Genomic DNA, 57671 nt, shown 5'->3' with positions numbered 1-57671 from the left:
TGCGGAGTGGTAGTTCAGTTGGTTAGAATACCGGCCTGTCACGCCGGGGGTCGCGGGTTCGAGTCCCGTCCACTCCGCCACTTATACTAAGCCCTAGTCGAAAGACTAGGGCTTTCGTCGTTTCTGGGTAAAGAAAACTTGAGTGAATGACAAACAGATCTCAGTCGTTTAGGGCTTAACGAGCCTACCATTTATGGATAAGTGTCACTTGAAACTACGGAGCTTATTTCTTTCTTTAGCCTCGTGGCTTGCTGTTAAGTTGGGAAGTCTTGCTGTAAGAAAGATCTTCACTGTCCGAGGGCTTTATCCATCTTCTTCCCAACATATACAGAGTCTTTGTTTGGTATTGGAAGTATGGAAAACCACTCACGATAAACATCCGATTACAGCACAATATTTTTACTGCGCAACCTCTGGAACAACCATCCAAGCCCAACCAAGCTTGCTCCTAGTCCCAACATGCTAACGGCTCGCCACAACCCTTCCAAGTTGGATGTATCAATCAAGAACACTTTGCACACCGCGACACCCAGAACGATCAGCCCCACTTTTTGTAGCCTTGTATCTGAACGTTGGGCGCCATTATAAGTGGCTGTTGCGCCGACAAAAATAAAGAGTGCCGTGTAGCTAAATAGCTCTGCCATGCTGGTTGGTGCATTAATGCTCATACTTCCCTCTTGCCAGAACTGGCGTATGGAATAAATGGCCCAAAGCCCAATTTGAATAGAGGACACCCAGTAGAAATAAGCGGACTTCAAAGGAGTCCTTAGTCTCTTACCTATAGCAATCGAGAGTAGTCCGGGCAGGAGCCAACCTACCGATAACCAGTTAACAATCGGTGTTGCCTCCCCAGAGATGTTCAAACCTAGCAAAGGCTGATAGACGGTGTTGAGTGCGACGCTTAAAGTGATGGCTATCGCCAGCATTATGTATGATGCATAAAGATACAAGTTTGCAGTAAAGCGCGCACTTCGAGCTTTTAGGCTATAGATGGCAAACATAGCCAAACTTTGGAGAGTGAATAAACTAACGGAACGAAAATCAAAATCGGCTATGAAATTATAACTACCTAGTAGCAAGAAGTTCGATTGGCTAAAAATCAGTAAAGCGCCCAAATTGAGACAGGTGACTTCTAGCCACTGCTTTAAGTTAGGGACAAGTGGTTCGAGTATCCTACCTGACCATTGGAGCAAGATGAGTGCCGGCAAAAAGCTTGTTATTAGCGTGATTGATTCAGGAATGCTTGTCGCCTGCCATGCTGGGACAAACGGTAACAATGTAAGGCGTATAGTGATCAGTCCAACAAGCCCTTTTATCAGCCATAGATTAGGTTTGAGGAGTTCGAAGCGGTACTGAGATGATGCAAGAAGCACCTGAATGGACACTGCTAGCATAAACCAATCTGCAGGAAGCAAACAGTAGCATGTTGACGCTATGATGAGATGCAATACGGTAGAAGATTCTTGTTGCAACTGCTTGAAGTTATGGGAGCTAGCCACAAACCCTAGCCCCAGAATTAAGCTAAATGAACTCCATGTTCCCAACAAGTTCGAATAATGAAGGTTAATGTAAAGCTGAGAGCCAATCAGCATGCACGGAAGCGATAAGAGGGCTAAGCAATAGCTCATCGGTTTCCGATCTCCCAGAAAGTACTGCCCTATGGTTCGAGCGCCAACTAAGACAATGACCCCTCCCGTAGCTATCCAGACAAGCCTTCCGCCCGATTCATCGATTTGATTGGTGAGTGTCACACTAATGTGTTCTGTGATAGCCATCGCAACTAAGGTGACTAGACTAAGCACTCGCGGAGCGGCACGGCTTTTCATCATCGGAAAAATGAGCAATGCAACAGGGAAAAGGAAAAGAAGAACGGCTTGAGGCTGGTTTATATCAATCCGAGCTAGTGTTATTGAGGTTACGAGTGCCAGCAAAGTAGCAGCGATGAGTGGGTGGTTGTAGACTTCTTTGACTCGGATTGGCTTTTCTAACCTCCAGCCTAGATGAGGAATAAAAGTAAGCAGATAGACGGATACAGGAATAAATAAGACAAACCAGATTAACGCTTGCTCTTGCGTGATATTGATGCAGATAAGAAGCAGCCATAGGGCTTGGCCTGTGGTGACAGAGCAGATTAACCAATGTGGTCGTATAAAGCGTCGTATCATTAATCCTGCCGCGGTAATCGTTGTAATGTAAGCACTTAGTAAAAGGTAGCTGGGATCCTCTCCACCAATCCAAAGTGGTGCACTGTAGCCCCCGAATAACCCTAGGGCTATCATTAGTGGACCCATACGCAGACTGAATGCAATCGCAGCTACTGCTAGAATGCCTATTGCGGTGAGCGCGATAGGCGGGGATATCAGTTGATAAACAATTGCACTGAAGCAGATGGTCGCGTAGAGACCGCTCATGCCCGTCGCATACAAAACTGCTGGAATGTAGGCATCTACCTTTGCGTGGAATAGATGGCGCTCAGTACTACCGATCTTATGATGCAGCCATTCTGCTGCGGCAAAAAAGATCAGAGAGATAGTTATTGCGAGTGCTGTGCGTGCAAACGGCGTAAGAGTGAAGTTGCTGCCAATGGCTTGTACTAAGTAGCCAGCACCTATCACCATGGCGATACCGCCAATCCAAATAAGCCAGTTCTTTTTTATGTGACTCAGGGTGTTATCAAACCATTCGGTTGTCGTGGCATCCACTTTTGCTACAGGTTTTACTGCTCTTATGGCAGGCTCAACTTTTGCTCTAGGGAGAGGTACTTTTGGAGATTGATAAGATGGGGTGTCTTGTTGAGTGCTTTGCTCTTGTTTTTGAGGTTGACGAGCACTGGCTAATTGTTCGAGATCGTGAACTCGGCTTTCTAGTTTTATGATTTTTCTACAAGCCCATAGACTCATTAGTGGTGAAACCAAAATGACGATAATAAGAAGAAGACCTAGTAGCAATCCCACAAGTTCCATTGATGAGTCCTTTCAATAAGCAATGCCTATCTATAGTACTGAATCGCAGGTCTTTATTTTGCAACCCAAGACAGAAAACTTGCTTTGTTTACTGAGCATTAGCATATCGACTAGCCAAGCTAGCAGGTACAAAAAAACCGGCTCAGTGGCCGGCTTTGTTTGTCTGATAACTCTACGCTTGGACGAGTGTCAGCGCTTTTCGCGAGACTTCGTGTGCGGCTTTTGTGAGGTTCTGTTTCTCTAACGCATCAGCAAGGTAGGCATAGTCAGAGACATTTGGGCGCAGTGATAATGCCTTTTCTAAGTGCTGCTGAGCTTCGCTCCACTTTTCATTTCGAAGGTGGAATTGAGCCAGTGCGCTGTGTGCTTCTGCGTTGTTACCATCTTTGTTTAGGACCGTCTCTAAGAAGACAATAGCTGGATGGCTATCTGCTAGATTCATTTCTGGCAGCAGCGCGTAAAGCGAGGAATTTGGATGCTTCTTGATGCTCTCTTTGATTAGAGTAAAGGCTTCGTTGTCCGCTTTTCTTGAGATCAACTGCTTCGCAAAACACTCAACCAGATGGTTATCACTTTTAAGCTTGCGCGGTAAGTTGTTCCAATGGCTGACAAGCCCCTCGCTGCCTTTTTGCTCCGCAACTTCTGCCAACAAACCGCATTGAGCTCGTTGTGTTAGTTGAGCCTGCTCATCTTTGCTGATGATCTTCGCTTTGACTAAGTTTGGTAGTGCATCCAGTAACGGTTGCCACAGTTTAAGTTCGATGTAGACCGACTTAAGCAAGTTGAGCACGATGGTGTTGGTAGGGTAGCTTGCTTTCAGTGCGGTTAAGGTTTCGAGTGCCGCAGTGAAATCTGATTCGCGAACTTGTTGCTTGGCTCGTGTGAGTTCGACCGCTAAGAGCGAGTTTTCTTGCTGGGCGGCGAGTTCTAGGTAGCGATCGCGCTTGTCACTCTCTCCCATACCTTGCGCAGCTTCAGACGCGACGAGATAACAGAGCAAAGGCATATCGTGGTGGTTTGCCCAACGGGTGACTTTCTTCTCCGCTAACTTAAAGTCGCCTTCGAGTAGCTTGATGATACCTTCGTTAGTGTAGCGACGAGAACGACGCATCTTGCGAACGCTAAACCAGTTCCAGGTCGCGGAGCTTGCGGAAAGTGCTTTTTTGATAAAGAACTCTAAGGCAAACAGAGCGGCAAGGGCGGCAATGATAAAGATAACAAGTGTGGTGACACTCATTTCAATGGTTTTGTTTGCGATTGAGATCAGCACGTAGCCCTGCTGACCCGCATATTGTGTGCCGGCAAACAAGCCCGCTCCCAATATGACAAAGAGGAAAATGATACGAAACATTATTTCTCCTCCGTGATCAGGGTAGTGACTTCACGACGCAAGCGATCGCGAATGACATCAGACAATTGTTGCTGTGTCTCTAGCTTGACTGGGTAATCGACATGGATATTTTGCTTGCTCAAGCTTTCGAGCGTCTTATTAAACTCAATGACGCTGTTTGCATCTTGATTAAAGAATGTGCTCGACCATTTGTCTGCGGTGGTCAGTGCCGTTGAGTAGATTTCTTGCTGTTCAACGTAGACAGCCTTAATTGCGGTTTCGAGCTTCGCCTTGATGTTCTCTTTCAAGTAGAAGTGCTGTTGAGGTGAAAGTAGTGGGATTACGTTACCATCTCGAGTTCGGAAAGTGATGAAGTTCTCGGAAAAATCCTTTAGCGAGGTCATCAAGTTGTCCTGCCAATCGTAGATATCTTCAGATACTTTACGTTGCTCGACTTGCTGCGCTTCGGGTAGCAGGGCATTCGCTAACGGCAGTTGATCGACTTGTTGCTGAAGGGAGGTTAAACGTAGGACCAAACCTTCGCGGTCGATCAGTGGAATCGACTTGAGTTTCGTGATGTCATTGGCCATCGCTTTACGCAGTGGCACTAAACTTGGGTCGTTCAGTGCCGCGATACGTTGATCCGCGCTTTCCATCAGTTTGGTAGCGCTAACGGCGTCATGCTCGAGGAACAATTTGCGTCCTGCTAGTTTTACGAGGTAGTCGGCTTCAGCCAATAGCCAATCATTTGGACGGCGTCCTTTCACATCAGCGATAGCTAGTTGTAAGCTCTCGATACTCTTCTGCTGTTGCTCAAGCACTGTTTCTGCGCGGTGAGTAATTTCAGTTGCTTGTGCAATGGCAGCTTGCTTGGTGGCGCTGAGGTCTTGCTCAATCGATGTTTGAGTTTGGCTGAGCTGCTTTTGCAAAGCATCAATTTGCGCTTGATATTGCGCATTTTTCTGCTGCATATAAAAGGTTAAACCGCCACCGAAAATAAGTGACAAAATGATGGCAACCGTACCGAGTTTTACTCCGCGTTTGCCTTGCTTTTCTTCAAAAACAGGCGCTTCTTCTTGCTTTGGCTCGTTTGGCGCTGCGCTGCTTTCATTTGGCGTCTGTGTAGATTCCGTCGCTTCAATGTTTTCCTTTTGAGCGGCTTCATCTTTTACAGAGTTGTTTTCTTTCTCAGGTTCAATGTGATCGTTTTTATTTTTACTTGTCATTGTTTATTGTCCTGTTGTCGTTGACCTTAGAGCAGCCAACAAATCTTTATTTGAAGCACTATGGGTATTGATAACCTTTTCGAACCCTAACTTCAGTGCCTCTTGTACAATGCGTTCACTGGGTACAAAGAGTTGCAACCCACAGAGCCATACCCGTTGTGAAGCGGATAGCTGATAAACAAAATGGCATAGCTGACCTGAACTGGTGATGACTAACTGTGTAATTCGCTTATCTTGCCAGATTGGAACCAGTAAATCTGAGCGGAAAGTAATGTTTTCTCGCTTATAGGTTTCGATATAGTCTACCGTGGCACCGCGCTCTATGAGTGTGTCATAAATGAGTTCTCGCCCACCATTGCCTCGTAGAATGACAACCTTTTTACCTTTCACTCGGGACAGCGTGTCCAGGAGCAATAGATGCTCACTGTCTCCAATCTGCGGATAGTGTACTTTTTGTTGCGTAACTTTGCTTAAAACATGTGCAGTTTTTTGACCAACGGCAAGGTAAGTGACGCGATCTGGCCATACTTGGTTCTGATATTGAAGAGCTTGATGGCTAAAGGTCACCGCATGTTGACTGACCGCAATCACGATTTCACACTCTGCCAAGTGGTCAGGGAGAGTTGGAAGTTCACTTCCGGGCTGGATAGAGATAATTGGATGATGCAGGGCTGTTATCCCTGCATCATGGAGCTGTTGGCATAAGGCGTGGCCCTGCTCACCAGGTCGGGTGACCAAAACTGCCATATCGATTACTCGTGATCAGCGTAGAGCTTGGTCAGAATTTCGCGGGCACCGTTGTCAAGCAACTGATTTGCCAAGGTGACGCCTAAGCTTTCTGCGTCAGCTCGCGCGCCTTTGATTTCACCGCGGACAATCTCTGAACCATCAGGCTCGCCAACCAGAGCTCTCAGCCAAATCTCATCGCCGTTCAGTAGTGCGTAGCTGCCGATCGGAACTTGACACCCGCCTTCCAGCGTTAGGTTCATTGCGCGTTCGCATAAAACGCGATCGGCTGTGTCTTGGTGATTTAATGGCTCTAGGAGCTTGATTAGGCGCTCGTCATCGAGGCGACACTCGATGCCAACCGCACCTTGTCCTACCGCGGGTAGGGATTGCTCTGGTTCAATAAAGCTACGAATGCGTTCTTCAAGTTCTAGGCGTTTCAATCCAGCAGCGGCGAGAATGATCGCGTCGTATTCTCCGGCATCAAGTTTTCCTAAGCGCGTGCCTACATTGCCTCGTAGCTCTTTGATGACCAAGTCTGGTCGAGACTCTTTAATCTGACATTGACGACGTAAGCTACAGGTGCCGACAACCGCTCCCTGTGGCAGTTCGTCAATGTTGTTGTAGGTGTTGGAGACAAAAGCGTCGCGTGGGTCTTCACGTTCACAAATCGTGACTAGCCCAAGACCTTCAGGGAAGTCTACTGGAACATCTTTCATCGAATGGACCGCTAAATCAGCGCGACCTTCTAGCATGGCGACTTCAAGCTCTTTGACAAATAGGCCTTTGCCCCCCACTTTCGCTAACGGTGTATCAAGAATGATGTCACCTTTCGTTACCATCGTTACTAACTCTACTTCAAGGCCTGGATGAGCGGCTTGTAGAGCGTCTTTTACAAAGTATGCTTGCCATAGTGCGAGAGGACTTTTTCGTGTAGCGATACGAATTGGAGAAGATTGAGTCATGATGTTCTGCTAGTGGTTTTAAATAATTGCTTAATCCTACCACTGTACGTTGAAAAGTATTACTGCAATCTCGCGAGGAGGGAGGATGGTAAGCGAGCTAGCATAAAATCATCAAAAGAGTGTGATTAATGTCTCGTTTGTATGATTCGCTATTATAATTAACTTAGGTTCCGTACCACACTAATGCCACAGTGGTTAATGACGGATTATAATGTCGATTCGATCGTACAATTCTTTACCAATACAAATAAAAGTGTTAGATTGATCACATTTCAGCGGTGCTTTAGAACGCTTTTTGTTCAGGGTACACGATAGGTAAATAACCAAGGACTCTCCCTTGCAGGCTTACACGAAAACGTTAATTCAAAGACTTGATAACCTAAACCAGCAACGTACTGAACGTGCGCTGGCTCTTATGGATTTGCAAAGTCAGCGTGTATTCCACCTTATTCCTACCTTACTGCATTTCAATCATCCGGTTATCCCCGGTTACTACGATGATCACGTTCCTTACGGCATTCGCCAATTTGAGTTTAATGATGTTCAGCGTCAGTTTGTCGATGACACCGAACTGACGATAGGTCAATCATTAGCTACTAGCGAAACGCCGGCCATTCTTGGTCTATACACTATGGGCAGTACATCCTCGATTGGCCAAAGCACTTCAAGTGATTTGGATATTTGGGTTTGTGTGTCGCCGGACATGGATAAGGATGCGCGAGAGTCTCTGACCAACAAATGCCTATTGATTACCGATTGGGCACAAACTCAGGGTGTCGAAGCGAACTTCTTTTTAATGGATGAGGAGCGTTTTCGTTCCAATCATTCGGAAGAGATGACGGGCGACAACTGTGGTTCATCTCAACACCTGTTGTTACTTGATGAGTTTTATCGTAGTGCGGTGCGCCTTGCTGGTATGCGCCTACTATGGCAAATCGTTCCTCCAGAAATGGAAGAGTGTTATGACGATTACGTTCACGATCTTTGCAACAAAGGCTACATTGACTGCTCACAGTGGATCGATTTTGGTAAATTGAATCGTATTCCAGCGGAAGAATATTTCGGCTCTAACTTGTGGCAGTTGTACAAAAGTATCGACTCGCCTTATAAGTCGGTGCTGAAAGCCATTTTGCTTGAAGCATACTCTTGGGAATACCCGAACACTCAGCTATTAAGCCTTGATACTAAACGTCGTTTTTTTGCTCATGAACCCGATCTTTATGGCATGGACGCGTATTACTTAATGCTTGAGAAGGTGACCCGATACCTAGAACGTATTGGTGATGATACTCGTCTTGATTTGGTTCGCCGCTGTTTCTATCTGAAAACGCATGAGAAATTGTCTCGCGAACCAAGCGTTGGCTCTGTGGCTTGGCGTCGTGAAGCGCTGCGTGACATGGTCAACAACTGGGGATGGGATGACAGCGTCATTCGTGAGTTAGACGATCGCCGTAATTGGAAAGTTGAGCAAGTCAAAGTGGTGCATCACGCATTGCTTGATGCGTTGATGCAAAGCTACCGTAATCTGATTCAATTTGCTCGACGTAATGACATCACGTCCGCGATTAGCCCTCAAGACATCAGTATTTTGGCGCGTAAGCTGTATGCGGCATTTGAAGTTCTACCGGGTAAAATTACCTTGTTGAATCCGCAAATCTCTCCGGATTTGCACGAGCCCGATCTGACCTTTATTGAAGTTCGTCCTGGACGTACCAATAAGCAGGGTTGGTACCTGTACAAGCAGCCGCTTACCCCGCACCGCATTATTGGTCAATCTCCGCTAGAGCATAATGAATACCTCAGTAAGTTAGTCGCTTGGTCGTTTTTTAATGGCATGATTACGGAATCGACACGTTTGCATTCTGTCGTCCGTGGTGCTCATTTAGACATCGACAAGTTCTATCAGATGGTGAGTGATTTACGTAACACGTTTTCGCTGCGTAAACGTCGCCCAACGATGCAAGCCCTCGCCAGCCCTTGTGAAATCAGTCAGCTCGCGATGTTCATCAACTTTGAAGAGGATCCAACGGCTCAGCTCGGTGGCAAATCTCTAAAGCTTGATCCAAAGAGCATGGATATTTTCAGCTTTGGACCTGAGCAAAAGTGTCTGGTAGGCAGTGTCGATTTGGTATATCGAAACTCATGGCAAGAAGTGCGCACGCTTCACTTCAAGGGTGAAACAGCGATGCTAGACGCGCTGAAAACCGTATTAGGCAAAATGCACCAAGATGCGTTGCCGCCTGAATCGGTAGATGTGTTCTGCTACAGCAAGAACTTGCGCGGCGTGATGCGAAACATGGTTTATCAACTGCTTGCCGAGTGTATCGATTTACGTTTGAAACCGGTGGAGCAAGAGAAGCGTCGCCGTTTCAAAGCGTTGCGTATTGGGCAGCAAACCTACGGCTTGTTCTTTGAACGTCGTGGCGTGTCGGTACAAATGCTTGAAAATTCAGTCGACTTCTACCGCAGTATTTCGACGAATAAACTGAAGGGCTCGCCGCTGCTGATGCTCGATAAAGAGCAAGATCATCCGTTGCCAGAAATCGTTGATGGATTCGCCAGTGAAGGTCTCGTTCAGTTCTTCTTTGAAGACAACGAGCAAGGTTTCAATATCTATGTGTTAGATGAGTCGAATCGGGTCGAAGTTTATCACCAGTTTAGTGGCGAAAAAGATGAGATGATTGCGAGTGTAAACGGCTTTTACACGTCGTCTCAGGATGATAGCCAGGTTGCATCTAAGTTTATTAATTTTAACTTGCCGCAGTATTATCAAATCGTTCGCCCAGAAGAGGGTGAAGCCTATATCGTGCCATATCGTAGTGATAGTGCAGGTTGTCCCAAGCCAAATAGAATTGTAAATGCGTAAAAAAGGCCATCATCATGATGGCCTTTTTTGATGTACTGTTGGGTTTATTCCCACTCGATCTCTTCTGCGCAGTGCTTTTCACATTCTTGCTTTACCATCGCAATCAGCTCTAATCCTGTTTTAGAACAGATCCATTGATCATTTTGCAGAGAAAAGTGGAAGCCGCCAGACTTAGACGCCAACCAAACCTCTTTCATTGGCTCTTGGCGGTTAATGATAATCTGACTGCGGTCTTCAAACTCGAGCGTCATCACGTTGCCAGACGTTTCATAGTCGATGTCCGCACCTGAATCATCAATCATTTCTTCGATGATTTGCATTTTTACATCCACCAACTGATGAAATTCAGTCTCGTTCATCCTATCTATCCTATTGCTTTTCCTGAGTGTGGTGCGATTATAGGGGGCATTGATGAAATAATCACGATAGAACCGATGAAAAAATCAATCTTAGCGCTGTTTGTCGTCTCCGTACTGGGTTTGGCTGGTTGTGGCCAAACAGGTTCGTTGTACATGCCAGATGAAGCGCCTCAAAATGAACAATCTTCATAATAATGACTAAGTAATATCAGAATATAAGGGAAAGCACTTTGGATTACTTCAACTATCAGGATGATGGCCAACTCTGGGCCGAGAACGTCGCATTGTCTGATTTGGCTCAGCAGTACGGAACCCCACTATACGTATACTCTCGAGCAACGCTGGAGCGCCATTGGAACGCTTTCGATAAATCGGTTGGTGACCATCCTCACCTTGTCTGTTACGCGGTGAAGGCGAACTCAAACCTCGGTGTTTTGAATGCGTTGGCACGCATTGGGTCGGGCTTCGATATTGTCTCTGGTGGTGAGCTAGAGCGTGTGATTGCCGCAGGCGGTGATGCAAGCAAGGTGGTGTTTTCTGGGGTGGGTAAAACCGAGCAAGAGATGCAGCGCGCGCTTGAGCTCGGTATTAAGTGCTTTAACGTTGAATCTGAACCTGAGCTTGAACGCTTGAATAAAGTGGCGGGACAGCTCGGTGTCAAAGCGCCTATCTCTTTGCGCATCAACCCTGATGTTGATGCCAACACGCACCCTTATATTTCTACTGGTTTACGTGACAACAAGTTTGGTATCGCGTTTGACCGCGCACCGGCTGTATACCAATTTGCTGCGAGCTTAGAGAACCTCGATGTGAAAGGCATTGATTGCCATATCGGTTCTCAGCTGACGGACATCGAACCTTTTATTGATGCGACTGATCGCTTGCTTGCCCTTATCGATGACTTGAAAGAGCAAGACATTGACATCAAACACCTTGATGTTGGTGGTGGCCTTGGTGTGGTATATCGCGATGAAATGCCGCCGGAGCCATCCGACTACGCGAAAGCGTTATTAAGCCGTCTTGATAACCACAAGCACCTTGAGCTTATCTTTGAACCGGGTCGTGCGATTGCCGCGAATGCCGGTATCTTGTTGACCAAAGTTGAATTCTTAAAGCACACGGAACACAAAAACTTTGCCATTATTGATGCCGCAATGAATGACTTGATGCGCCCTGCGTTATACCAAGCGTGGCAAGATATTGTCCCTGTCGCTCCTCGTGAAGGGGAAGCAAAAGAGTACGACTTGGTCGGGCCAATTTGTGAGACTGGTGACTTCTTAGGTAAAGACCGTCGCCTAGTTTTAGAGGAAAATGACTTACTGGCTGTGCGCTCTGCTGGCGCTTATGGCTTCGTGATGTCTTCAAACTACAACACTCGCGTGCGTGCTGCTGAAGTGATGGTTGATGGCGATCAGTCTCATCTTGTGCGTCAACGTGAAGAGCTGTCCAGTTTATGGGCACTAGAAAACATTCTTCCGGAGTAATTGGACCTGTATGCATTTCCATTTTTCTAAAATGCATGGTTTGGGTAACGACTTTATGGTCGTGGATTGCATTACCCAAAACATTTTTTTCTCGCCTGATTTGATCCGCCGTTTGGCGGATCGTCATACAGGGGTTGGCTTTGACCAACTGCTGGTGGTTGAAGCGCCTTATGATCCTGAAACCGACTTCCACTACCGGATTTTTAATGCCGATGGCAGTGAAGTAGAACAGTGTGGTAACGGTGCACGCTGCTTTGCCCGTTTTGTCCGTATGAAAGGATTGACGAACAAATACAGCATTAGCGTGAGCACAAAGAAAGGCAAAATGGTGCTCAATATTGAAGAGGATGACCAAGTCACCGTCAATATGGGTGTGCCTGAGTTTGAACCAAACAAGATCCCATTCAAAGCCAAACAAACGGAAAAAACCTACATTTTACGTGCCGAAGACAAAACGCTTTTCTGTGGCGCAGTGAGTATGGGTAATCCGCATGTGGTGACCGTGGTGGATGATGTCGCCACCGCCGATGTGGAAACCTTAGGACCACTGCTTGAGTCTCACGAGCGTTTTCCTGAGCGGGTCAATGCTGGCTTTATGCAGGTGATTAGCTGCAACGAAGTGAACCTGCGTGTTTACGAACGCGGTGCGGGTGAAACACAAGCGTGCGGCAGTGGTGCGTGTGGCGCCGTCGCTGTCGGTGTTGTTCAAGGTTTGTTGGATGAACATGTCACCGTGCATTTACCGGGTGGCGACTTAAAGATCAGTTGGAAAGGGCCGGGTAAACCTCTGTTTATGACAGGACCTGCGACTCATGTTTTTGATGGGCAGTTGAGCTGCTAAATCACACAATCAAGGAATCAACGTGTCTCAAATTGAAGCGGATGCTCTGACGGAAGAAGTTATTGCAGAATACTTACGTGACAACCCCGATTTTTTTCTGAGTCGTCGTGAGCTAGTGGACCGCCTTGCGCTACCCCATCAAGAGCAAGGAACGGTGTCGCTTGTGCATGTACAATTGAACCGGCAGCGTCAACGTATTGAAGAGCTCGAAGAAGACATCACTTCGTTGATGTCGCTTGCTAAAAGTAACGATCAAACCTTCCACGAGTTTATGGCTCTGCAGGAGCAAATCCTCAAATGTGATTCGTTGTTGTCGGTTGTTAAAGCAATTGAAGAGATGGCAAAGTCTTTAGGTTTGGTCGCGTATTTGCGTCTACTGGAGTCTGAATCAAGCTACTACTCATTGGAGAAAGAGTCCTACTTGCGTTTTGCTACCAACCATTTGAATGGCAAAGAGGCTTACTTGGGGCGCATGCGCAAAGCGGATCGAGAGCTCCTATTTGGTGACAACCATCGCGCACCAGAGATGGGCTCTTATGTCGTACTACCATTAAAGAGAAAGTCGTTACAGGGCGTATTGGCGTTTTCCAGTACCGATGGTGGGCACTTCCAACCGCATATGGATACTCTTTTCTTACGCCATTTAGCGTTGGTGCTTTCTCATTTAATTGAGTCTCTTCCATGGCAATGTGAACAAGATGAGCGAATCAGCAACACCTCTTCCTAATGGTCTACAAAAGCCCCTTGAACGCTTCTACGAATATCTACGAAGTGAGAAGGGGTTAAGTCTCCACACTCAACGCAACTACAAGCAGCAACTTGAAACCATGGCGCAGCACCTCGTACAACTTGGTCTGAAAGATTGGTCTCAAGTTGACTCTGCGTGGGTAAGACAGTTGGCGAGTAAAGGCATGCGTGACGGCATGAAGGCGAGCAGCTTAGCCACGCGACTCTCTTCTTTACGCAGTTTTTTCGATTTTCTTATTTTGCGTGGAGAGATAAGCGCGAATCCCGCCAAAGGCGTGTCTGCTCCGCGTAAGAAGCGCCCATTGCCGAAAAACCTCGATGTCGATGAGGTTGGGCAACTTCTCGAAGTAAACGAAGATGATCCGTTGTCGATTCGCGATCGCGCCATGATGGAAATGATGTATGGGGCAGGCCTGCGTTTGGCGGAGCTTGTGAGCATCAATGTGAAAGACGTCAGTTTTTTCTCCGGTGAAATTCGTGTTGTCGGTAAGGGCGACAAAGAACGTAAAGTGCCTTTTTCTGGCATGGCGTCTGAGTGGGTCGGCAAGTGGATGAAAGTGCGTGGAACCTTGGCAAAATCCGATGAACCCGCGCTGTTTGTGTCTAAACTCGGTGTGCGTATTTCTCATCGTAATGTTCAAAAACGGATGGCTGAGTGGGGACAAAAGCAGGCTGTCGCTAGCCACATCAGTCCACATAAACTGCGCCACTCTTTCGCAACCCATGTTTTGGAGTCGAGCAACAACCTGAGGGCGGTTCAAGAGCTTTTAGGACATGAGAATATCTCGACTACGCAAATCTATACCCACCTAGACTTTCAACATCTAGCAGAAGTGTACGATCAAGCCCATCCACGAGCGAAAAAACGGAGCAAAAAGGAATGATTTTTTATCGCCAACTTGGCCCGATTCAGGCAATGACGTTTGATTTGGATGATACCTTGTACGACAACCGTCCGGTTATTCGTCAGGTGGAAGCCAAAGCGATGGCGTGGCTGCATCAGCATCATCCTGTCTCTGCGACACGTTCTTCTGATTGGTGGCGAGCGATAAAGCGTCAGGTGCTCAGCGACGATTCTTGGCTCAAAAATGATGTAACGGCTTGGCGATATCAACAGATCCTGACCGGACTGATGGAACTGGGTTACAGCCAAGCGCAAGCGGATTTAGCTGCCAGTGAACTGATTGAGCGAGTGCTGGAATTTCGCAGTGATTTTACCGTTCCAGATGAATCGCATCAGGTGCTGGCTCAACTCGCGTCAGTGATGCCGCTGGTGGCAATAACGAATGGCAATGTGGATGTCGATAAGATTGGCTTAGCGGGGTATTTTTCGTTAATTCTTAAGGCGGGGCCTGATGGTTATGCGAAACCGCACCCGCAACTTTTTGACAAAGCGGTGCAATTTTTAGATTTGCCTCGCGTTTCGATATTGCATGTTGGCGACCATGTTGTTACGGATGTTTTGGGCGCTAAAAACAGTGGATTATCCGCTTGTTGGTTCAATGACCAGTTTCAATCCATCTACGACCAGCCTAGAGCAACAACTTTGCCCGATGTCGAGGTGAAACGATTGCAAGACTTACTACTTTTGAGTGAGATTTAGGCACATTCTTACAAAATAATCGCTTTTCATCTGCCGAGACATAGATTAGGTTATATTCAGAAGAGATCTCATTATATCAACGTCTTAGGCTTATAGAATGCGCACTTACTCCGCGCTGGTTTTTGACAACCAGCAATTGATGACGTTTATCAATCAACTGCCCAAAGGATTAGGTAGTTCGAATTTAGTACAAATATTGTCGACTCAACCAGCGACGATCGCGTCTCGATATGCGGCTTATATCAAGCAAGTTCTCCCTGACAGCGAAGTGATTGGGCATAGCACTCGGCATGTGGTGTATGACAGTCAAATTCATCATGGTGGGACGTTGATTTGTGTCGCTCAATTTGAACACACGCAATTCTCTTCTTTTTCTCTAGATCTGAATGATGACCCAGAGCAAGATGCCTGCACGGTCATTGAGCAGTTGGCGATTAATCAGAATTCCAAAGCGATCATTAGCTTCTCTCACGTCACCAACAGTTGGGACTATAACCTGTACCAAGCGTTAGGTAAGCGATGCGATGTACCAATCTGTGGTGGATTGGCCGCATCGGTGAATGGACGCAAAGAGTGGCTGCTGCATGGTGTGAAAACGTATCACAAAGGGGCGGTGTTTGTTGCCTTACACAGTGAGGTGCTGCAAATTTGGCGTAATGCGTTTTCGGAGTGGAATACCATTGGTAGCCCTTTATGCGCGACCAGTGTTTCAGGCTCAATCTTACACACGATCAATCACAAACCAGCACATGAGGTTTATCGTGATCGCTTAGCGGACGGTCGAGAGTTGAGTTTGGAGCAGATGCTGAGCTTTCCACTGCAACTGACGAATCAACAAATCTGTATTCCCACGGCCATTTACCCAGACGGCAGCATTGAGTTCGATAAGCCGATTGAACTCGGCGATGAGCTGCAATTGTGTTACAACCACCCATCACTGACATTGGAGCAAGTTGGGCATGATGTTCGCAACTTAGCTCAGTTTAATCCGCAAGCCATTTTTATCTATAACTGCGAATCTCGGCTCGAATTCATCGAAGGGATGAGTGAAATCAAACCCTTCGATAAGTTTGAATCTTGTAACGGCTCTTATTGTATGGGCGAGCTTTTCAGAGAGAAACATCAAGATGTGTTGCACCATAGCATGACTTATCTTGCCCTCAGTGAAGACTCTCGCCGACCGCCTCTAGACCTTTCAGAACAAACCGAATCGTACCCTATCTCTCCGCTTTTTCACTTAATTCGTTATTCCATTGAGGAGTTGGATGAGGTGCGCCTTGAGATGGAACGCAAGCTCGCTGCGCAAACCGAAAAACTCATCAACAGTTACCGATTGGACAAACGAACCGGATTGAAAAACCGTGTGGCCTTGCAAGAAGCGCTGAAAGTGGTGGCGCCTGATGAACATGTGATCACGCTTAAGCTGTCAAATTTTCACCAAGTGAACGAGAAGTATGGCTATCAAGTTGCCGATGAACTCATCAGTGATTTGAGTGACCACTTTGTTGACCGTTTGTCGAGCCGTCACGGCTCTGAGATGGTGAAGAGTCTTTACTACATTGGCACTGCGGAATGGGCGATCGTCTTTCACTCTCAGCAACCAAGCGATTTGATCAAACAGGAGTTCTCTCAGTTTGCTGATCAGATAGAGCACATCAACTTTGAGCCATATGGTTTACCTGATGTTGACTACTTATCTGTTTCGATTATCGGTGGGATTGCGAGTGTGGCGGACTTTCCTGATGTGACGGGGGATGAGCTTCTACTCAAAGCGATTGATGCTAGGCGCCGTGGCAAAGAGCGCAACACCCACTTTATGAACGCGCGCGATTGCGGTACGACGATGGAAGAGCACCAAGACCGATTAGGCTTAATGGGCAGTGTCAGTCGAGCGATTCTCAATCAGCGGATTATTACTTATAGCCAACCAATCTTTGCTGCTTACAGTCGCGAGCAAATTTCCCAAGAGTGTTTGGTGCGCATTGAAGACGATGGAGAGATCATTTCCCCAGGACGTTTTTTGCCGATCATCGAAGGGACGCATCTTTACACGCGCTTGAGCCGATACATGATGACTTCAACGTTAGATTTTATGGCGGATAAACAGGAGTCATTTTCCATCAACTTATCGCCACAAGATATGTTGAGCGATCGAACGCTCTCGATATTGGAACAAGCGGTGAGAAAGCTCAATGATCCAAGCCGGCTAGGGATAGAGGTGCTTGAGTCTGAGCAAATCAAAGACTTTGCGCGGATGGCCGAAGTGTGTGGTCACTTCAAGAAAATGGGCGTGCGTATCTTGGTCGATGATTTTGGCTCGGGCTACTCCAATATCGATGAAATCATTCGTCTAGAGCCCGATGTGATTAAGCTCGATGGCAGCTTGATTAAGACCATTGATGTCGACAACAAGCAGCGCCAAATCACGGGGCAGTTGGTGCAGCTATGCCAAGTACTGAATGCCAAAACAGTGGCCGAATTTGTTCATAACCCGAAAGTGTGCCAAATCGCAGAAGACTTAGGTGTCGACTACCTCCAAGGTTTCCACTTGGCTGAGCCGACACGCTTATTCTAATTAGAGCGGTAGGGATGACCGCTCTTATCCGCTTTGAACACCCGCATATAATGGGCGAGGAAGTGGATGAGACTATCAGCTTGGCTCTTCCCGCCTAACTCTCTTATCACCTCCGCCGCGACTTCCAAAGTGCATAGATTGCCTTGCGATTGATTTCGTCTTAGTTGATAGACGGACGCGTGAGAAGGCGTGATGTGGACTAAGGGGATATCCGCGAGCCACGCGCTTTTTCTCAGCATCTTCTTTGCTTCCTGCCATGTTCCATCAAGGATAATAAACAGCGGTATTTTCCCTGCTTGCGTGGCTTGAACTTGCGCGCTACTGACTGGATGGCTTAGGTCATTGGGAAACAGCAGTACAGGTAAATAGCGTTCATCTTTGAGTAACGCTAGCAAGTTCGGACACGGTGAGGTGCGTTGCCAAACATGTTGGCTACTGCTAGGGATAGATTTGAGCAACCACTGGCCGGTATTGGTATCACGCGTGAGCTCATTCTCATGCATCAATAGCGCGATATGGGCATTGACCGACACTTGAGGCAATTGAGCGCAGACGCAGTTATGCAGCAGTCCGCACTCGGGGCAAGGGGTTGAGGCTACCATGTTATAGCGTCACTCCTCCTTGGAATGGGGTTAAACCATCAGAAAACAGCTGAACTTGGCTAATTTCGTCATAGTTTGCGGTAGGAGCGGTGCTTGGGTTGAGTGGGTAGCTGATGCCATCGTACTGCATCACATGCTGGTTAGGTACCGCGCCGCCGCCACTCACAAATAGCACTAAGTCTTGCCATTGGTGATGCGTTTTCTTACCTAAGTTAATCGGTGTTTGCACTAGCGTAATGCGGCTATTGAAGCGCCATTTTTGTTGATGGCTCTCAAACACTAGCAGGGTGCAACCGCCAGAACCGCACCAATCGAGTTGCGCTAATAGCTCTTGGTTGCCATCTCCATTGAGATCGTAGGTGAGCCAGCGGTAGCGAGTCCCTGTTGGATCGGTTTTATGCTGTTTGAAATATTCGCGCAGCGCCTTGTCTACGGCAGGGTTGTACTGGTCGCTGGAGGGTATTTTATCCGCAGAAAGCGAACGCTGGTTGGCAATCGTCTCACTGCCGGAGGTGGTTTTGGTTTTAAATAGGGTTAAGCCGCCATTGGCAATGTCATAGACCACGTCACCGACCTTTTCTTGTTGGGTTGATAGCTGGTAGCCATCGCGCAGATACAAACGCTCCGACAGCAAAGGTTGTCCCTGTAAGTGAGTGCCTACAACCTGTACTTGCTGGGGAGAAAGCTGCTGCCAGTAACCTTTTTCGACAGTATCGGCATCACCGCTTGGGTAACGATAGACGGTGGCGGCAGTGTGGTCGGGGTTCAGAGTTAAGGTGACGCTGAATGGGTTACTTTTTACCGCTTGGGCTTGGTAGGTGGCGACCCAGTCCTGCGTAGCATCTTGGTTCGCGAGCGTTGCGCAGCCATGATAGGTTTCGTTGTCGAGCGTGAAGGTCGATGTCCAACCGTAAAGGCTGTCACTCATGCCATCGACACAACTCTGTTGCTGCAACTCCAAGTTGCCACGTTTAAAGGTATAGCGGCGGTTTTCCATCTCGATACGACTGGAAGTGATGGCCAACGATTGATCGGATTTGCCGATCTGGCTGAACGTCAGTTCGCCTTGGTTAAACTTAACTGACCATGATGGCTCAGTGCCAAACGCGTGTGTGGACTTCAATGGTCGATCGCATCGGTTTGGGTTTTCCGCACTCAGCAGGTTGACTTGGTCCACGACAAAGCGCGCGGGGTAATCCGAGGCGAAGCCATCTTTGCCTGCTGGGGCAAGGTGGCCGATCACTTCTCCATAAAGGGGCTCGTAGGGAGCGCGGACCAGAGTGAGTCCTTGATTAAAGCGGTCACGAGGAAGGTCGAGCCAATATTGCTGCTGACTGCCACAGGGGGTGATTGAGCTGACTTCATGTCCCAGTACCACCTGGCCGCGCATCACGAAGGTTTGCGGCTTGATTGACGTTGGGTTGCTCAGCGTTGCCGTCGGCTGCGGTGGCGTCTCTGGCGTCGTTGCACTCATCGAGCAGGCTTGGAGTGTCAGTAAAGTCGCCAGTGCGACTGGGTTTTGCAACGCCTTCATGCTATATCTTCCTCATACGAAATTCATCGGAAGCTATTATGGCATATTGGTTATTTAAAACTGAACCGGACACCTTCTCTATTGACACTCTTCGCACACAAGAGACCTCTTGTTGGGAAGGGGTACGCAACTATCAAGCAAGAAATATGATGCGTGATGATGTCAAAGAGGGAGACTTAGTGCTGATTTATCACTCCTCGTGTAAAAAGGTCGGAGTTGCGGGCATCGCGAAAGTGATTCGAGAAGCGTACCCAGATCATTTTGCCTTTGACGCTGATAGTGATTACTACGATCCGAAGTCTACGCCAGAAAACCCTCGTTGGGTGATGGTTGATATTGAGTTTGTCCGTAAAACCGAACGCGTCATTCCGTTGAGTGTGTTGAAAGCGATGCCAGAGCTCGAGAATATGCCTTTGGTTAAGCGAGGTAATCGCTTATCGATCATGCCGGTAACAGAGCAAGAGTGGCAGGCCATTTTGGGAAAAGAGACACTGCCAAGCCAAAGGGATGCAGGGTAAACAAGGCGGCGAAAGTGAAAAAGGCTGCCAGTGGCAACCTTTGGCTTTGTTATTAGATAAGATGCGCTTTCAGGTAGTGAGCGACGGCGTCATCGGCGTTGCTACCGATAACTTCATTGTTTGGTAGCGCATCCATCACTTTGTGGTGAGAAGTCCCCATCACAAGCCCTTTTCCTGCCATTGAGAGCATTTCGACATCATTCATGCCATCACCAAAAGCAATGCAGTTATCGAGGGTAAGCCCGCGAGACTCTGCGACCGCCTTTAAAGCTTCGCCTTTGGAGACATCCGCAGCCATAACTTCTAAACACCAAGGGGTAGAGAAAGCGATGTTGAGTTGATCACCGAAGGTTTCGCGCAGTTTATTTTCAAAGACGACTAAATGGTCGTGATCTTGCTCTGGATGGGTAAAGAAGATCTTAGCGATGCCGTCAGTTGGGGCACGTTCCGCGTTAAAGCGTTTGTAGGAAAAACCAGATTCGCTGTGGAATTTTGCCAACATTTCATCGTCACGATCCAACAACCAATCTTCATTTTGGTACATGTGGATAAAGATATCTTGATCCTGTCTGATCACATCGATCACGTCTTGTACTAAGGCTTCTGGTACGTTTTTGCTGTACATCAGCTGATCATTTTGGTCGTGGACGCGAGCACCGTTGGAGGTGATCATATAAGCCGGAATCCCCGCAATTTCGCGAATCCCAGCAACGTCGACGTGATGACGACCAGTAGCAAAGATGAACGTCAAGCCCTTCTGATGAAGCTCCTTCAGCGTTTGTTTCGAGAAGTCACTCAGCTGGTGGTTTGGAGCTAGAAGAGTCCCATCTAAATCTGATGCGACGATGTGAAAAGGCGTTTCTTTGCGTGTGTCGGTCATATCACCCTCATTAACAACTATTGGCGACCCGAAATGGGTTAAGCAACCAGTTTACTTGAAGCGAAAGGGGAAAAAGAGGGTAAAGATCACTTCTTGGCTTTTCCTATTTTTGCCGCTGATGCTGCTCGAAGAACATCATCACGGTGTCTAATGCATCATTGCGATAGTCATCTTGCTCAAACAGCACCTCATGTCGAGATCCATATAAAATCTTCATCGCACATTGAGTGTTGGTCTTGGCGAGCTTCTTCATAAAGCGGATTTGATCTTGATTACAGACGATTTGGTCTTCACTCGCTTGCAGCAAGAGCAGGGGTACTTTGATGTGACGGGTCATCAAGAGACATTGTTTAGAAGCCATTAAGCCTTGCCATACCCAGCGAGTACTGGCGCCACCAATTTGAATCTCTGGCTTTTGATCATAAAGGGCACGAAACCAGTGATAACGCACATGGCTTTGGCTAAGTAGGTTACCCTCAAAAGGTTTAGGGAAGTAAGCCACTTGACCTGGAGCAAAAGTCGGCTTGGGGTAAATTGCGGTGAGTATTTGACCCAATAAGGTGGCGATTGGTTTGATGTGACCAGGGAGATTCACACCAAACATTGGTGCACTCAACGCCACGGCGTCAAAAGGGTGCTGAGGGTACGTTTGCACATAGCGGGTGACGATATTGCCTCCCATGGAATGACCCAGCAGGTAGCATGACTGATAATCGGCTAAGCCAAAGTGAGTGACCATGCGATTGAGGTCTTTTACGTAGTCGTCGAATTCATGCACGTAACCCATTTGCTTATCGTCAATCAGTCGATCAGAGTAGCCCTGACCACGATGATCATACGAATAGATGTCGTACCCTTGCTGGAACAGGTCATAAAACAGCTCTTGATACTTCCAAGTACACTCGATTCGACCATTAACGACAACAATCGCTTTGTGATGTTCAGGCTTGGTCAACTTGACCCAGAAAAGTTGGGTTTTATCAAAAGATCTCACCATGCCTTCTTCTCTAGAGTGCCATAGTTCAGCAATTCGACCATTGATTGCTTGCTCAAAATTCGACTCTTGAGTATAAGAAGCAGTAATGCTAGAGCTCGAGTTATTCATGGATTTTGTTAGCCTGAAGGGGTTTTGGTAAAACACAGCTAGATTATGTGTGGCTAGGTGCGTTTAGTCGAGAGGAAAACACAATGGATATACATGTTTGGTTAGCTTATGTGGTCACAGCGATCGTTTTTAGCTTGGCGCCGGGTTCTGGAACCGTTAACTCTATCAGTAACGGCTTGAGTTACGGTACGCGTAAGTCCGTTGCGGCTATCGCAGGGTTACAGATTGGCTTAGCTATCCATATTATGCTCGTTGGAGCAGGAATCGGTGCCTTAGTTGCGCAGTCTGCTTTTGCGTTCTCGGTGATCAAGTGGGTTGGCGTGGTTTATCTTGTTTGGCTCGGTATTCAAAAGTGGCGAGATTCAACTGGGCTCAATACGTCATCGGTTGCGCAAGAATTATCGGCTTTTACCTTGATGAAAAAGGCGGTATTCATTAACCTTACCAACCCTAAATCCATCGTCTTTCTGGTTGCCCTTTTTCCGCAGTTTATCGATCCGGCTCAAGACCAGGTCCCGCAACTATTGGTATTGGGTATTACTACGGTATTGATTGACTCTATCGTAATGCTAGGTTACACCACATTGGCTTCTCAGATGGGGCGCTTTATTCGCTCGGATCGTATGATGGCGAGAATCAATAAGCTCTTTGGCTCCATGTTTGTGGGCTGTGGAGCGCTTTTGGCGACTGCTAAAGCATAGACGACAGCAAGGACTTGAATGCAACGTATAACGCGCGATACCTATGTGGCTCGTCAGCCGATTTTTAACGCGAAGCGACAAACTTTAGGGTATGAGTTGCTGTTTCGTGACGGCGAGAAGAATGCTTACCCCAGCCACATCGAATCGAATCGTGCGACTTACAGGTTGATTGTCGAAAATTTTTTATCGCTGGGCACCAACCCAGCGATTGACACTTCTCGTTGCTTTATTAACTTCCCTCAAGAGAGCTTGATACGTGGCTTACCTATGGTATTGCCTAAGGACAAGGTCGTTATCGAAGTGCTGGAAACTTGCACGCCGAATGATGAGCTCTACCTTGCGGTCAAAAAGCTCAGCCAAGCCGGTTACTTAATTGCACTTGATGATTTTGTTTACAGTGCTGAGTGGGAGCGCTTTTTACCCTTTGTACAAATCGTCAAACTCGACATCATGGCGATGGGGCTAGAGTCCGCCTGTGACTTTGTAAAAGAGCGCATCGGCAAAGGGGTAAAACGCCGTTTTCTTGCCGAGCGTGTTGAGACCGAGGCGGAGTTTCTGACCACGCGTTCAGCAGGTTTTAGTTTTTTCCAGGGCTACTTTTTTGGTAAACCTGAAATCACTCGCAAAGGGTATTTAAGCCCAGAACAGCTGATTGCCATGGAGCTGTTTAAAGAGGTCTGCCAACCGGAAGTGGACTTCGTCAAAATAGAGAAAATTGTCGCTAAAGATGTGTCGCTGTCTTATCAACTGCTCCGTTTTGTTAATACCATGTCTGATCGTTTGGAAGTATCCATCTCTTCCTTTCGCCAAGCGCTGATTTATCTTGGCCAAGATAAACTCAAAATCTTTGTGTCGTTGGCGGTGGCCTCGTTTGTTTCGACAAGGAAACCCAAAGAACTTTACAACCTGTCACTGCAGCGCGCTCAGTTTTGTCAGTTGATGGCCAACGATAACCCATTCAATGAATATCGTGATCAGGCGTTTCTTATTGGTCTGTTCTCGATGCTTGATGCGCTCATCGATGTCTCGTTGGATGAGCTAGTGGAACAACTCCCTTTGTGTTCATCTATCAAGCTTGCACTCCTTGAGCGACAAGGGCCTTATGGTTTACTGCTCAAGGTTGAGGAGTGCTATGAACGTGCCGATTGGTATGGCATTAAAGAAGCGTGTCATCAGCTTAACCTCTCCGTTGACGATATCATGCCTAAAATCTCTGCTGCACAGCGCTGGAGTCAAGACATCAATCGCGTGGTGTAATCTACACCGCTTCGCCTTTCCCATTTCAGTCAGTATGAAGTTTTTATGACACCGCCTCGCGTGTGTTGATCTCTACGCACAAATAAATAAAGATATACGCATATCCATATATGAGTATGTTTTATATGTTACCGCATCAGTTTTTCAAACTATTGTCCGATGAAACACGTGTTCGCAGCTTAATGTTGATTGTACGTGAAGAGTGCTTATGTGTCGGAGAACTCACCGAAGCGCTGCAAGAAAGCCAACCTAAAATTTCTCGCCACCTTGCGCAGCTGCGTTCAAACGGGATTTTAGTCGATGTGAGACAAGGACAGTGGGTGTTCTATCGCTTGGCCTCGGGTCTACCGGGGTGGATGAATAAACTGATTGATGATCTTGTTGCTTCAAACTGCCTGAAGGCGGAGTACCAACAAGACCTAGAACGATTACACGCGATTCAGGCTCGTCCTGTTTGCTGCCAATAATAGACAATGGAAGAGATAGCATTATGACGATTAAAGTAGGCATTAACGGTTTCGGTCGTATTGGGCGTTTGGCATTGCGCGCCGCGTTTGATTGGCCAGAGCTAGAATTTGTTCAAATCAACGACGTTGCAGGGGACACCGCAACATTAGCACATCTGCTAGAGTTCGATTCTGTACAGGGGCGTTGGCACCACGCTGTGACCGCAGAAGGCGATGAGATGATCATCGATGGAAAGCGCATTCAAACGTCGCAGCAGCGTGATATAGATGCGATCGATTGGTCTGGCTGTGAAGTAGTGATTGAAGCGACAGGGGTTCATCGCGAAGGTGTTTTCCTCAATAAGTATTTAGATCAAGGTGTGAAGCGAGTAGTTGTTTCTGCGCCAGTTAAAGAAGAAGGCGTGGCTAACATCGTGGTGGGTGTTAATGATGAAATCTTTGACCCAGCCGTACACAAAATTGTCACCGCGGCATCTTGTACTACCAACTGTATCGCGCCAGTTGTGAAAGTGATCAATGAGAAGCTTGGTATTGAAAACGCCTCTTTTACTACCATTCATGATCTGACTAACACCCAAACCATTCTGGATGCGCCGCACAAAGACCTACGTCGTGCTCGTGCTTGTGGTATGAGCCTGATTCCGACAACGACGGGGTCTGCGAAAGCGATTGTCGAGATTTTCCCTGAGCTCGAAAACCGCATTAACGGTCATGCAGTCCGTGTACCGCTAGCGAATGCTTCCCTGACTGACATTATCTTTGAAGTCAAACGAGATACGACGGCTGAAGAAGTCAACGCGCTACTTAAACAGGCATCAGAAAATGAACTGGCTGGCATTCTCGGCTATGAAGAGCGTCCACTTGTATCGATTGACTACAAAGGCGATCAGCGCTCAACCATCGTGGATGCGTTATCAACCATGCTCGTTGGCAAACGCATGGTGAAGATCTACGCATGGTATGACAACGAAATGGGTTACGCGACACGTACGGCTGAGTTGGTCCGTAACGTGGGCATGGCGTAAGGGGGATAACATGACAGATTCTGTTCAGATTCACCCGACATGGCAACTCGATGTTGATGCTGGTGCCTTAGTACTGACTCCTTGCCCTGGAACGAAAGGCGTTGAGCTCGAAGCGTCGCTGCAGCAGCTTAAAGAGCAAGGCGTTGCCGCGATTGTGACGGCGCTAGATGACGCCGAGCTTGCTAGCAAAGAGGTCTCTGAGCTTGGGGCTTTGACTAAGCAGTTGGGAATGCAATGGTTTCAAATAGAAATCGAAGATGACTGTGCCCCTGATGAAGACTTCGCTGCCAAGTGGCAAGCTGCAAGCCCTGAGCTTCATAAGATCGTAGATAGCGGCGGTAAGGTTGCAATGCACTGTATGGGTGGCTCGGGTCGCACTGGGTTGTTTGCCGCTCATCTATTGCTAGAAAAGGGTTGGCCGCTAGAAAGTATCATCTCTCAAGTTCAAGCCCTTCGCCCAGGCGCATTCACTAAGCCTGTTCAAGTTGAATACATTACCGCGGTTTCTACGTTGTAAGGCATTGGATCAGAGCTTTTGGAACATGGGTGTCCGAAAGCTCCGTGAACAGCACATTTGAGGATTTCACCTTATGTTCTCTACTCTCAGCAAGAGCGTGCGTCAATATATGTTGGTGACGTTCAACTACTGGAATTTCACCATTACTGATGGTGCACTGCGTATGCTAGTGGTGCTCTATTTCTACGATTTGGGCTACAGTTCGCTAGAAATCGCCTCGTTGTTTTTGTTCTATGAATTTTTTGGTGTGGTGACAAACCTCGTTGGTGGCTGGTTGGGGGCTAGGCTGGGCTTAAACAAGACCATGAACCTCGGGCTAGGGATGCAAATTGTCGCGCTGGCCATGTTAGCGGTGCCTAGTGGTTGGCTGACGATTCCTTGGGTAATGGCCGCTCAGGCATTGTCTGGGATCGCCAAAGACCTCAATAAAATGAGCGCCAAAAGTTCGATTAAAACTTTGGTGCCAGACGAACAGCAAGGCGCGCTGTATAAGTGGATTGCAATCCTCACGGGCTCTAAGAATGCATTGAAAGGGGCGGGATTCTTTGTCGGCGGCTTGCTTCTCTCTACCATTGGTTTTACCTATGCGGTGTTGACCATGGCGGCGGTACTGACTCTGGTGTTTATTGGTAGTGTTCTCAGCTTAGAAGCCAATCTGGGCAAAGCGAAGACCAAGCCGAAGTTTAAGCAAATTTTCTCTAAGTCTGAGTCGATCAACATTCTCTCGGCGGCACGTATGTTCCTATTTGGTGCTCGTGATGTGTGGTTTGTCGTGGCACTGCCCATTTATCTCGGCAGCGTTTTTGGTTGGGATCATTCGTGGGTTGGAGGATTTCTTGCAGCTTGGACAATTGCTTACGGCGTTGTTCAGGGCGTTGCGCCCAAGATTACTGGCAAAGCACAAGGGAAAGTGCCCGATGGTCACGCCGCAATGCTTTGGGCTGGTGGATTAGCCATCGTCACCGCATCAATTGCCTACGCTGTTCAGATTGGCTGGCAACCTGAGTTCGTGATTGTCGGAGGATTGATGATTTTCGGGGCGATCTTCGCCGTCAATTCGTCACTTCACTCTTATCTAATCGTCAGCTATGCGAAAGGTGATGGGGTCTCTTTGGATGTGGGTTTTTACTACATGGCCAATGCAATGGGGCGTCTGATCGGTACGATTTTGTCTGGTTGGGTGTTCCAAATGGCAGGACTAGCAGCGTGTTTGTGGGTCTCGTTTGCCTTTCTAGCACTGACTACGCTTATTTCACTTAAGCTACCGAAAGTGAATCAAGTCGCGACGGCATAAACGCAACCTCCGACCTTCTCATGACTAAAAGCTGACCAAGCTTATACCTTGGTCAGCTTTTTTATTGCTATATTCAGAGGGTTATAACACTGAGGTTGAACAATGAGAGAACGTGTCCAGTTTTTTGACTTGCTGCGCTGTGTGGCGGCTGTGGCTGTGATTGCCATCCACGTGCTAGCGCCGTATCGCCATGAACTGGGAGTCATTCCTTTTGACGAGTGGTTTACGGCTGTTGCAACAAACGGAGTGACACGTTGGGCTGTTCCTGTGTTCATTTTGATCTCCGGCGCCTTGATGTTGAGTGATAAGCGACCTTTTGATCTTCACTACTATGTTAAGCGGCGTTTAGGGAAGGTTTTGGTGCCGTTTCTTGTTTGGTCGCTATTTTATGGTTATCTCTCAGGTTGGACAGCCAACGGTTTTGACGCCAAAGTTTCCCAAGAGGTTCTGCTCAATAGCCCTCAGCATGCGACCTACTATCACCTTGGTTTCTTTTACTACTTTATCCCGCTCTACTTTGTGATTCCCATCTTCCAATGGGTAGTGAAGCGCGAAGATGATACGCCACTATATCTATTCACCGTCCTTTGGTTAGTTACAACGCTGCTTTACTTGATGGGGATTGATGGGTTTTGGAGTCATGAACTCTGGCTCTATAGTGGGTACTTACCACTTGGCTATATTCTATGGCAGAGAATACCGCTAACCAAACGTAGCGTAGCGCTAGTGAGCTTGCTTGGCTGCGCGGCGTTAGCCATTACGGTTTATATGGTGGTGACCAATAGTCTGGCAGCGGATAAATACACGGTTGGTCGCTGGTTGTCCTATAAAACGCTCAATGTTGTAGCGGCGGCGAGCATGGTCTTTATGCTTTGTCGATACTTTGGTGAAGGGCTATCTGAGCGAGCTCAGAAAGTGATTAGTTTTATCAGCCAGCACAGTCTCGGGATTTATATTCTTCATCCTATCTTTTTATGGCCAATGAAAGAGTATGCTTGGTATCAGGGGCACCCAGGCTGGGTGATTCCGGTGTGGATTGTGTTGAGTGGCGGAGGAGCACTGTTTACCAGTTGGTTGTTGTCTCGCTCCGCTAAAACAAGGTGGTTGCTTCCTTAGTTAACGCTTCAGCGCAAAGTGCAGGAATTTGTCACCTTGGTAGGTGAGTGTGCCTTTGTCCCCGGGGTTAAGTGCGTGGTAATAATGGATACCGATTTGGAATTCACGCTTTGGCCCCAAACGCCCTTTCTGAACGTATATCCAATATTCTTGGTCATCTTGCCCTGGCGCTGGGTCCTCAATTTCAATCGCTTGCTTATCCAAAACGGTCACTTCAGCCGTTTGCTCTGGAGCTCCTTGCCCTTGAATATGCTTACTAAAAAAACGCTGGAATGCCCAAGCACTCACTAAAATGAACACAAGAATCGCAACAATCAGTGTGATTGGCATGATGAGATCTCCCTTCTAATGTTGGCTATTCTAGCGGTTATTTGTATTAGAGATGAGGCTTGGCGCAATTGAGTGATAAGTTGGTGCGTATCTTGAATGATTTATTAGACGCATATCACAAGGGATTGGGAAAATTGTCAGTATCCTGATATAGCTAGTAATTGATTCCTTTACATTAATTTACTAGGGGAACAATTTTGTCCAGCAATGAAAAGGGAGATAATAATTCGCAGTGACTGAAAGAACAAAGGCTAACCAAGAGTGGAGACTCGAAGTTGTAAAAGGCTTTGTTTTGCCCCTAAACTTTACTAGCGATGGAGGGAAGCCATGTCTGATATAGAGAAAGTTGTTATCCGCACACGTAAGTTGGAAAAGCTGCTTCGTACCCAGTATCACGCGGAAGGCAAAGGGCTTCATCAACTTATCACCAGTTGTGAAGAGCGATTGCCTCACGATGTCATAAGCAAGCTGCGCTATATTGCGACCATTCGCAACAAAGTTGTGCATGAAGAAGACTACAAACTCGATAGCCAGAGAGATTTTTTGACCACGTGCGATGAGTGTGAAAAAGAGCTGACTCCGCGTAGCAGTCGTTTTGTATGGCGGGCGGCCATCACCCTGATGACACTCATCACTGTCGCGGCATTATTTTTCTATTATGCGCATTGGGATGTTTTATCAAAGCATTTACAATAAACGCCAGAAAAGTGGGATATTTTAGAGTTGGAGAGTAATTAGACGTGTGTCTAGTTATTGAACTGAATCTGATTGTTTTATCTGCTTTATAACAAAAAGGGACGCGAAAGCGTCCCTTTTTGTTTTCTGTAATCTGACTAGTACATCATCGGCAGCGTCATTAGGCCAACAACAACCGCGATCATTACAAGTCCTTGTTTTTGTGAAGAAGTAATCATAACACTGCTCCTTAATAGTGATGTTTAACTCTATGCTTTTTAGAATAGCAATGTTTTTATGGTTTGATCAAGTTTTTCTTTGCTTACTGCTTAAAAAATCAATTTTAAACTTGTACTTATGGGTTTATTTAGCCGTTTTTTCAATTTTAAATCGTTACTTTTGAGCTGGTTTTTATTTGTTCTTACATCATTATTTTGTTTTTAAGTTGCTGTTTTAAATGAAAAATAATCCATCTTTATTTATGTTAATAAAAGGTTTGTTGTTCTTTTGGGGTTTAGTGGTCTTTTGATGTTGTAATTTTAGAGTTTGTTGTAGGTTTTGTTGGTGTTTTCTTGGTGGATGAGAATTGATGTCATTATTGGGTTTGTTCCATTAGGGTATGAGTGATAAAACTGGAAGTAAAACGAGAGGTAATGGTGCTGTTGGCTTTTTTGTTTTTGTATTAAGTTTTTGTTTTTAAGGGAAATTTATCTTGTTTGTTTGTTTGATTTCTCGTTGGTCAAGGAAGATTTTGTCACTATGCTATGTTTTCATCTCTGTGGGTGTATAAAATGGTTTTTTTTGGGGTTTTTAAACGGCTGGTGCTGGCCCTGACCTGACATTGCAGATAGAAATGCAAACGTGTAGAAGCATAATCGAGATCCAAGTTTTACTTTCCCACTCTGGACATATGAAGTGCCCTCCCTACACTAGCGACTCAGTTTAAAAGAGGTGGTCGCATGTGGAGTTGGCTTTCAGTCGCACTATCAGGTTTTATTAGTATTTCTGCCAGTGAAAGCAATCAGAAGATGCAAGCAGCAGTGTTTAAAACACTGACAATGTTCATGCTGGTGGTCATGCTATGGAGCCAAGAAAGCTTGGTTGGGCTTGCTGCATGGTGGGTGACGCTCGGGCTTATCATTTCTGCGCTCGCGGACAGTCTCTATCTCTTTAATAAGCACAAGCGACTCTGCTTTTCGGCGTATATCGGCGCTCAGCTGTGTTACAGCACTTCTTTTTGGCAGCAGTTGTCAGGGGAAATTGTGTGGTGGTTACCAGCCATGCTTCTTGCCATTGGTATTGTGGTGTTTTTCCTAATGCTACCTAAGATCGATAAACTGATTTTCCCCGTTGTGATCATGGGGATGATGCTGCTGCAGTTGAATTGGGCTGCGGGAGAAGTTTGGTTGTTTTCAGGCACCGTCTCTGGCTCACTTGGTTTTCTTGGTACCCTCATCCTGACACTTTCTGCAGGCTTGCTTGCGGTTCATGATTATCGACATCCGATAGCCTTTGGCCGTTATCTCATATCTGGTAGCTACTTACTGGCGCACGCTTTGATTACCGCTTCTTTGATTATCTAAAATCAAATTTCTTTTCTCTGGTTACGATTATGCTTTGCCGCAATGCCATTGTCGGAGAAAGCAGTCATGACGGAAATTCATGCACATAACGTTCTAAACTTACTTAGAGAAAAACCAATGAGTGAGGCGGAGCTGCGTCAAGCAGTGAATCAAGAGTTCGGTGAACACGCGATGTTTCGAACCTGTAAATTGAATGGCTTTGACCTAGACGCGTTGCTGACGTTCTTTATTCAAAAACAGAAAATCGTCCAGCATGATGGTAAATGGTCTGTCAATATGGATCGTGTGTGCGGTCATTGATCGCTGTAAGTACGCTTATTTAATCTCTATTCACTGAATCAATCTGTTTTGCCTCCAAATTAACGTGCGACGTTGCTATACTTCGCCGTCTTTTTGTTCATCTATTCAAACCGTGCTGCTTTGGGGGCTAATCCATGGATATAATTTCTGCCGCGACCATGTTGTTTCTCATCATGGACCCGCTAGGCAACTTGCCGATTGTGCTGTCTATACTGAAGCACTTAGATCCGAAACGTCGCCGCAAAGTGTTAATCCGAGAGCTTCTATTTGCGCTGGGTATTTTGATGCTGTTCCTCTTTGCAGGAAAGAGCATCCTAAACTTCCTTCACGTTGCACCAGAAACGCTGAGTATCTCGGGCGGGATTATTCTCTTTATCATCGCAATCAAGATGATTTTCCCAACGGGCGGCAGTATTGTTGGCTTAGCGGCAGGTGAAGAGCCTTTCTTTGTTCCGATGGCGATTCCAATGATTGCAGGGCCATCGGTAATCGCTGCGCTACTGCTGCTTTCTAGTCAGCATCCCGATAAGCTTTTGGAGTTGTCGGCTGCCGTACTGTTAGCTTGGGGGGTGACGTTCGTGGTGTTGATGTTCTATGGCTTCTTCCATAGGATTTTGGGCGAGCGCGGACTCAAAGCCATTGAGCGTTTGATGGGACTTTTGCTGATTATGATTTCAACTCAAATGTTCCTCGATGGCGTAAAAAGCTATTTAGGTTAAGAGATAAAAAATGCCGCGACTTCGCGGCATTTTTGGTTTTTAGGACATGTATTTACGTCGGATATCGAGCAAGGCAAAAATACCAAAAATAAGAATCGACCATTTTTCCCATTTGCTCATAGCGATCTTATCTCCAAACGCACCGATGAATATCAGCATTTGCAGTCCGTGCATGAACAACAGGAACGCCGCCATAATATAAAGCGCGATAGCGGCATTGCCTGGAAAGGGCATAAAAATGTTGAGAACCAAAATAAACCAAACAAAGCCAATAGCCGCTTTGGCGAGTAGTAGTAATGCTTTCATGACGACGTCCTTACGAGTCTTGTTGTCGCTCAAATAGTCGGTAGCACACTTGGCCAGCCGTCTTTTCTCGATACAGTTGCCAGTGTGCCGGAATCGACTCCAATGCCAACTCTTTTTCTGTTTCAATATAAATCATCGCGCCTTCCGCCAGCCAATTGTTCTGCTCCAGCAAGGTCACGGTTTCGTCGAGTAATCCTTTACGAAACGGAGGATCAATAAATACCACGTGATGCGGCGTTCCTGGCTGTTTTAGAAAGCTCAATGCATCGGTGTTGTGCGCGCTAATATTGGTGGCCTTTAATGCGGCGATGTTTTGTTTGAGCTGTTTAAATGCCGCGGTGTTAAGCTCTACCATGGTCACATGCTCTGCTTGACGAGACGCTGATTCAAAACTCAGGCCACCGGAACCTGCAAACAAATCCAAACATTTGGCTCTGGGTACATCTTGCGCGATCCAGTTAAAGAGGGTTTCTTTAACGCGATCGGTCGTTGGGCGTAATCCTTCTGCATCATGGACAGGCAGCTTTCGACCTCTCCATAAGCCACTAATGATACGAACGAAGCCTGTGGATGGCTTTTTTTGTGATGTGTTTTGCTGGCGACGTCTTACCATAGATTTTTTGACCGCTAATAAAGTGATACTATACCCAGTCGCTCAGCAATTAAGCCCTGAGTACAGCCCAAAATTCATTGATGACAGAGTGTACCCCATCGCCAATACGCTGGAAACTTTTCACTCTGTTGTCATTTTTCTTTTCTTGTTTGGGATAATCCCAAGAGAAAAGAGTCACAGAGTAAATATAAGACAATCTAGGATAGCCCCAGATGACGGAAAAAAAGAAGCGCGGATTACTTTCTTGGCTTGGCTTTGGTGATGATGACCAGGCAAAACAACCGGTTGATGAGAAACAACAAGTAGAAAGTGACGTTGTTGCCGAAGAGACGCAACCTATTGAAGACGCGCCTCAGGAAGAGAACACTAAACTAGCAGAAGCAGAAGCAGAAGCAGAAGCAGAAGCAGAAGCAGAAGCAGAAGCAGAAGCAGAAGAGAAAGTTGAAGAGGCTCCAGTTGATGAGCAGCCGGAACCGCAAGAGCCTCGCGTAGTAGAGCAAGAAAAGCCGACGGAAAGCTTTTTCGCACGACTAAAGCGCAGCCTTGCACGCACGAAAGCCAATATTGGCGCCGGTTTCTTTGGCTTGTTCAAAGGAAAACAGATCGATGATGACCTGTTTGAAGAGTTAGAAGAGCAGCTCTTGATTGCTGATGTTGGTATGGATACCACGACCAAGATCATCGATAGCCTGACAGAAAAAGCGTCGCGCCAAGAATTGAAAGATGGTGAAGCCCTATATGGTCTACTGAAAGAAGAGATGGCGGATATCTTATCGACAGTAGAAAAGCCGCTCGAAGTGGATACGTCAAAAACGCCATACGTGATCTTGATGGTCGGTGTGAACGGCGTTGGTAAGACTACGACAATTGGTAAGCTAGCAAAACAGTTCCAAGCTGAAGGTAAGAAAGTGATGCTTGCCGCAGGTGATACGTTCCGCGCCGCGGCCGTTGAACAGCTGCAGGTTTGGGGTGAACGCAATAATGTCCCGGTTGTTGCTCAGCACACGGGAGCAGACAGCGCTTCTGTCATTTATGATGCTATTGAGTCAGCCAAAGCAAAAGGCGTGGATGTGGTGATTGCGGATACCGCGGGTCGCCTACAAAACAAATCGAACTTGATGGAAGAGCTGCGTAAGATTGTTCGAGTTATGCAGAAAGTGGACGGCTCAGCGCCACATGAAATCATGTTGACCTTGGATGCGGGTACTGGGCAAAACGCGATTAGCCAAGCGAAGCTGTTTAGCGACGCTGCGCCGCTTACCGGTATCACTCTGACTAAGCTAGATGGTACGGCGAAAGGTGGCGTTATTTTTGCGTTGGCAGACCAATTCCAGATTCCAATTCGCTACATTGGAGTCGGTGAAGGCATCGACGATTTACGTCCATTTGAAACCCAAGAGTTTATCGACGCTTTGTTTAGTCGCGAAGACTAACTGTCTGCTCCATAAAAGTGACCAATGAACGGTCACTTTTATGGATTGGGAATCACGAAAGTAGAAAAGTTCGTAAGAGGAATTACGGGTGATAAAGTTTCAGCAAGTCAGTAAAGCGTATCGTGGTGGTCGTCAAGCGCTGCAAAAAGTCGACTTTCATCTGCGTCGCGGAGAAATGGCCTTTTTAGGTGGTCATTCTGGTGCGGGCAAAAGCACCTTGCTTAAATTGATCTGTGCGATTGAGCGCCCAACGGATGGAAAGATTTACTTCAACGATCACGACATTACACGTATCCCCAATAAAGATATTCCTTTTTTACGTCGTAACATCGGTATTGTTTTCCAAGACCACCGTTTGCTGATGGATCGCCCTGTATATGACAACGTCGCGCTGCCAATGCGCATTGAGTCGATTTCCGAGCACGAAATAAAGCGCAGAGTGAATGCCGCTCTGGATAAGACGGGTCTGCTGGACAAAGCTAAGTGTCTTCCTAGCCAGTTATCTGGTGGTGAGCAGCAGCGTGTGGGTATTGCTCGCGCGGTGGTTAATCGCCCCACCTTGTTATTGGCTGATGAGCCTACGGGTAATTTAGACCCAGAGCTGTCGAGTCGCGTATTGAAATTACTTGAAGAGTTTAACCGCGCCGGCGTGACGATTCTTCTAGCCACGCATGATATTGGGTTAGTGAATACTCGCCCTCAATATCGTCACCTTGAACTGAACCAAGGCTTTTTGAGCGAGGTTGAAGATTATGGCCAGTAATACCCGTAACCGCAAAGCAACCAAAGCGCGAACGGTGAATCGAGTCAAGCGCGATGGTTTTCTGACCATTCATTTCAAGCAAGCAAAAGCCTCTTTATTGGAGTTCACCGAGCGACCATTAGGCAATCTTCTTACGCTTGCTGTGATCTCTATGGCTTTAGCGTTGCCATCGGCGCTCTATTTGCTTGGTAAAAACCTGTCAGTGGCTTCGTCACATGTCACCAGCCCTTCTCAAATCAGTGGTTATATTGCGGAAAGCACACCAGAAGCTCGTATCATGATCTTGAAAGATAATCTTGAGAGCATGAAAGAAGTCGCGGCCGTGCAATATATTTCGCCGCAGCAAGGTCTCAATGATTTGAGTGAGTATTCAGGCTTTGAGCAAGCAATCTCGTTGTTGGATGATTACGCGTTGCCAGGGGTGTTAGTGATCACTCCGAGCATGGAAGAGAAAGCCAAGGTGAAAGAGCTCGCTAGCCTAATCCGCGCGGAAGAAGATATTACTGATGTTCGGATGGATGAAGACTGGCTAACGCGCCTTGACGCAATCAAAAACTTAGTCAGTGGCATTGTGATTACGCTGTCGTTATTGATGTTGGGTTCGGTATTTCTCATTGTGGGCAATACGCTAAGGTTCAACGTATTAGCCAATAAAGAAGAGATTCAAACCATGAAACTGATTGGCGCAACCAATGGCTTTATTTTGCGCCCTTACTTGTATTCAGGTATGTGGTTTGGCTTGTTAGGTGCGCTGGCTGCGTGGATTTTAACGGCGATTATCACAGTTTTACTGAACAGCAGTGTTGAGCAATTGGCTTTACTTTATGATAGCCGCTTCAGACTCATTGGACTGAGCTGGGATGAGAGCTTACTGCTTTTAATGCTGGGAACTTTCATTGGATGCCTAGCTGCGAAAGTGTCTGCGCAACGTCATCTAAAAGAAATTGAACCAGTTTAATTTCAGCGTGTCCTACTATTTGAAAAAGTAGACGCTACCGTGTACTTTTACTTGTGTAAACAATTTGTTTATGCATAATTACTTTCCCTTGCTTGAAACCTGTTCATTTTAGGTTCAAGATTATCGGGTTAAAAATGACTCCAGATCAGAGATTGATGAGGAATTGAATGACTAACCAAGCGTACCCAATGGCTGTAGTTACACAAGATAGCTTGGACAGCTACATCCGCAAAGTAAACAGCTACCCAATGCTGACTGCTGACGAGGAACGTGAACTCGCAGAGAAACTGCATTACGACGGTGAAATCGAGGCGGCTAAAGGACTTATCCTTTCGCACTTGCGTTTCGTTGTGCACGTTGCTCGTGGTTATTCTGGTTACGGTTTGCCAATGGCAGACTTAGTACAAGAGGGTAACATCGGCCTGATGAAAGCCGTAAAACGCTTTAATCCAGAGGTAGGTGTTCGTCTTGTGTCATTTGCTGTTCATTGGATCAAAGCCGAAATTCATGAGTACGTTTTGCGTAATTGGCGTATCGTGAAAATTGCCACGACAAAAGCTCAGCGTAAATTGTTCTTCAACCTGCGTAAGTCGAAAAAGCGTCTAGGTTGGTTTAACAATGGTGAAGTTGAAACCGTTGCGAAAGAGCTTGGCGTTGAGCCTTCAGAGGTTCGCGAAATGGAGTCTCGCTTAGCAGCGCAAGACTCGACATTTGAAATGCAAGCGGACGATGACGATACTGGTACGTCGTACACAGCCCCAGTACTTTATTTGGAAGATAAAGCGTCAGATGTGGCTGACAACGTTGAAGCGGCAAACTGGGAAGCGCACACCAACAATCGTTTGAGCTTAGCTTTGGCAAGTTTGGATGAGCGCAGCCAACACATTGTCCGTTCTCGTTGGTTGGACGACAACAAAGCGACGCTGCAAGAATTAGCTGAGACCTACAGCGTATCTGCAGAGCGCATTCGTCAGTTAGAAAAGAATGCGATGAAGAAGCTGAAAGTGGCGGTCGGTGATTTTTAACCCCACATAGCGCAAGATTCAAAAAAGCCGAGATCAAATGATCTCGGCTTTTTTATTGCCGATCGAAAATTGCACCGATTGAGGGAAGATTTGGATCGAAAATAGCCAGACCTTCCTGTGGGTAACTCTGTGGTAAATTTCTTTGCTAGATGTCAGAAAGCAGGGTGAATAAAGGCACAGAGAGCAATCGCCTGGTGGGGATACTTTTACTTTTACACACATTTAAATAAGGATCATCACTACATATAGTGGATCTATTTAAAGAGTCATACTTTATCAACGTAATCCACAAAATTATCCACAGATGGTTAATAAACAAACGCCAGTGGATAACCTTATTAACCTCGTGTACTTGTTGAGCTCTGGATAGGTTACAATGACAGCAAATAATAATTCCCTAAAGAGAAAGTTAATGGACCAGTTTAAACATATCGATGTGGCGGGCGCGCAAGCCCTACTAGAGCAAGGAGAAGCGCGCTTGGTGGATATTCGAGATCCGCAATCCTTTGCTGTCGCGCATCCACAGTCTGCTTATCACCTTACCAACGACAGCATTGTCCAGTTTATGAATGATGTGGAGTTCGAACAGCCTGTATTGGTGATGTGCTATCACGGTATCAGTAGCCAAGGCGCAGCACAGTATTTGGTTAACCAAGGCTTTGAGCAGGTGTATAGTGTGGATGGCGGCTTTGAAGCTTGGCAGCGTGCCAACTTGCCGATTGAATCCAATATGAACTAGGAAGATTTTATGGTCAGACTGATCTCATTAGCAAACCCAAGAATGGCACAAGCCTTTATCGATTATATGGCTTCTCGCCAGATCGATATTAAGATGATGCCTGAGGGAGGAGGTCAGTTTGCTTTGTGGTTGAGTAATCCTGAACACCAAGTTGAAGCCGAATCCGAGCTCAATCACTTCTTGGCTAATCCTAATGATGCCAAATATCAAGCGGCGTCATGGGATATGGCCGAATCACGAACCAACCAGTTTACCTATCGCTCGCCGAGCATGTTGGCGATGATCAAAGCCAAAGCGGGGCCAATGACTTTAGCCATCATGCTGATTTGTGTGGTTATCTTTACCATGCAGCAGTTGGGGGCTGGAGATGCGGTCTTTGCTGCGCTCCATTTTCCTGCGTTTGCGGGACAAGAGTGGCAACTGTGGCGCTGGATGAGTCACGCTGTACTCCATTTTTCGGTAATGCACATCGCCTTCAACTTACTTTGGTGGTGGCAGCTGGGGGGCGATATTGAGCAGCGCTTAGGTTCTGGCAAGCTTCTTCAATTGTTTGTGGTGTCAGCAGCATTATCTGGCGCGGGTCAATACTGGGTAGAAGGCGCTAACTTTGGTGGCTTGTCAGGTGTGGTTTATGCCTTGGTTGGTTATCTTTGGATGATAGGGTACAAAGCCCCGCAATTGGGTTTAAGCATGCCAAAGCCTGTGATTGGGTTTATGTTGGTCTGGCTCGTACTCGGTTTTGTTCAGCCATTTATGGCCATCGCCAATACCGCACACCTGGCAGGATTACTGGCGGGTGTAGGAATCGGATTACTGGATGCAGAGCGTTACAACAAACATCAAAAAAGCGGCAGTTAGCCGCTTTTTTATCGCCTTTTGACTCGCTCGCTACTGATAGAGATACTTGGTAAAGAGAAGGTCTGCGATGACCGTTTTCCCCGTTTCAGGCAGTAGGATGGAGTTTAGCTGCTCGACTAACGATTTACGTAAGTCCTCACGACCGGCGAGCGAAGTGATGGTGTCTTCTGACTGTTGACCCAACAGCTCAATGACGGCATCTCGAATCAGAGGCTGGTGCAGCTCAATAATGGCCAAGTCGGTTTCCGCTGCAACCATAATATCGATGCGCACTTGAATGTAGCCGAGCTTTTTGCCCTTGGTGTAAAAGTTGGTCGTTAGATCCGGTTCGAGTGTAAAGTACGCGAGCTTTGGAACCCCTTCTTCCTCAGCGAGTGCAGGAAGACTTATCAACAGTGTCCATGCGACAAATATTTGGGCTAGGTAACGTTTAATCATATTTATAACTTTTCTTTCTTCCAATCACGATACTCGAATCGCCAGAGTCTTGTTACAATGGAGCATCTGTTTGTAATAAAAATGCGTTAAGTACTCGATGTGGTGGTTAACACTTCAGATCGAAGCTTTATTGTACGCCGATAAGGCTACTTATTGAATACTAGTATGAATCAATTGATTGCGCTCTATTTATCTGCATTGCGCCAAGTAAGCTGGCAAGAACCGGCTGAGTTTAACTTTCCCGACGCGATTTCCAAGCAGTGGCTGCTGGAACAGGGCTCATTGTCACGTTTACTCAGCTCCTATTGCGACGGTCTGACGGTTGACCTTGTCCACAACAAAATTGTGAAAGCGGAGAAGCTGAATCATCAAGAAGTTGACTTGCTGAACCAAGAGCCCTGTCTGCTACGTAAGGTAGTATTAAATGGTGACGGAGAGGCTTGGGTGCTGGGTCGGACCTTAATTCCGCTTTCCTCAATGGAAGATCAACAACATGACCTCGCACAGCAAGGGGAGATCCCTTTGGGTTTGACGGTGTTCAGCGCAGATAACGTTAAGCGAGATGCGTTACAAGTTGGGTGGGCAAACACACCACACGGTGACATGCTCGCGCGTCGCTCAAGATTATGGATGAATCATAAACCTATGTTGGTTGCGGAACTCTTTTTACCCACAGCGCCAATGTACACCAAGGAGAAATGGCATGACGGCGAGTAAGGCTCAGGCGTATTGGCAATTGATGCGGATGGATAAGCCAATTGGCACCTTGCTTCTGCTTTGGCCGACCTTGTGGGCATTGATCATCGCCGCGCAAGGGGTGCCCGATCCTAAAGTGCTGGTGGTGTTTATTTTAGGTGTTGTGTTTATGCGTGCCGCTGGGTGCGTAATTAATGACTTTGCTGACAGAAAAGTAGATGGTCATGTTAAGCGTACTAGCCAAAGGCCATTACCTTCAGGGCGGGTTACTTCCAAAGAAGCGATCACGTTGTTTATCATCTTGGGTGTTGCTTCTTTCTTGTTAGTGCTAACCATGAATCCGCTCACCATTGCGCTCTCTTTTGCGGGGATAGTGCTGGCATTTATCTATCCGTTTATGAAGCGCTTTACTCATCTGCCTCAGCTATTTTTGGGTTTGGCTTTTAGTTGGTCGATTCCGATGGCTTGGGCGGCGCAAGCAAATGAGCTGCCAATGGTGGTTTGGTTTGTCTTTGCCATTAATGCATTATGGACCATCGCTTACGACACGCAGTATGCCATGGTGGATCGCGACGACGACTTGAAAATTGGGATTAAATCCACTGCGATTCTATTTGGTCGTTTCGACAAGATGGTGATCGGTGTTTTGCAATTGATCACCTTAGCCATGCTGATTTACCTCGGCGTTTGGTATCAATTGGGGGCTAGTTTCTATTGGAGCTTGTTGATTGCAGGTGCCTTGTTTGTTTTCCAGCAGCACTTAATCCGTCATCGCGAAAGAGAGCTGTGTTTTCGGGCTTTCCTCAACAATAATTATGTCGGTATGGTTATCGCGATTGGATTGCTAATCGCGTTTATTTAAAAGAAAGGGCATCATCGAGATGCCCTTTTTGTTTATTTCTGTTCTGTCGTCTGACAGATACTCTCTTTGATGGTCAACTTCACTTCTGGGTAAAGCATAGAGTAAAGCAGCTTGGCCAATCTCTGGCATCGCTGTTTGTCACAGTTGCCATCGATGTCGAGGTAAGCTTGTTGCTTCAAGGTGCTGAACATTGATGAGAACACCCCTTTATCAAAGAACTCAGGTGCGTTGATACCGTGTAAGCGACCCAAGCGCTGAGCGATATCTTGGCTCTTTTGCTCTAGATCCGATTTACCCAATTCTGGGTTGGCAACCAACAAGTTCAGAGCAATAGAGTAGCGCTGAAGAGTTTCAGTAATGGTACGACCGAGCAGAACCAGCACTTGCGTATTGGCTTGGCGAATCGCGACATTTTGCTCTGCGTCTACTGTCACTACGCCTTGACGAGCCAATTCTTCGATGTAGGCTTCTGTCATCTCGCCCAGTTTTTCTTCCTCAATACTTAGGAAAAGCTCCTGTTTGAGGAATGGGTAAACCAATGCCACGTTAGTTTTGATCTGCTCAAGAGACAGTTGTTGCTGGCGCACGAGCATTTGAGCAATCAGCGACGGTAACGCTAACAAGTGGATGATGTTGTTGCGGTAGTAAGTCATCAAGATCGATTGGTTACGATCGAGAGAAATAATATCGCCCATCGAGTCTGACTCAATCAGGAACTTATCCAGTGACTCTGCGTGTTTCACCAGCGCTTCTGCATCTTCACTCGGAACCGTGTAAGTCGACGAGTAAGGCACATTTTTCAGCAGCGATAAGTAACAATCAATTTGATTGACCAAGCTGTCGCGGGACAATGCGCGTTGACGAGAGGCAAGCAAGGCTGTTGCACATAAGGTCAGCGCGTTGGCTGCCGCCGCATCGTTAATATGAGTCATCATCTTGGTCGCTAAGTCATTCACCACAGGGTTAAGCCACTGAGGCTTAGTGCTACCCATAGGATCGATGCCTTTGCTCCACTCTGGCGCTTTCTCATTAAGGTATTGGTTAAGCGGAATAGGCTCACCAAAGTTCACGTAACCTTGGCCAAAATTGCGCAGCTTGCGAATTGTGCGCAGTACTAACCCCGCATTCTCTTTCTCTTTGCGTTTGCCGCGAAGCTCTTTAGCGTAAGTACCCACTTCCATCACGTGCTCGTAGCCAATATAGACAGGAACCAGGGTGACAGGACGGTTTAAACCGCGCAGCATGGCTTGAATGGTCATCGCGAGCATGCCCGTTTTGGCCTGCAGTAGGCGACCTGTTCGTGAACGGCCTCCTTCACTGAAGTACTCAACCGAGTAGCCTTTGGCAAACAGTTCAGCAAGGTATTCGCGGAAAATCGTTGAGTAAAGTTTATTGCCTTTGAAGCTACGGCGAATAAAGAACGCACCGCCACGACGGAAAATCGGTCCTGCTGGGAAGAAGTTCAAGTTGATGCCCGCAGCAATGTGCGGAGGAACCATCCCTTCACGGTAGAGCACGTAGGACAGAAGAAGGTAATCCATATGGCTACGATGACACGGAACATAAACAATCTCGTGGCCATCTTGCGCGAGTTTACGCACAGTAGATGCATTGGTGATGTTCAAGCCTTGGTAGATACGATTCCATAACCAACCTAAGATGCGCTCACCGTTTTTAATCAGCGAGTATGAGAAGTCTGCGGCGATCTCATCCATGATGGCATGGGCTTCTTTACGCGCTTTCTCGATCGGGATGTCTTTCGAGTTAGCTTCGTCGAGAATGGCTTGTTCGATCGCTTCTGATTTCATCAGGCGTTTGAACAGAGCCTGACGACTCGGCAGGTTTGGCCCTGATGCCGCCAGCTTTTGACGGGAAAAGTGTATGCGTGCAACGCGTGCGAGTTTGTGTGCGATAGACGTATCGGTGCCGTGAGAGTCCGCCATGTATCGAAGTGATACAACAGGGCTGATACGCACTAGGCAGTCGCGACCTGACAAAATAACGGCTTTGGCTTTTTGAGGGCCGTTGAGTGACTGCAAGTAAGGTTTCTGCTGCGACTCTTTACCTGGTTTACGACCCCATAAAACGGTTGTCGGAATCACTTGCACATCGAGCTCTGAATCGAGTTTGTGCTGTTCGAGTAAGTCAGAAAATTGTGCGATCGACTCGTTAGGTACGTCCTGGTCACTGTTCATCACGGTTTCACGGGAAGAAGTGAACACAAAGCGCTTGAATGATTTACCGTTGATTTCCACGGATTCAAACGGGTCAGGGAGTCCTAACTCCACCACCTTTTTTTGCAGTGTGATTAAGTCAACGTTTGAACGGTACGGCAGTGCATAGATGATCGGTTTATTGATGTCGATACTGAGATCATCAATCGGGTTGGCAGGAATAGTTGTCCCCTTTACCAAAACTGACAGTGGCAGTTTCAGTAAAGAACGAGAAAATGATTGTCCGGAAGACATAAAGCTTCTGAGCCTCAAAATAGATAAATAGCATAAGCGCATTTCCAATTCTCAAGTATAGAAGTGGGGATGCGCCCAAGCGGATATTTTTAGCCAGCAAGGATATCAGAAACTGGTCGAACCTTTTACTTAAAATTGACCAGTAAAACGTCAATTTTCGCCAAATCGATTCATCCGACGAATTTGTTCGCCTTGGTGTCGGTAAAGTAAAAAGTGAAACAGCCTTCTTGGCTAAGCCTCTTATCAGGTATGAGTTGAGTCAGTGAGTTTAAACGTGCGTAAGGCTAGGTCATGTTGCGTTGGCGTGCGGGAAGGCGAGTCTCGGTCTGTGGAAAAATTGCCGTGATGGGTAAGCTATTCAAAAAACAATCAATTTGCTTTTCATTTAAAAGATTACTGGATATACTCACAGTTAACTGTATAAAAAGACAGGTGACTTATGAAGCCGTTAACGCCACGCCAGCAACAAGTATTTGATCTAATCAAAAGTAAAATTGATGACACCGGTATGCCACCGACACGCGCTGAGATTGCACGTGAGCTTGGCTTCCGCTCAGCAAATGCCGCTGAGGAACATTTAAAAGCGCTTGCTCGTAAAGAAGCGATAGAAATTATTCCTGGCGCTTCGCGCGGGATCCGTATCCTACTTGAAGATGCCGCCAATGATGAGCAAGGCTTGCCGCTAATCGGTCAAGTCGCTGCAGGTGAACCCATCTTGGCTCAAGAACATGTAGAAACACACTATCAAGTCGATCCAGGCATGTTTAAGCCACAAGCTGACTTTCTGCTGCGTGTAAATGGCGAGAGTATGAAAGATATCGGCATTATGGACGGTGACTTATTAGCCGTGCACAAAACGCAAGATGTGCGTGATGGTCAAGTGGTTGTAGCTCGCGTTGATGAAGATGTGACGGTTAAGCGCCTTGAACGCAAAGGTTCTACAGTCTTGCTTCATGCTGAGAACGAAGAGTTTGAACCGATCAAAGTGGATTTAACTTCTCAGCACCTATCGATTGAAGGTTTAGCTGTAGGCATCATCCGAAATACCGATTGGATGTAACTCAAAAGATGAGATTAATTCTCACTTGTTGATTTTGTAATTGATATTCATTATCATCTTTCCTCTTGCTATGGAAGGAAGATGATAATGGCGGCGAATCAAAATTTAGCTCAGCATCGCTATCAAATCCCGGCAAATTTATTGCAGCCCTTGTGGCTTCGCAGCCGTGAAAGTTTGGTCGATAACGGATTGGTTTACGATCCTATTGCAGCACGTGCTTGCCAACGTTGTCATCTTGCTCCCGAATGCTTTTCTGGTGATATTGACCAAAAGCAGCTCCTCCACGTTACCCTAACGCAACTGTGTGACCAACAAGTCTCTGCCTTCATTAAGCGCAACCCAGATGGCTGGATTATTAACGTCGGTGCGGGTTTAGATACTCGTTTTTACCGTGTTGATAACGGTCGCTGCCATTGGCTAGAGCTCGATGTGACAGAAAATTTGCTCTGGCGGCAAAAGCTGTTTCATAAAAGTGAGCGCTACCATCATGTCTGCGGCAGTGTCAGTGATCTCACTTGGCTTGAATCCTTACCTATCCCAGATAAAACCCCGGTTATGATCGTTTGTGAACACGCGTTACTTGATTGCACTGAGCGAGAAGTGGCTAAGTTTGTCCAAGCGCTCGGCTGTCATTTCGATAGTGCTAGAGCTTGCGTGGTGCTAGCAGGGGACTTAAGCGCGTCTAAATTGGGTCAAAAAATGGGGGCAGGGCACTATGCGCATGGCTACAGTAACCCTAACCAAGCGATGCTCAACTACTTACCTTGGTCTCGCTGGGTAAAAACTTATTCTCCTCTAGAGCGAGATTGTGGTCGTTGGAAGTTATGGCAACGATGGCTCACAAAATTGCATCCACTTAAGCAGCGTCTCACACCGGTATTAGTTCAGCTTCGCTGGTGATCCCGTTACACTTGCCATTCAATCTTTATTCGAGTGGTAACGTGCAATTATTTCAGACTCTCTCTAATCGCGATGTACACAAGCAAGTGTTACTGCTCGCGATTCCTATGGTTCTCTCTAACATTACCGTTCCGCTGTTGGGCTTGGTCGATGCTGCGGTGATTGGTCACCTTGACCACGCTTGGTATCTTGGTGGTGTGGCGCTAGGAAGCACCATGATCAGTGTTACTTTCTGGCTATTGGGCTTTCTTCGTATGTCGACTACGGGGCTCGCAGCGCAATCATACGGAGCGGGTAGCAAACATCAGCTTGGTTTAGTGTTTAGCCAAGGCATGCTGATGGCGCTCGGCTTTGCGACTGTTTTCCTCTTGTTTCATCAATTGATTGCTGATTGGGTGTTTTCTTTCAGCAGCGCCAGTGACCAAGTCAAGCACTATGGTCAGCAATACTTTTCTATTCGAGCGTGGAGTGCTCCTGCGGCATTGGCCAACTTTGTTCTACTTGGCTGGCTACTTGGGACACAAAATGCCAAAGCGCCAATGTGGATGGTGATTATCGCCAATGTCACGAATATTGCGTTGGATGTTCTCTTTGTCATTGGTTTTGGTTGGAAAGTCGAGGGCGCAGCTCTGGCGTCTGTGATCGCAGATTATGCTGGGATGAGCTTTGGTCTGTGGTGTGTATGGCGCAAGTGGCATCAAGATAATTTGCCATCAATACTTGGCTTAATTAAAGATACCACCAATGGCTTGAGTCGATTTGTTAAGCTTAACCGCGATATCTTTCTGCGCTCACTGTGTCTACAAATGACTTTCACCTTTATGACGTTTCAAGGTGCAAGTTTTGGCGATGAGATTGTTGCTGCCAATGCGGTATTGATGAGCTTTCTGATGATGATTTCTTATGGTATGGATGGTTTTGCCTATGCGATGGAGGCAATGGTTGGGAAAGCCATTGGCGCTAAAGACAGGCAACAACTGAGTGACTCATTGATCGGGAGCTTCTTTTGGAGTTTGGTGATTTGCACCTTACTCACCCTGGTGTTTGCCATGTTTGGATCGCGCTTGATCAGTGTGATCACGGACATTCAACAAGTGCATGCGATGGCGCTGGAGTATCTACCGTGGCTGGTGGCGATGCCGCTTGTTTCGATGTGGTGCTTTTTGCTGGATGGCATTTTTATTGGTGCCACTAAAGGGAAAGAGATGCGCAATAGTATGTTTGTATCGACCTGCAGTTTCTTCGCTATCTTTTATTTTGCGAGCGACTTAGGTAATCACGCTTTATGGATGGCGATGCTGAGTTTTATGGCGATGAGAGGCATCACTTTAGGGGTGGTATTATTTAGCCAGTGGAGAAGAGGGCAGTTCCTCGTATAGCGTTATTGCGTCGCAATGGCCGAGTCTTAGGACTCGGTTTTTTGTTCATCGTAACGATTATTGCAAATAGGTAATAATGATTTGCAGGTTGCACGGATTATCATTGTTGAATAAGTGCCTAAAATAAGCGCCATACAACGACGCAGAAGTAAGACGAAAGCTCGACTACGCTTATTACGTCATCCTAACTCCCTATTTGAAGGAAACTCCAATGGCACTTGAACTTAAACCGGGTCAAACTCATATCAAATCCAAAGCAATGGTTGCATGGGCTGCTGGCGAGCCGCTAAAAATGGAAGAGGTCGATGTACAACTTCCGAAAGCTGGCGAAGTGCTTGTTCGTATTGTTGCGACAGGCGTTTGTCACACTGATGCATTTACCTTATCGGGTGAGGATCCTGAAGGAATCTTCCCATCGATTCTTGGTCACGAAGGTGGCGGTATCGTCGAAATGGTGGGTGAAGGCGTGACAAGCGTTGAAGTCGGTGATCATGTTATTCCTCTTTACACCGCAGAGTGTGGCGAGTGTAAATTCTGTAAGTCGGGTAAGACGAATCTTTGTCAGGCCGTGCGCGAAACTCAAGGTAAAGGTCTGATGCCAGATGGCACAAGCCGTTTCTCTATCAACGGTGAGACCATATTCCACTACATGGGGTGTTCTACTTTCTCTGAGTACACGGTACTACCAGAAATCTCACTAGCGAAAGTAAACAAAGAAGCGCCACTGGAAGAAGTTTGTCTTCTAGGTTGTGGTGTGACGACGGGTATGGGGGCGGTGCTTAACACGGCAAAAGTTGAGCAAGGTGATACAGTAGCCATTTTCGGCTTAGGCGGTATTGGCTTGTCGGCGATCATCGGTGCACGTATGGCTGGAGCGAGCCGCATCATCGGTATCGATATCAATGAGAGCAAGTTCGATCTTGCGAAGCAACTTGGCGCAACTGATGTGATTAATCCACAGCAATTTAATAAGCCAATTCAAGAAGTCATCGTTGAGATGACTGACGGCGGCGTTGATTACTCGTTTGAGTGTATCGGTAACGTCAACGTCATGCGTCAAGCGTTGGAATGCTGCCATAAAGGTTGGGGTGAGTCAGTCATCATTGGTGTTGCCGGGGCTGGTCAAGAGATCTCGACTCGTCCATTCCAGCTTGTGACAGGACGCGTATGGCGTGGCTCTGCTTTCGGTGGTGTTAAAGGCCGTTCAGAGCTTCCTGAAATCGTAAACCGTTACATGGCGGGTGAGTTTGGTCTGCAAGAATTCATCACGCATACCATGGGTCTACAAGACGTAAATGAAGCATTCGAACTAATGCACAAAGGTGAATCTATCCGTACTGTTCTTCACATGGATAAGTAATCACTTTTTAAAGGTAACGCCCTTAAATACGGGCGTTTCTTTTTTATTGTCGAATGAACCTTTGAGGTGGACATGACCATAGAAAACATTAGCCAAGCCAAAGTATTCGGTTGTTGGCATAAACAATACACACATACATCAATTCGTCTCAATTGCGATATGCGCTTTGCGATTTTTCTACCGCCTAATGCATCTAAGGCACAGCCTGTTCCAGTTCTATACTGGTTATCGGGATTGACCTGCACGGATGAAAACTTCATGCAGAAAGCGGGCGCATTTCGTAAGGCGGCAGAGTTGGGGATTGCGATTGTTGCCCCAGATACTAGCCCGCGTGGTAGCGATGTCGCGGATGATGACGGCTACGATTTGGGGCAAGGTGCTGGCTTTTATTTGAATGCCACACAGGAGCCTTGGTCTCGTCATTATCATATGTACGACTATGTCACAGAAGAGCTCCCAGCGTTGATTGAAGCAAATTTCCCCGTATCGACCGTCAAATCAATCTCGGGTCACAGCATGGGTGGGCATGGTGCACTTACCATTGGGCTTAAAAATCCTAAAGCTTACCATTCTATCTCTGCGTTCAGTCCGATCAGTAATCCAATGCAATGTCCTTGGGGGCAAAAAGCATTCAACGCTTACTTAGGGAGTGATTTTGAGGCGTGGAAGGAGTACGACGCAAGTGAGCTTTTGAAACAGGCTCAAGCGAGGCTACCGATTTTAGTCGATCAAGGTGAGGCAGACGGCTTTCTGGTTGAGCAATTAAAGCCAGAAGCATTGATTGCGGCTGCGAAGGCGCACGATTCTGATGTACAAGTGCGGATGCAGCCCGGCTACGATCACAGTTATTACTTTATCTCTAGCTTCATTGATGATCATTTGGAGTTTCATGCGGCTTACTTAAATGAGTAAGCGTCACAGGTCGCAGACATAGAAAAGCCGCACTTCAATGGAAGTGCGGCTTTGTTTAGGTTTGAGCCTTTAAAATCTTAAAATAAGCGATTCAATCCATTCAATGCCGCAACACGATAAGCTTCCGCCATGGTTGGGTAGTTAAAGGTCGTGTTGACGAAGTACTCGATGGTGTTTGCTTCGCCCTTTTGCTCCATGATCGCTTGACCAATGTGAATGATTTCTGCAGCGCGCTCACCAAAGCAGTGAATGCCCAAAATTTCCTTGGTTTCGCGGTGGAAAAGAATCTTCAAACTGCCAATATCTTTGCCTGCGATCTGGGCGCGCGCAAGGTGTTTGAATGATGAGCGGCCCACTTCGTAAGGCACTTTAGCGGCAGTGAGCTCTTGCTCGGTTTTACCCACTGAACTGATCTCTGGAATCGTGTAAATCCCTGTTGGAATATCATCAATCAAATTCCCATCAGCCTTACCTTTGGTAATGGCTTGTGCCACGAAGCGACCTTGATCATACGCCGCACTTGCTAAGCTAGGGTAGCCAATCACATCGCCCACGGCATAGACATGCTCGACTTCAGTTTGGTAGTTGCCATCGACTTTTAGCTGGCCACGAGAGTCCGCCTCTAAGCCCACCGCTGATAGATTGAGTTTGTCGGTGTTACCGGTTCGACCGTTGGCGTACAAGATGCAATCGGCACGCATTTTTTTACCCGATTCAAGATGGACGATTACGCCATCTTCGGTGCCTTCGATTTTCTCGTAAGTTTCATCATTGCGAATGACTACGCCACTGTTCCAGAAGTGGTAAGAAAGGGCATCTGAGACTTCGTTATCTAGGAAAGCCAGGAGACGATCGCGGGTGTTGATTAAATCCGTTTTCACCCCCAATCCGCGGAAAATAGACGCATACTCACAACCGATAACGCCTGCGCCATAAATGATGATATGTCGCGGGTCGTGCTTGAGGCTCAAGATGGAGTCACTGTCATAAATGCGCTCGTGCATGAAGTCCACATCGGCGGGCTGGTAAGGGCGAGAGCCTGTGGCAATTACGAATCGATCGGCACTGTAAGTCTCTTCAGTACCGTCACTTTGCATGACCGCTATGGTGTACTTATCAATAAAGCGCGCAGTACCAAAAATCAAAGAGCATTGGTTTCGGTCGTAAAATCCTTGGCGCAGTCGAGTCTGTTTATCGATGACTGATTTAGCGTGACCAAGAATGTTTGAAAAGGTCGAATGTAGGCTGGTGTTGTTATGACAAAATAACGGATTATTATTGAACTCGATAATACGGCTCACTGCATGGCGTAATGCTTTTGATGGAATGGTGCCCCAGTGGGTACAGCCGCCCCCCACACTGCTTTCTTTCTCGACAATGGCAACATTCAATCCCGCTTTGGTTAACCCCATCGCTGCCCCTTCACCGCCGGGACCACTACCAATTACGATTACATCAAAGTGGTTGCTCTCCGCCATAGTTTTTTCCTTGTTATATAGTCTTAACATTGCTGTAGCGAGATTTTAACTGATTCCGTTAATGCGTACACTACCAGCCGACTAGAGAGTCGGTGAGATCACGTAGATTCGTTCAAATCTGAGAAAGGAATGCGGTATATCTCTAATTGAACTCGAAAAGATTGAAAATTGAGTGGAACTGGGTTTTATTGCCCTCGGTAGTCACAGAGCGAGATTTTTGGGTTATCTCCCTAAGTCAATCGTTGTATATTAAAGGCTACCAAAATAAGAAAAAGATCCGTAGTTATGAAATCCATGGGAATCCGCGCACAGCAGAAAGAGAAAACGCGTCGTTCATTGATTGATGCCGCCTTTAGTCAGCTCTGTGCAGATCGAAGTTTCTCTAACCTCAGTTTACGAGAAGTCGCACGAGAAGCGGGAATCGCCCCCACCTCATTCTATCGTCATTTCAAAGATATGGATGAGCTCGGGTTAACTATGGTGGACGAAGGCGGTTTATTGCTTCGTCAATTAATGCGTCAGGCTCGCCAGCGCATTGTTAAAGAGGGCAGTGTGATTCGCACATCGGTAGAAACCTTTATGGAGTTTATCGAGAGTAGCCCCAACGTCTTTCGTTTATTGCTGCGTGAGCGCTCTGGCACCTCTGCCGAGTTTCGTGCCGCAGTCGCGAGAGAAATTCAACATTTTTCAGCTGAGTTAACGGAGTACCTTATCGGTACAGGGATGACCCGTGAAGAAGCTTTCACTCAAGCCGAAGCATCGGTTACCTTGGTCTTTAACTCTGGCGCAGAAGCTTTAGATTTAGAAGGACGTGAACGCGACGAGCTTGCCGAGCGTCTAATTATGCAATTGCGAATGATGGCCAAAGGGGCTTATTGGTATCGCAAAGAACGTGAACGTAACCGATTAAAAGGTGGGATAGATTAATGTCGAACGAAACAAACCAAGTTAATCGTGGTTCTGAGAAGAAAACCCTAGTGCTGGCACTTGTTGCGGGTATGTGTGGGGACGCAATGCTGTCTTGGCTAACAATGAGCCAAGTTTCTTTCTCAATTTTTCCACTCATTGCTCTAGTACTAGCTGTTCAGACGCTGTACCAAGAGTATCTAAGTAAACCTGTATCAGAAGATATCCCGTTAGTGGGCCTAGCGTGTTTCTTTGTGGGTGCATTCGGTCACTCGGCCTTTATCAAGGCCCAGTACCCAGATGCGGGTTCAAACATGCTAGCGATCTTCATCACGCTGGGCTTGCTGCTATGGGTTGCGAAGAAACTGGGTTTTCTAACTCCGACAACAGCAAAAGCTGAATCATAGTGAGTCGAAACTAGATATAAAAAACGAGCCTAAATGGCTCGTTTTTTGTTTCAGTAAAGCGTCTATTTACGCTCTAGCATCACACCCGCTTCCATATGGTGGGTAAATGGGAACTGGTCAAATAGAGCAAAGCGAGTCACGTTGTGTGTTTCACTCAAAACGTCTAAGTTTTCTTTTAAGGTTTCTGGGTTACACGAGATGTATAAGATACGCTCATAGCCTTGCACCATCTTACACGTGTCAATGTCCATACCTGCACGTGGTGGGTCGACAAAAATCGTGTTGCAGTTGTAGCTCTTAAGGTCCACGCCCGCATCTTTTAGGCGACGGAATTCGCGTTTGCCTTCAATCGCTTCGGTAAATTCTTCAGCAGAAAGGCGCAGAATCTGCACGTTGTCGATCTTGTTGGCTGCAATATTGTATTGCGCCGAGATAACCGAAGGCTTAGCTAGCTCGGTGGCTAACACGCGCTCAAAGTTTTGCGCCAGCGCAAGAGAGAAGTTGCCGTTACCACAGTATAGCTCCAGTAGATCACCTTGGCTGTCTTGAGTACAGTCGACCGCCCACTCAAGCATCTTCTCAGCGACTTTACCGTTTGGTTGAGTAAAGCTGTTTTCAACTTGCTGGTAGATGTAAGGCTTGCCATTCACATCTAGCTTTTCGATCACGTAATCACGGTCGAGAACAATCTTCATCTTACGCGCACGACCGATAATATTGAGGTTGAAGCCTTCGTCATTTAAACGTTGCTTAAGCGCCTTAGCATTCTTAGTCCACTCATCATCTAGCTGGCGATGGTAAAGAAGAGAAACCAAGATTTCACCACTCAGTGTAGAGAGAAAGTCAACTTGGAACAGTTTACGACGCAGTGAATCGTTGTCCTTCATCGCATCAACGAGCAAAGGCATGAGATCGTTGATTAAACGGCTCGCCGCAGGGAATTGATCGACGCGGTACTTTTCTCGAGTCTCTTGATTGAACATGATGTAGTAAAGGTCTTCACCTTCATGCCAAACACGGAACTCTGCTCGCATACGGTAGTGCTGCTCTGGAGATTCAAACACTTCCAATTCTGGCACGTTGTAAGGAGCGAACATTTCGGTAAGGCGCTCAACTTTTTCTGCCAGTTGTTCTTGGTAGCGTTGTGGGTTTACATCAAGAGTAGCCATGATTATTACCTTTGGGTTATTGCCTGTGCTTAGTGCGTTTTATTTGAGAGCGCAGATTTTATTCAATCCCCGCTTGATGTCCAGTGTTGGTTCGTAATCACGACACTAACCTGCTGTAAAAACTATAGCTTATACCAATCTTAACTAGACAAAATATCAATAGCTGAATAACATCGGCCCCAAGCTGGTGCTATCTGGATGTATAGATGGCTGAAATAAGGGAATCTGGTGTAACTCCAGAACTGACGCGCAGCGGTAAAAGAGAACGACCCCTCAATAGACACTGCATAGAGGAATATGCGGGAAGTCGAGGCAGTAGGCTAACAGCTCTTAAGTCCGAATACCTGCCAGCAGCTGAGCTCAATCACTGGAAGCAAATGCTTCAAGCTCGGTAGGATTTACGCGATTTAGGACAAAAAAATGAACCGATCTATTTTAGCGATGGCTATGGCATCGCTGCTTCCCTCTACCTATTCCATTGCCCAAGATGTCTCTGTTGATGAGACAATGGTGATCACAGCGAATCGTTTTGAGCAGCCTCTTAGTGAAGTTATCACTTCAACGACGATTGTTTCAAAGCAAGAAATTGAAGCGATTCAAGCTAAGTCTCTGGTTGACGTACTAAAGCGAGTACCAGGCGTTGAAGTTTCTCAAAGTGGCGGCCGTGGTCATTCTGCCTCTGTATTTGTCCGTGGCTTTAATAGCAATCAAGTTTTGTTCTTGGTTGACGGCGTACGTATCAATTCTGCGGCTGGTGGGATTAGTTTTAACCATATCCCTGTTGGCATTATCGAGCGTGTAGAAGTCATCAAAGGCCCTGGTGGCGCCCTTTACGGGTCTGATGCAATCGCTGGTGTGATTAACGTCATTACCTCTTCAAGTGAATCAAATGAAGGCACAGTTGTCTCTTTGGGCGCAGGAAGCGATGCTCAAAAAGAAGCGAATTTCTCGACGACGCGCGCATTTGCTAACGGCGGCATTTTAAAACTCGCTGGTGGTTTTGAAGAGACCGATGGTTTTGATATTAAAGATCCTGCCACTGGCTTAGATTATGGGTATGAAAGCCAAAACTTGTTTGCTTCCTATTCTCAGGCATTCAACGAGCAATTCTCAGGCTCTGCATCGGTTCGTTGGTATGACAGTTTAACTGAATATGATTCAGGCGGTAAAAACTACGGTTATTCAGAAAACTTGAGTATTACTGCAGATGTTCAGTATCACGGTGACAAACTCAGCTCGACGTTTCGAGCCAACCAACAAGCTATTGAAAACCTAAACTACTCTCAGGCTCAAGGTAAAGATAATGCAGGTACTGAGAAGAAAATTTCTCTGACGAACCTGCAATTTCTTAATCAATATACGGTTTCTGAAAACTTTACGGTTGGCGGCGGTGCCGATTGGCGCAGAGAAAAGTTGGATGATGATGCGCTAAGTTATGGAAACCCAGATAAATTAGCGGGAGAGTCTCGTAATACAACGGGCGTGTATCTTTCTACTGATGTTCAGCTTGGAGACTTACAACTTACGGGTAGTGTTCGCAATGATAAGCACGATACTTACGATAACCATGTTACTTGGTCGCTAGGAACACGCTATCACCTGACGCAAGCTCACTCTTTAAGAGCTGCACTAGGCACTTCCTTTAAAGCGCCGAGTTACTCCGACTTAACCAACAACTCAGATTTGAAACCAGAAGAAGCGATCAGTCGTGAAATCGGATATACAGGTGAGTTTGAGTTGTTCACTTTGGATGTTACCGCTTACGACAATGATGTCGATAACCTTATCATATGGTACGAAGGCTCTCCTTGGTGGTATCCAGAGAATGTGGACGCAGAATTGCGTGGCCTTGAAATTAGCGGAACATTCAATACAGGCTTTATTCACCATACACTTATTGCCGAGTTTAAAGACCACCAAGATTCAGGTGGTAATAAGCTTGCTAAGCGTGCGGATGAAAACTACAAATGGTTACTGGATGCATCTTACGAAGACTTCGATTTTAATCTGACCTATACCTATACAGGAGAGCGGTTGGGCAATCCTAAAGAAGTGAGCGACCCGAAAAATGAACTGCCATCTGTGAGTTTGTGGGATGCCTCTGTTGGGTATTGGGTATCTCAAGATCTCGTGGTTCGAGCTCGTGTCGACAACTTAACCAATGAGAAGTATCAAACAACGTTAAGTTACAACGCACCAGAGCGTCGCTACTTTGCTAACCTAACTTACCAATTCTAAGCACTTAAAACCGCCTTCGGGCGGTTTTTTCTTACCGATAGATAAACAGTATGAAAAACAACGTCATCATCAGTTGGTCGAGCGGAAAAGATTCGACCCTAGTACTGGAGAGGCTTCGAGATAACCCAGAGTTTAATGTGGTCGCCCTCTATACTACCTATGTGAAAGATGAAGTGCCTTTCCAAGCAACGCCTCTTCATGTGTTGGATATGCAGGCCCAATTACTGCAATTACCTTTGATTAAAGTTGAACTACCAGAAACCTTTCTTCCCAATGAAGTATACCAGTCACGAATTGTTGAAAGCTTGAAGGCGAGTGGGATAGAAATAGATGCTGTTGCGTTTGGTGACATGTTCTGCAATGGCATTGCTGATTATCGCCGTAGCTATATCGAACCTGCTGGCTGGCAGTGTTTATTCCCCTTAATGGGGGAGGAGAGTGAAAAACTGGCGCTAGAAATTCTTCAGCGAGGAATAAAGACCCTTGTTGTTACCACTGATGGCAACGCTCTGAGTCAGCAGTTTTGCGGTCAGTGGTATAGCCAAGAGTTTCTAACAGCACTTCCTGATAACGTCGATCCTTGTGGTGAAAATGGAGAATTTCATACCTTAGTGACGCAGACTCGAAGTTATCAAGGTTGTATCGAGGTAACGCCTACGCATATAGATAGTGATGGACGCTTCTCATATCAACGTTACACGGCCAAGAGATTGCCAAAAGCGCCGAACTGAGTATGATTGCCACATCTCTTATCGTGGGTTACTCAAGTGTCTAATCATTCAAATATCCTTATCTTTGACTCTGGTGTAGGCGGACTGTCGGTTTACCAAGAAATTGCTAATAAGCTTCCGCATCTTAACTATACCTATATCTTCGATAATGAAGCCTACCCTTATGGTGAGCTAGCCCATGATACTTTGATTGCGAGAGTCGAAAAGCTTATTGGCCGTCTCGTTGAAGAAAAAGACATTGATCTGGTGGTTATCGCTTGTAATACCGCAAGTACGATCGTCCTTCCTACGCTTCGCTCTCAATTGACCATTCCTGTCGTTGGCGTGGTACCTGCAATAAAGCCAGCATCCAATATGGCAAATAAGGCCGTTGGTTTAATCGCAACCCCTGCGACAGTGACAAGAGAATACACTCACGATCTTATCCGTAGTTTCTCTCAAAGTAAGCCAGTAGAAATGCTTGGCTCGACACGACTGGTTGATATGGCAGAAGAGAAACTACGTGGCAAAGCTATCTGCTTGGATGAACTCACCAATATATTAGAACCGCTTCGTCATCATATTGATGTTGCCGTTTTAGGGTGTACTCACTTCCCTCTTATTAAAGAGGAGATTCAGAGTGTGCTTGGGCAGTCAGTGTTGCTGGTGGACTCAGGTGAAGCTATTGCCAGAAGAGTAGAAGCGCTTCTTGGTGTGAATAAACAAGAGAAGTGTGGAGAAAGGAGTATTTTTTCAACCGCTCCCCCTTGGGAAGAGGGAGCATTGAATAGAGCACTAAACCAATTACAGTTTAGCTCTGTTCAGCATTATCCGCTGAAGATTTAGGATCGTTAGCAATGCGCACTTTCAGTGTGCGTTGCATGTATTCATTTTCATTTAACGCTTCAATCGCTTTCGGTGCATCGGCTGCAGCCATCACGACGAAACCAAAACCTCGTCTTTTACCTGTTCGCTTATCTTTCATTAAACGAACTGCGAATACTTCACCGTGTTTAGAGAATAATTCCTTAACGTTAGACTCGTTTGCTTTATATGGTAGGTTGCCCACGTAGAGCGTGTTAGTGGATGGGTCGTTATGTGGCTCGTCGATTGGAGTGGTGTTCGAAAATTTGATAACAAAAGCGCAAGCAAAAACACCAATCACAAAACTAATAGCAGGTGATAACGCGACCTGCGAAAAGAGGACTGCACCTATGATTGCGACGGCGACAATCATTAAGGTCGATTTGTTTGAATTCATATTGGAATACAACTATTGGTTTACTAAAAAAACGGTATCTACTGTTAACAAAATAGACACAGAGATATTACGTATATGGTTGTCGTTTTTCCAACGCATTGATGTGACATGACTCAAATGTTGAAATTTTATTCTATTTCAACCGTTTTGATTTCTTTTTGAGCAAACAAAAATTAATTTCAAAAAAACACTTGTCATCCGTTCAGACCTCCCTATAATGCCGCCTCACCGACACGGAGTGAGACGAAAGTCACAAACCGCTCGGTAAGAGAGAAAAGAAAGTTTGAAATAACGCTTGACTCTCAAATCGGGAAGCGTAAGATACGCACCCCTAGCAACACGGTGTTAAACCAAGTGCTTGTTAGAAAAAGCTCTTTAAAAATATAAACCTATCAATCTGTGTGGGCACTCGTTGATGATAATC

56 protein-coding genes, 1 tRNA gene and 1 riboswitch are annotated in these 57671 nt (G+C 46.6%); of the genes, 39 read left to right on the top strand and 18 right to left on the bottom strand.

Annotated features, from left to right (window positions below):
* Positions 1-3: 3 nt before the first annotated feature.
* Positions 4-80 (top strand) — tRNA-Asp (locus OH458_RS20995).
* A 303-nt stretch (positions 81-383) separates the two neighbouring features.
* Here OH458_RS20995 and OH458_RS20990 read toward each other — a convergent pair.
* The 5 genes from OH458_RS20990 to hemC all read right to left on the bottom strand — a co-directional run bounded on the left by OH458_RS20990 (position 384) and on the right by hemC (position 7210).
* A complete protein-coding gene (locus tag OH458_RS20990) occupies positions 384-2963 on the bottom strand; it encodes a DUF2339 domain-containing protein (RefSeq protein WP_269979713.1) in 2580 nt (859 codons plus the stop codon).
* Between the two features lie 172 nt (positions 2964-3135).
* Complete coding sequence (locus tag OH458_RS20985) at positions 3136-4314, bottom strand: heme biosynthesis protein HemY (RefSeq protein WP_269979712.1); 1179 nt, start codon at positions 4312-4314, stop codon at positions 3136-3138.
* Entirely contained in the window at positions 4314-5519 is a 1206-nt protein-coding gene (locus tag OH458_RS20980) for a uroporphyrinogen-III C-methyltransferase (protein WP_269979711.1), read from the bottom strand. The genes OH458_RS20985 and OH458_RS20980 overlap by 1 nt, the downstream gene beginning before the upstream one ends.
* 3 nt (positions 5520-5522) lie before the next feature.
* Positions 5523-6266 (bottom strand): uroporphyrinogen-III synthase, encoded by a 744-nt coding sequence (locus OH458_RS20975; protein WP_269979710.1) that lies wholly within the window; start codon positions 6264-6266, stop codon positions 5523-5525.
* Positions 6267-6271: 5 nt separating this feature from the next.
* Positions 6272-7210 (bottom strand): hydroxymethylbilane synthase, encoded by a 939-nt coding sequence (gene hemC, locus OH458_RS20970; protein ID WP_269979709.1) that lies wholly within the window; start codon positions 7208-7210, stop codon positions 6272-6274.
* 337 nt (positions 7211-7547) lie between these two features.
* On the opposite strand from hemC, the gene OH458_RS20965 reads away from it, so the two are divergent.
* Positions 7548-10076 carry a class I adenylate cyclase gene (locus OH458_RS20965; protein ID WP_269979708.1) on the top strand — a complete coding sequence of 843 codons (2529 nt, stop codon included), beginning with the start codon at positions 7548-7550 and terminating at the stop codon, positions 10074-10076.
* A gap of 44 nt (positions 10077-10120) precedes the next feature.
* Here the strand turns inward: OH458_RS20965 and cyaY are convergent, their stop codons facing one another.
* A complete protein-coding gene (gene cyaY, locus OH458_RS20960) occupies positions 10121-10435 on the bottom strand; it encodes an iron donor protein CyaY (protein WP_005475593.1) in 315 nt (104 codons plus the stop codon).
* Between the two features lie 75 nt (positions 10436-10510).
* Here cyaY and lptM point away from each other — a divergent pair, with 75 nt between their 5' ends.
* From lptM to OH458_RS20925, 7 genes are all read left to right on the top strand, one after another.
* Complete coding sequence (lptM, locus tag OH458_RS22160; RefSeq protein ID WP_005475620.1) at positions 10511-10627, top strand: LPS translocon maturation chaperone LptM; 117 nt, start codon at positions 10511-10513, stop codon at positions 10625-10627.
* A gap of 38 nt (positions 10628-10665) precedes the next feature.
* Positions 10666-11919, top strand: a complete 1254-nt coding sequence (gene lysA / locus OH458_RS20950; RefSeq protein ID WP_269979707.1) for a diaminopimelate decarboxylase — start codon at positions 10666-10668, stop codon at positions 11917-11919.
* Between the two features lie 10 nt (positions 11920-11929).
* Positions 11930-12760, top strand: a complete 831-nt coding sequence (gene dapF, locus OH458_RS20945; protein ID WP_269979706.1) for a diaminopimelate epimerase — start codon at positions 11930-11932, stop codon at positions 12758-12760.
* A gap of 22 nt (positions 12761-12782) precedes the next feature.
* Positions 12783-13487 (top strand): DUF484 family protein, encoded by a 705-nt coding sequence (locus OH458_RS20940; protein WP_269979705.1) that lies wholly within the window; start codon positions 12783-12785, stop codon positions 13485-13487.
* A complete protein-coding gene (gene xerC, locus OH458_RS20935; RefSeq protein ID WP_269979704.1) occupies positions 13459-14391 on the top strand; it encodes a tyrosine recombinase XerC in 933 nt (310 codons plus the stop codon). Before OH458_RS20940 ends, xerC begins: the two co-directional genes overlap by 29 nt.
* Positions 14388-15110 carry a 5-amino-6-(5-phospho-D-ribitylamino)uracil phosphatase YigB gene (gene yigB, locus OH458_RS20930; protein ID WP_269979703.1) on the top strand — a complete coding sequence of 241 codons (723 nt, stop codon included), beginning with the start codon at positions 14388-14390 and terminating at the stop codon, positions 15108-15110. Before xerC ends, yigB begins: the two co-directional genes overlap by 4 nt.
* Before the next feature lie 97 nt (positions 15111-15207).
* On the top strand, positions 15208-17685 hold the full coding sequence (locus tag OH458_RS20925; RefSeq protein ID WP_269979702.1) for a bifunctional diguanylate cyclase/phosphodiesterase: 2478 nt from the start codon (positions 15208-15210) through the stop codon (positions 17683-17685).
* Here the strand turns inward: OH458_RS20925 and OH458_RS20920 are convergent.
* Both OH458_RS20920 and OH458_RS20915 read right to left on the bottom strand, forming a co-directional pair.
* Positions 17682-18287, bottom strand: a complete 606-nt coding sequence (locus OH458_RS20920; protein WP_269979701.1) for a tRNA-uridine aminocarboxypropyltransferase — start codon at positions 18285-18287, stop codon at positions 17682-17684. The two genes, OH458_RS20925 and OH458_RS20920, sit on opposite strands and share 4 nt — an antisense overlap.
* A gap of 1 nt (position 18288) precedes the next feature.
* Complete coding sequence (locus tag OH458_RS20915) at positions 18289-19821, bottom strand: COG3650 family protein (RefSeq protein WP_269979700.1); 1533 nt, start codon at positions 19819-19821, stop codon at positions 18289-18291.
* 38 nt (positions 19822-19859) lie between these two features.
* Between OH458_RS20915 and OH458_RS20910 the strand changes: the two genes are divergently transcribed.
* Positions 19860-20339, top strand: a complete 480-nt coding sequence (locus OH458_RS20910; RefSeq protein WP_269979699.1) for an EVE domain-containing protein — start codon at positions 19860-19862, stop codon at positions 20337-20339.
* Between the two features lie 52 nt (positions 20340-20391).
* Here the strand turns inward: OH458_RS20910 and OH458_RS20905 are convergent, their stop codons facing one another.
* Both OH458_RS20905 and OH458_RS20900 read right to left on the bottom strand, forming a co-directional pair.
* Complete coding sequence (locus tag OH458_RS20905; RefSeq protein ID WP_269979698.1) at positions 20392-21219, bottom strand: Cof-type HAD-IIB family hydrolase; 828 nt, start codon at positions 21217-21219, stop codon at positions 20392-20394.
* Between the two features lie 103 nt (positions 21220-21322).
* Positions 21323-22324 carry an alpha/beta fold hydrolase gene (locus OH458_RS20900; RefSeq protein WP_269979697.1) on the bottom strand — a complete coding sequence of 334 codons (1002 nt, stop codon included), beginning with the start codon at positions 22322-22324 and terminating at the stop codon, positions 21323-21325.
* A gap of 83 nt (positions 22325-22407) precedes the next feature.
* On the opposite strand from OH458_RS20900, the gene rhtB reads away from it, so the two are divergent.
* From rhtB to OH458_RS20865, 7 genes are all read left to right on the top strand, one after another.
* On the top strand, positions 22408-23025 hold the full coding sequence (rhtB, locus tag OH458_RS20895) for a homoserine/homoserine lactone efflux protein (RefSeq protein WP_269979696.1): 618 nt from the start codon (positions 22408-22410) through the stop codon (positions 23023-23025).
* Positions 23026-23043: 18 nt separating this feature from the next.
* Positions 23044-24282: an EAL and HDOD domain-containing protein gene (locus OH458_RS20890; RefSeq protein WP_269979695.1), complete on the top strand. Its 1239-nt coding sequence runs from the start codon at positions 23044-23046 to the stop codon at positions 24280-24282.
* Positions 24283-24407: 125 nt separating this feature from the next.
* Entirely contained in the window at positions 24408-24749 is a 342-nt protein-coding gene (locus OH458_RS20885) for a metalloregulator ArsR/SmtB family transcription factor (RefSeq protein ID WP_005475616.1), read from the top strand.
* A gap of 23 nt (positions 24750-24772) precedes the next feature.
* Positions 24773-25774, top strand: a complete 1002-nt coding sequence (locus OH458_RS20880; RefSeq protein WP_269979694.1) for an ArsJ-associated glyceraldehyde-3-phosphate dehydrogenase — start codon at positions 24773-24775, stop codon at positions 25772-25774.
* A gap of 10 nt (positions 25775-25784) precedes the next feature.
* A complete protein-coding gene (locus OH458_RS20875) occupies positions 25785-26291 on the top strand; it encodes a cyclin-dependent kinase inhibitor 3 family protein (protein ID WP_269979693.1) in 507 nt (168 codons plus the stop codon).
* Positions 26292-26364: 73 nt separating this feature from the next.
* Positions 26365-27585 (top strand): organoarsenical effux MFS transporter ArsJ, encoded by a 1221-nt coding sequence (arsJ, locus tag OH458_RS20870; RefSeq protein WP_005475591.1) that lies wholly within the window; start codon positions 26365-26367, stop codon positions 27583-27585.
* Between the two features lie 102 nt (positions 27586-27687).
* The gene (locus OH458_RS20865) at positions 27688-28701 is read left to right on the top strand and encodes an acyltransferase (protein ID WP_269979692.1); all 1014 of its coding nucleotides are present in this window, start codon (positions 27688-27690) and stop codon (positions 28699-28701) included.
* Here OH458_RS20865 and OH458_RS20860 read toward each other — a convergent pair whose 3' ends face one another.
* A complete protein-coding gene (locus tag OH458_RS20860) occupies positions 28702-29031 on the bottom strand; it encodes a DUF2500 domain-containing protein (RefSeq protein ID WP_038140609.1) in 330 nt (109 codons plus the stop codon).
* Between the two features lie 327 nt (positions 29032-29358).
* On the opposite strand from OH458_RS20860, the gene OH458_RS20855 reads away from it, so the two are divergent.
* From OH458_RS20855 to OH458_RS20840, 4 genes are all read left to right on the top strand, one after another.
* Positions 29359-29727 carry a hypothetical protein gene (locus tag OH458_RS20855; protein WP_005475608.1) on the top strand — a complete coding sequence of 123 codons (369 nt, stop codon included), beginning with the start codon at positions 29359-29361 and terminating at the stop codon, positions 29725-29727.
* A gap of 938 nt (positions 29728-30665) precedes the next feature.
* Positions 30666-31289, top strand: a complete 624-nt coding sequence (locus tag OH458_RS20850; RefSeq protein ID WP_038190207.1) for a lysoplasmalogenase — start codon at positions 30666-30668, stop codon at positions 31287-31289.
* Positions 31290-31355: 66 nt separating this feature from the next.
* Positions 31356-31589 carry a YecH family metal-binding protein gene (locus OH458_RS20845; protein WP_038140602.1) on the top strand — a complete coding sequence of 78 codons (234 nt, stop codon included), beginning with the start codon at positions 31356-31358 and terminating at the stop codon, positions 31587-31589.
* Between the two features lie 134 nt (positions 31590-31723).
* The gene (locus tag OH458_RS20840) at positions 31724-32308 is read left to right on the top strand and encodes a YhgN family NAAT transporter (RefSeq protein ID WP_005475609.1); all 585 of its coding nucleotides are present in this window, start codon (positions 31724-31726) and stop codon (positions 32306-32308) included.
* Positions 32309-32347: 39 nt separating this feature from the next.
* On the opposite strand, the gene OH458_RS20835 is transcribed toward OH458_RS20840, so the two are convergent.
* Both OH458_RS20835 and rsmD read right to left on the bottom strand, forming a co-directional pair.
* Positions 32348-32614 (bottom strand): DUF1145 domain-containing protein, encoded by a 267-nt coding sequence (locus OH458_RS20835; RefSeq protein WP_005475595.1) that lies wholly within the window; start codon positions 32612-32614, stop codon positions 32348-32350.
* Between the two features lie 10 nt (positions 32615-32624).
* Entirely contained in the window at positions 32625-33227 is a 603-nt protein-coding gene (gene rsmD, locus OH458_RS20830) for a 16S rRNA (guanine(966)-N(2))-methyltransferase RsmD (protein ID WP_038140597.1), read from the bottom strand.
* A gap of 212 nt (positions 33228-33439) precedes the next feature.
* Between rsmD and ftsY the strand changes: the two genes are divergently transcribed.
* The 6 genes from ftsY (at position 33440) to glpG (ending at position 39003) form a co-directional block, all read left to right on the top strand.
* Positions 33440-34660, top strand: a complete 1221-nt coding sequence (gene ftsY, locus OH458_RS20825) for a signal recognition particle-docking protein FtsY (protein ID WP_269979691.1) — start codon at positions 33440-33442, stop codon at positions 34658-34660.
* Positions 34661-34748: 88 nt separating this feature from the next.
* On the top strand, positions 34749-35423 hold the full coding sequence (ftsE, locus tag OH458_RS20820; protein WP_005475644.1) for a cell division ATP-binding protein FtsE: 675 nt from the start codon (positions 34749-34751) through the stop codon (positions 35421-35423).
* The gene (ftsX, locus tag OH458_RS20815; protein WP_039627846.1) at positions 35413-36381 is read left to right on the top strand and encodes a permease-like cell division protein FtsX; all 969 of its coding nucleotides are present in this window, start codon (positions 35413-35415) and stop codon (positions 36379-36381) included. Before ftsE ends, ftsX begins: the two co-directional genes overlap by 11 nt.
* A 167-nt stretch (positions 36382-36548) precedes the next feature.
* The gene (rpoH, locus tag OH458_RS20810; protein ID WP_038140594.1) at positions 36549-37406 is read left to right on the top strand and encodes an RNA polymerase sigma factor RpoH; all 858 of its coding nucleotides are present in this window, start codon (positions 36549-36551) and stop codon (positions 37404-37406) included.
* A 412-nt stretch (positions 37407-37818) separates the two neighbouring features.
* Entirely contained in the window at positions 37819-38145 is a 327-nt protein-coding gene (gene glpE / locus OH458_RS20805) for a thiosulfate sulfurtransferase GlpE (RefSeq protein WP_005476615.1), read from the top strand.
* 9 nt (positions 38146-38154) lie between these two features.
* The gene (gene glpG / locus OH458_RS20800; RefSeq protein ID WP_269979690.1) at positions 38155-39003 is read left to right on the top strand and encodes a rhomboid family intramembrane serine protease GlpG; all 849 of its coding nucleotides are present in this window, start codon (positions 38155-38157) and stop codon (positions 39001-39003) included.
* 30 nt (positions 39004-39033) lie between these two features.
* On the opposite strand, the gene OH458_RS20795 is transcribed toward glpG, so the two are convergent.
* Positions 39034-39441, bottom strand: a complete 408-nt coding sequence (locus OH458_RS20795; protein ID WP_269979689.1) for a flagellar basal body-associated protein FliL — start codon at positions 39439-39441, stop codon at positions 39034-39036.
* A 165-nt stretch (positions 39442-39606) separates the two neighbouring features.
* Between OH458_RS20795 and OH458_RS20790 the strand changes: the two genes are divergently transcribed.
* Together OH458_RS20790 and ubiA are read left to right on the top strand one after the other, a co-directional pair.
* Entirely contained in the window at positions 39607-40158 is a 552-nt protein-coding gene (locus OH458_RS20790; RefSeq protein ID WP_269979688.1) for a chorismate lyase, read from the top strand.
* The gene (ubiA, locus tag OH458_RS20785; RefSeq protein WP_038216093.1) at positions 40145-40999 is read left to right on the top strand and encodes a 4-hydroxybenzoate octaprenyltransferase; all 855 of its coding nucleotides are present in this window, start codon (positions 40145-40147) and stop codon (positions 40997-40999) included. Before OH458_RS20790 ends, ubiA begins: the two co-directional genes overlap by 14 nt.
* Positions 41000-41031: 32 nt before the next feature.
* Here the strand turns inward: ubiA and plsB are convergent, their stop codons facing one another.
* Positions 41032-43467 carry a glycerol-3-phosphate 1-O-acyltransferase PlsB gene (gene plsB, locus OH458_RS20780; protein ID WP_269979687.1) on the bottom strand — a complete coding sequence of 812 codons (2436 nt, stop codon included), beginning with the start codon at positions 43465-43467 and terminating at the stop codon, positions 41032-41034.
* 439 nt (positions 43468-43906) lie between these two features.
* On the opposite strand from plsB, the gene lexA reads away from it, so the two are divergent.
* The 5 genes from lexA to fghA all read left to right on the top strand — a co-directional run bounded on the left by lexA (position 43907) and on the right by fghA (position 49078).
* Positions 43907-44527 (top strand): transcriptional repressor LexA, encoded by a 621-nt coding sequence (lexA, locus tag OH458_RS20775; RefSeq protein WP_039481771.1) that lies wholly within the window; start codon positions 43907-43909, stop codon positions 44525-44527.
* A gap of 87 nt (positions 44528-44614) precedes the next feature.
* Positions 44615-45427, top strand: a complete 813-nt coding sequence (locus tag OH458_RS20770) for a class I SAM-dependent methyltransferase (RefSeq protein WP_038193436.1) — start codon at positions 44615-44617, stop codon at positions 45425-45427.
* Between the two features lie 41 nt (positions 45428-45468).
* Positions 45469-46806 carry an MATE family efflux transporter DinF gene (dinF, locus tag OH458_RS20765; protein WP_269979686.1) on the top strand — a complete coding sequence of 446 codons (1338 nt, stop codon included), beginning with the start codon at positions 45469-45471 and terminating at the stop codon, positions 46804-46806.
* Positions 46807-47017: 211 nt separating this feature from the next.
* Positions 47018-48166: an S-(hydroxymethyl)glutathione dehydrogenase/class III alcohol dehydrogenase gene (locus OH458_RS20760; RefSeq protein WP_269979685.1), complete on the top strand. Its 1149-nt coding sequence runs from the start codon at positions 47018-47020 to the stop codon at positions 48164-48166.
* A gap of 72 nt (positions 48167-48238) precedes the next feature.
* The gene (gene fghA / locus OH458_RS20755; protein ID WP_269979684.1) at positions 48239-49078 is read left to right on the top strand and encodes an S-formylglutathione hydrolase; all 840 of its coding nucleotides are present in this window, start codon (positions 48239-48241) and stop codon (positions 49076-49078) included.
* A 77-nt stretch (positions 49079-49155) separates the two neighbouring features.
* On the opposite strand, the gene sthA is transcribed toward fghA, so the two are convergent.
* On the bottom strand, positions 49156-50586 hold the full coding sequence (gene sthA / locus OH458_RS20750) for a Si-specific NAD(P)(+) transhydrogenase (RefSeq protein WP_072016686.1): 1431 nt from the start codon (positions 50584-50586) through the stop codon (positions 49156-49158).
* Positions 50587-50841: 255 nt separating this feature from the next.
* Between sthA and fabR the strand changes: the two genes are divergently transcribed.
* Entirely contained in the window at positions 50842-51483 is a 642-nt protein-coding gene (gene fabR, locus OH458_RS20745) for an HTH-type transcriptional repressor FabR (protein WP_005476630.1), read from the top strand.
* Positions 51483-51869, top strand: coding sequence for a YijD family membrane protein (locus OH458_RS20740; protein WP_005476634.1), 387 nt, complete (start codon positions 51483-51485; stop codon positions 51867-51869). Before fabR ends, OH458_RS20740 begins: the two co-directional genes overlap by 1 nt.
* Positions 51870-51931: 62 nt before the next feature.
* Here the strand turns inward: OH458_RS20740 and trmA are convergent, their stop codons facing one another.
* On the bottom strand, positions 51932-53038 hold the full coding sequence (gene trmA, locus OH458_RS20735; RefSeq protein WP_038216085.1) for a tRNA (uridine(54)-C5)-methyltransferase TrmA: 1107 nt from the start codon (positions 53036-53038) through the stop codon (positions 51932-51934).
* Between the two features lie 168 nt (positions 53039-53206).
* Positions 53207-53404: riboswitch (cobalamin riboswitch) on the top strand.
* 54 nt (positions 53405-53458) lie between these two features.
* Between trmA and OH458_RS20730 the strand changes: the two genes are divergently transcribed.
* Genes OH458_RS20730 through murI form a run of 3 tightly spaced genes read left to right on the top strand, consistent with a single transcriptional unit; the run spans position 53459 to position 56832 of the window.
* On the top strand, positions 53459-55276 hold the full coding sequence (locus OH458_RS20730) for a TonB-dependent receptor domain-containing protein (protein ID WP_269979683.1): 1818 nt from the start codon (positions 53459-53461) through the stop codon (positions 55274-55276).
* 50 nt (positions 55277-55326) lie between these two features.
* A complete protein-coding gene (locus OH458_RS20725; protein WP_269979682.1) occupies positions 55327-56007 on the top strand; it encodes an adenine nucleotide alpha hydrolase in 681 nt (226 codons plus the stop codon).
* Between the two features lie 36 nt (positions 56008-56043).
* Positions 56044-56832, top strand: a complete 789-nt coding sequence (murI, locus tag OH458_RS20720) for a glutamate racemase (protein WP_269979681.1) — start codon at positions 56044-56046, stop codon at positions 56830-56832.
* On the opposite strand, the gene OH458_RS20715 is transcribed toward murI, so the two are convergent.
* Positions 56798-57247: an RNA recognition motif domain-containing protein gene (locus tag OH458_RS20715; RefSeq protein WP_269979680.1), complete on the bottom strand. Its 450-nt coding sequence runs from the start codon at positions 57245-57247 to the stop codon at positions 56798-56800. The two genes, murI and OH458_RS20715, sit on opposite strands and share 35 nt — an antisense overlap.
* Positions 57248-57671 lie beyond the last annotated feature (424 nt).

Source organism: Vibrio sp. MarTm2, from assembly GCF_027587055.1.
GTDB classification, from domain to species: domain Bacteria; phylum Pseudomonadota; class Gammaproteobacteria; order Enterobacterales; family Vibrionaceae; genus Vibrio; species Vibrio sinaloensis_D.
Note: the sequence above shows the minus strand (reverse complement) of the source record. Positions and strands in the feature narration are given on the sequence as shown.

Coding starts and splice junctions, on each gene's coding strand:
- OH458_RS20990 (WP_269979713.1), bottom strand. CDS start 2,963: ATGGAACTTGTGGGATTGCTACTAGGTCTTCTTCTTATTATCGTCATT.
- OH458_RS20985 (WP_269979712.1), bottom strand. CDS start 4,314: ATGTTTCGTATCATTTTCCTCTTTGTCATATTGGGAGCGGGCTTGTTT.
- OH458_RS20980 (WP_269979711.1), bottom strand. CDS start 5,519: ATGACAAGTAAAAATAAAAACGATCACATTGAACCTGAGAAAGAAAAC.
- OH458_RS20975 (WP_269979710.1), bottom strand. CDS start 6,266: ATGGCAGTTTTGGTCACCCGACCTGGTGAGCAGGGCCACGCCTTATGC.
- hemC (WP_269979709.1), bottom strand. CDS start 7,210: ATGACTCAATCTTCTCCAATTCGTATCGCTACACGAAAAAGTCCTCTC.
- cyaY (WP_005475593.1), bottom strand. CDS start 10,435: ATGAACGAGACTGAATTTCATCAGTTGGTGGATGTAAAAATGCAAATC.
- lptM (WP_005475620.1), top strand. CDS start 10,511: ATGAAAAAATCAATCTTAGCGCTGTTTGTCGTCTCCGTACTGGGTTTG.
- dapF (WP_269979706.1), top strand. CDS start 11,930: ATGCATTTCCATTTTTCTAAAATGCATGGTTTGGGTAACGACTTTATG.
- xerC (WP_269979704.1), top strand. CDS start 13,459: ATGAGCGAATCAGCAACACCTCTTCCTAATGGTCTACAAAAGCCCCTT.
- yigB (WP_269979703.1), top strand. CDS start 14,388: ATGATTTTTTATCGCCAACTTGGCCCGATTCAGGCAATGACGTTTGAT.
- OH458_RS20925 (WP_269979702.1), top strand. CDS start 15,208: ATGCGCACTTACTCCGCGCTGGTTTTTGACAACCAGCAATTGATGACG.
- OH458_RS20920 (WP_269979701.1), bottom strand. CDS start 18,287: ATGGTAGCCTCAACCCCTTGCCCCGAGTGCGGACTGCTGCATAACTGC.
- OH458_RS20915 (WP_269979700.1), bottom strand. CDS start 19,821: ATGAAGGCGTTGCAAAACCCAGTCGCACTGGCGACTTTACTGACACTC.
- OH458_RS20910 (WP_269979699.1), top strand. CDS start 19,860: ATGGCATATTGGTTATTTAAAACTGAACCGGACACCTTCTCTATTGAC.
- OH458_RS20905 (WP_269979698.1), bottom strand. CDS start 21,219: ATGACCGACACACGCAAAGAAACGCCTTTTCACATCGTCGCATCAGAT.
- OH458_RS20900 (WP_269979697.1), bottom strand. CDS start 22,324: ATGAATAACTCGAGCTCTAGCATTACTGCTTCTTATACTCAAGAGTCG.
- rhtB (WP_269979696.1), top strand. CDS start 22,408: ATGGATATACATGTTTGGTTAGCTTATGTGGTCACAGCGATCGTTTTT.
- OH458_RS20890 (WP_269979695.1), top strand. CDS start 23,044: ATGCAACGTATAACGCGCGATACCTATGTGGCTCGTCAGCCGATTTTT.
- OH458_RS20885 (WP_005475616.1), top strand. CDS start 24,408: ATGTTACCGCATCAGTTTTTCAAACTATTGTCCGATGAAACACGTGTT.
- OH458_RS20880 (WP_269979694.1), top strand. CDS start 24,773: ATGACGATTAAAGTAGGCATTAACGGTTTCGGTCGTATTGGGCGTTTG.
- OH458_RS20875 (WP_269979693.1), top strand. CDS start 25,785: ATGACAGATTCTGTTCAGATTCACCCGACATGGCAACTCGATGTTGAT.
- arsJ (WP_005475591.1), top strand. CDS start 26,365: ATGTTCTCTACTCTCAGCAAGAGCGTGCGTCAATATATGTTGGTGACG.
- OH458_RS20865 (WP_269979692.1), top strand. CDS start 27,688: ATGAGAGAACGTGTCCAGTTTTTTGACTTGCTGCGCTGTGTGGCGGCT.
- OH458_RS20860 (WP_038140609.1), bottom strand. CDS start 29,031: ATGCCAATCACACTGATTGTTGCGATTCTTGTGTTCATTTTAGTGAGT.
- OH458_RS20855 (WP_005475608.1), top strand. CDS start 29,359: ATGTCTGATATAGAGAAAGTTGTTATCCGCACACGTAAGTTGGAAAAG.
- OH458_RS20850 (WP_038190207.1), top strand. CDS start 30,666: ATGTGGAGTTGGCTTTCAGTCGCACTATCAGGTTTTATTAGTATTTCT.
- OH458_RS20845 (WP_038140602.1), top strand. CDS start 31,356: ATGACGGAAATTCATGCACATAACGTTCTAAACTTACTTAGAGAAAAA.
- OH458_RS20840 (WP_005475609.1), top strand. CDS start 31,724: ATGGATATAATTTCTGCCGCGACCATGTTGTTTCTCATCATGGACCCG.
- OH458_RS20835 (WP_005475595.1), bottom strand. CDS start 32,614: ATGAAAGCATTACTACTACTCGCCAAAGCGGCTATTGGCTTTGTTTGG.
- rsmD (WP_038140597.1), bottom strand. CDS start 33,227: ATGGTAAGACGTCGCCAGCAAAACACATCACAAAAAAAGCCATCCACA.
- ftsY (WP_269979691.1), top strand. CDS start 33,440: ATGACGGAAAAAAAGAAGCGCGGATTACTTTCTTGGCTTGGCTTTGGT.
- ftsX (WP_039627846.1), top strand. CDS start 35,413: ATGGCCAGTAATACCCGTAACCGCAAAGCAACCAAAGCGCGAACGGTG.
- rpoH (WP_038140594.1), top strand. CDS start 36,549: ATGACTAACCAAGCGTACCCAATGGCTGTAGTTACACAAGATAGCTTG.
- glpE (WP_005476615.1), top strand. CDS start 37,819: ATGGACCAGTTTAAACATATCGATGTGGCGGGCGCGCAAGCCCTACTA.
- glpG (WP_269979690.1), top strand. CDS start 38,155: ATGGTCAGACTGATCTCATTAGCAAACCCAAGAATGGCACAAGCCTTT.
- OH458_RS20795 (WP_269979689.1), bottom strand. CDS start 39,441: ATGATTAAACGTTACCTAGCCCAAATATTTGTCGCATGGACACTGTTG.
- OH458_RS20790 (WP_269979688.1), top strand. CDS start 39,607: ATGAATCAATTGATTGCGCTCTATTTATCTGCATTGCGCCAAGTAAGC.
- ubiA (WP_038216093.1), top strand. CDS start 40,145: ATGACGGCGAGTAAGGCTCAGGCGTATTGGCAATTGATGCGGATGGAT.
- plsB (WP_269979687.1), bottom strand. CDS start 43,467: ATGTCTTCCGGACAATCATTTTCTCGTTCTTTACTGAAACTGCCACTG.
- lexA (WP_039481771.1), top strand. CDS start 43,907: ATGAAGCCGTTAACGCCACGCCAGCAACAAGTATTTGATCTAATCAAA.
- OH458_RS20770 (WP_038193436.1), top strand. CDS start 44,615: ATGGCGGCGAATCAAAATTTAGCTCAGCATCGCTATCAAATCCCGGCA.
- OH458_RS20760 (WP_269979685.1), top strand. CDS start 47,018: ATGGCACTTGAACTTAAACCGGGTCAAACTCATATCAAATCCAAAGCA.
- fghA (WP_269979684.1), top strand. CDS start 48,239: ATGACCATAGAAAACATTAGCCAAGCCAAAGTATTCGGTTGTTGGCAT.
- sthA (WP_072016686.1), bottom strand. CDS start 50,586: ATGTTAAGACTATATAACAAGGAAAAAACTATGGCGGAGAGCAACCAC.
- fabR (WP_005476630.1), top strand. CDS start 50,842: ATGAAATCCATGGGAATCCGCGCACAGCAGAAAGAGAAAACGCGTCGT.
- OH458_RS20740 (WP_005476634.1), top strand. CDS start 51,483: ATGTCGAACGAAACAAACCAAGTTAATCGTGGTTCTGAGAAGAAAACC.
- trmA (WP_038216085.1), bottom strand. CDS start 53,038: ATGGCTACTCTTGATGTAAACCCACAACGCTACCAAGAACAACTGGCA.
- OH458_RS20730 (WP_269979683.1), top strand. CDS start 53,459: ATGAACCGATCTATTTTAGCGATGGCTATGGCATCGCTGCTTCCCTCT.
- OH458_RS20725 (WP_269979682.1), top strand. CDS start 55,327: ATGAAAAACAACGTCATCATCAGTTGGTCGAGCGGAAAAGATTCGACC.
- OH458_RS20715 (WP_269979680.1), bottom strand. CDS start 57,247: ATGAATTCAAACAAATCGACCTTAATGATTGTCGCCGTCGCAATCATA.